General features: G+C 61.2%; 78 protein-coding genes, 1 tRNA gene and 3 pseudogenes (1 of these 82 cut by a window edge). 69 read left to right on the top strand and 13 right to left on the bottom strand.

The window, feature by feature from the left end; all coding sequences use genetic code 11:
- The 4 genes from pgm to WBA38_RS04355 form a co-directional block, all read left to right on the top strand.
- Positions 1-77, top strand: the final stretch of a protein-coding gene (pgm, locus tag WBA38_RS04370) for a phosphoglucomutase (alpha-D-glucose-1,6-bisphosphate-dependent) (RefSeq protein ID WP_424293839.1). The gene continues 1570 nt to the left of window position 1, outside the view; only the last 77 of its 1647 coding nucleotides appear in the window; its start codon lies beyond the left edge, outside the window; its stop codon occupies positions 75-77.
- Positions 78-107: 30 nt separating this feature from the next.
- Positions 108-836, top strand: coding sequence for a DsbA family protein (locus WBA38_RS04365; protein ID WP_424322180.1), 729 nt, complete (start codon positions 108-110; stop codon positions 834-836).
- Between the two features lie 102 nt (positions 837-938).
- A tRNA-Ala gene (locus WBA38_RS04360) sits at positions 939-1011 on the top strand.
- 125 nt (positions 1012-1136) lie between these two features.
- Positions 1137-2240, top strand: a complete 1104-nt coding sequence (locus WBA38_RS04355) for a tyrosine-type recombinase/integrase (protein WP_424322179.1) — start codon at positions 1137-1139, stop codon at positions 2238-2240.
- On the opposite strand, the gene WBA38_RS04350 is transcribed toward WBA38_RS04355, so the two are convergent.
- From WBA38_RS04350 to WBA38_RS04335, 4 genes are all read right to left on the bottom strand, one after another.
- Positions 2237-2440 carry a DUF3263 domain-containing protein gene (locus WBA38_RS04350; protein WP_424322178.1) on the bottom strand — a complete coding sequence of 68 codons (204 nt, stop codon included), beginning with the start codon at positions 2438-2440 and terminating at the stop codon, positions 2237-2239. The genes WBA38_RS04355 and WBA38_RS04350 overlap by 4 nt on opposite strands.
- Entirely contained in the window at positions 2437-2850 is a 414-nt protein-coding gene (locus tag WBA38_RS04345; protein WP_424322177.1) for a hypothetical protein, read from the bottom strand. The genes WBA38_RS04350 and WBA38_RS04345 overlap by 4 nt, the downstream gene beginning before the upstream one ends.
- Positions 2851-3031: 181 nt before the next feature.
- Positions 3032-3763, bottom strand: a complete 732-nt coding sequence (locus WBA38_RS04340; RefSeq protein ID WP_424322176.1) for a DUF3800 domain-containing protein — start codon at positions 3761-3763, stop codon at positions 3032-3034.
- Complete coding sequence (locus WBA38_RS04335) at positions 3760-4389, bottom strand: hypothetical protein (protein WP_424322175.1); 630 nt, start codon at positions 4387-4389, stop codon at positions 3760-3762. Before WBA38_RS04335 ends, WBA38_RS04340 begins: the two co-directional genes overlap by 4 nt.
- 222 nt (positions 4390-4611) lie before the next feature.
- On the opposite strand from WBA38_RS04335, the gene WBA38_RS04330 reads away from it, so the two are divergent.
- The 5 genes and pseudogenes from WBA38_RS04330 to WBA38_RS04310 all read left to right on the top strand — a co-directional run.
- Positions 4612-4878, top strand: a complete 267-nt coding sequence (locus WBA38_RS04330; protein ID WP_424322174.1) for a helix-turn-helix transcriptional regulator — start codon at positions 4612-4614, stop codon at positions 4876-4878.
- A gap of 54 nt (positions 4879-4932) precedes the next feature.
- Positions 4933-5832: a phage antirepressor KilAC domain-containing protein gene (locus WBA38_RS04325; RefSeq protein WP_424322173.1), complete on the top strand. Its 900-nt coding sequence runs from the start codon at positions 4933-4935 to the stop codon at positions 5830-5832.
- On the top strand, positions 5829-6134 hold the full coding sequence (locus WBA38_RS04320) for a hypothetical protein (RefSeq protein WP_424322172.1): 306 nt from the start codon (positions 5829-5831) through the stop codon (positions 6132-6134). The genes WBA38_RS04325 and WBA38_RS04320 overlap by 4 nt, the downstream gene beginning before the upstream one ends.
- On the top strand, positions 6131-6559 hold the full coding sequence (locus WBA38_RS04315; RefSeq protein ID WP_424322171.1) for a DUF732 domain-containing protein: 429 nt from the start codon (positions 6131-6133) through the stop codon (positions 6557-6559). The genes WBA38_RS04320 and WBA38_RS04315 overlap by 4 nt, the downstream gene beginning before the upstream one ends.
- Positions 6556-6687, top strand: a pseudogene (locus WBA38_RS04310) (helix-turn-helix domain-containing protein); the annotation flags it as partial. The gene WBA38_RS04315 and the pseudogene WBA38_RS04310, both read left to right, overlap by 4 nt.
- Here the strand turns inward: WBA38_RS04310 and WBA38_RS04305 are convergent.
- Both WBA38_RS04305 and WBA38_RS04300 read right to left on the bottom strand, forming a co-directional pair.
- On the bottom strand, positions 6667-6825 hold the full coding sequence (locus WBA38_RS04305; RefSeq protein ID WP_424322223.1) for a hypothetical protein: 159 nt from the start codon (positions 6823-6825) through the stop codon (positions 6667-6669). The pseudogene WBA38_RS04310 and the gene WBA38_RS04305 overlap by 21 nt on opposite strands.
- 78 nt (positions 6826-6903) lie before the next feature.
- Positions 6904-7116, bottom strand: a complete 213-nt coding sequence (locus WBA38_RS04300; protein WP_424322222.1) for a hypothetical protein — start codon at positions 7114-7116, stop codon at positions 6904-6906.
- A gap of 107 nt (positions 7117-7223) precedes the next feature.
- Between WBA38_RS04300 and WBA38_RS04295 the strand changes: the two genes are divergently transcribed.
- The 8 genes from WBA38_RS04295 (at position 7224) to WBA38_RS04260 (ending at position 10355) form a co-directional block, all read left to right on the top strand.
- Positions 7224-7388 (top strand): hypothetical protein, encoded by a 165-nt coding sequence (locus tag WBA38_RS04295; protein WP_424322170.1) that lies wholly within the window; start codon positions 7224-7226, stop codon positions 7386-7388.
- Positions 7385-7672, top strand: coding sequence for a hypothetical protein (locus tag WBA38_RS04290; protein WP_424322169.1), 288 nt, complete (start codon positions 7385-7387; stop codon positions 7670-7672). The genes WBA38_RS04295 and WBA38_RS04290 overlap by 4 nt, the downstream gene beginning before the upstream one ends.
- Positions 7669-7890, top strand: coding sequence for a hypothetical protein (locus WBA38_RS04285; protein WP_424322168.1), 222 nt, complete (start codon positions 7669-7671; stop codon positions 7888-7890). Before WBA38_RS04290 ends, WBA38_RS04285 begins: the two co-directional genes overlap by 4 nt.
- Positions 7891-8218: 328 nt before the next feature.
- Positions 8219-8374 carry a hypothetical protein gene (locus WBA38_RS04280; protein WP_424322167.1) on the top strand — a complete coding sequence of 52 codons (156 nt, stop codon included), beginning with the start codon at positions 8219-8221 and terminating at the stop codon, positions 8372-8374.
- 172 nt (positions 8375-8546) lie between these two features.
- Positions 8547-8813: a hypothetical protein gene (locus WBA38_RS04275; protein ID WP_424322166.1), complete on the top strand. Its 267-nt coding sequence runs from the start codon at positions 8547-8549 to the stop codon at positions 8811-8813.
- Positions 8810-9622, top strand: coding sequence for a YqaJ viral recombinase family protein (locus WBA38_RS04270; protein WP_424322165.1), 813 nt, complete (start codon positions 8810-8812; stop codon positions 9620-9622). Before WBA38_RS04275 ends, WBA38_RS04270 begins: the two co-directional genes overlap by 4 nt.
- The gene (locus WBA38_RS04265; RefSeq protein WP_424322164.1) at positions 9619-10209 is read left to right on the top strand and encodes a hypothetical protein; all 591 of its coding nucleotides are present in this window, start codon (positions 9619-9621) and stop codon (positions 10207-10209) included. The genes WBA38_RS04270 and WBA38_RS04265 overlap by 4 nt, the downstream gene beginning before the upstream one ends.
- A complete protein-coding gene (locus tag WBA38_RS04260) occupies positions 10206-10355 on the top strand; it encodes a hypothetical protein (RefSeq protein WP_424322163.1) in 150 nt (49 codons plus the stop codon). The genes WBA38_RS04265 and WBA38_RS04260 overlap by 4 nt, the downstream gene beginning before the upstream one ends.
- A 91-nt stretch (positions 10356-10446) precedes the next feature.
- Here WBA38_RS04260 and WBA38_RS04255 read toward each other — a convergent pair whose 3' ends face one another.
- Positions 10447-10635, bottom strand: coding sequence for a hypothetical protein (locus WBA38_RS04255; RefSeq protein WP_424322162.1), 189 nt, complete (start codon positions 10633-10635; stop codon positions 10447-10449).
- A 435-nt stretch (positions 10636-11070) separates the two neighbouring features.
- On the opposite strand from WBA38_RS04255, the gene WBA38_RS04250 reads away from it, so the two are divergent.
- The 35 genes from WBA38_RS04250 to WBA38_RS04080 all read left to right on the top strand — a co-directional run bounded on the left by WBA38_RS04250 (position 11071) and on the right by WBA38_RS04080 (position 31465).
- Positions 11071-11559, top strand: coding sequence for a hypothetical protein (locus WBA38_RS04250; protein WP_424322161.1), 489 nt, complete (start codon positions 11071-11073; stop codon positions 11557-11559).
- On the top strand, positions 11556-11918 hold the full coding sequence (locus tag WBA38_RS04245; RefSeq protein WP_424322160.1) for a hypothetical protein: 363 nt from the start codon (positions 11556-11558) through the stop codon (positions 11916-11918). The genes WBA38_RS04250 and WBA38_RS04245 overlap by 4 nt, the downstream gene beginning before the upstream one ends.
- 90 nt (positions 11919-12008) lie before the next feature.
- Entirely contained in the window at positions 12009-12377 is a 369-nt protein-coding gene (locus tag WBA38_RS04240) for a hypothetical protein (protein ID WP_424322159.1), read from the top strand.
- Positions 12374-12991: a hypothetical protein gene (locus WBA38_RS04235; RefSeq protein ID WP_424322158.1), complete on the top strand. Its 618-nt coding sequence runs from the start codon at positions 12374-12376 to the stop codon at positions 12989-12991. The genes WBA38_RS04240 and WBA38_RS04235 overlap by 4 nt, the downstream gene beginning before the upstream one ends.
- Entirely contained in the window at positions 12991-13218 is a 228-nt protein-coding gene (locus WBA38_RS04230) for a hypothetical protein (protein WP_424322157.1), read from the top strand. The genes WBA38_RS04235 and WBA38_RS04230 overlap by 1 nt, the downstream gene beginning before the upstream one ends.
- Positions 13219-13478: 260 nt before the next feature.
- On the top strand, positions 13479-14825 hold the full coding sequence (locus tag WBA38_RS04225) for a helicase-related protein (RefSeq protein WP_424322156.1): 1347 nt from the start codon (positions 13479-13481) through the stop codon (positions 14823-14825).
- The gene (locus WBA38_RS04220) at positions 14822-15790 is read left to right on the top strand and encodes a DNA-methyltransferase (protein WP_424322155.1); all 969 of its coding nucleotides are present in this window, start codon (positions 14822-14824) and stop codon (positions 15788-15790) included. The genes WBA38_RS04225 and WBA38_RS04220 overlap by 4 nt, the downstream gene beginning before the upstream one ends.
- Positions 15791-15792: 2 nt before the next feature.
- A complete protein-coding gene (locus tag WBA38_RS04215) occupies positions 15793-16614 on the top strand; it encodes a hypothetical protein (protein ID WP_424322154.1) in 822 nt (273 codons plus the stop codon).
- On the top strand, positions 16611-17102 hold the full coding sequence (locus tag WBA38_RS04210) for a hypothetical protein (RefSeq protein WP_424322153.1): 492 nt from the start codon (positions 16611-16613) through the stop codon (positions 17100-17102). The genes WBA38_RS04215 and WBA38_RS04210 overlap by 4 nt, the downstream gene beginning before the upstream one ends.
- The gene (locus WBA38_RS04205; RefSeq protein WP_424322152.1) at positions 17099-17269 is read left to right on the top strand and encodes a hypothetical protein; all 171 of its coding nucleotides are present in this window, start codon (positions 17099-17101) and stop codon (positions 17267-17269) included. Before WBA38_RS04210 ends, WBA38_RS04205 begins: the two co-directional genes overlap by 4 nt.
- Positions 17266-17589, top strand: coding sequence for a hypothetical protein (locus WBA38_RS04200; RefSeq protein WP_424322151.1), 324 nt, complete (start codon positions 17266-17268; stop codon positions 17587-17589). The genes WBA38_RS04205 and WBA38_RS04200 overlap by 4 nt, the downstream gene beginning before the upstream one ends.
- Positions 17586-17810, top strand: coding sequence for a hypothetical protein (locus tag WBA38_RS04195; protein WP_424322150.1), 225 nt, complete (start codon positions 17586-17588; stop codon positions 17808-17810). Before WBA38_RS04200 ends, WBA38_RS04195 begins: the two co-directional genes overlap by 4 nt.
- On the top strand, positions 17807-18499 hold the full coding sequence (locus tag WBA38_RS04190; RefSeq protein ID WP_424322149.1) for a hypothetical protein: 693 nt from the start codon (positions 17807-17809) through the stop codon (positions 18497-18499). The genes WBA38_RS04195 and WBA38_RS04190 overlap by 4 nt, the downstream gene beginning before the upstream one ends.
- A 222-nt stretch (positions 18500-18721) precedes the next feature.
- Positions 18722-19066 (top strand): DUF7427 family protein, encoded by a 345-nt coding sequence (locus WBA38_RS04185; RefSeq protein WP_424322148.1) that lies wholly within the window; start codon positions 18722-18724, stop codon positions 19064-19066.
- Entirely contained in the window at positions 19063-19275 is a 213-nt protein-coding gene (locus tag WBA38_RS04180) for a hypothetical protein (RefSeq protein WP_424322147.1), read from the top strand. The genes WBA38_RS04185 and WBA38_RS04180 overlap by 4 nt, the downstream gene beginning before the upstream one ends.
- The gene (locus WBA38_RS04175; protein WP_424322146.1) at positions 19272-19406 is read left to right on the top strand and encodes a hypothetical protein; all 135 of its coding nucleotides are present in this window, start codon (positions 19272-19274) and stop codon (positions 19404-19406) included. The genes WBA38_RS04180 and WBA38_RS04175 overlap by 4 nt, the downstream gene beginning before the upstream one ends.
- 34 nt (positions 19407-19440) lie before the next feature.
- Positions 19441-20313, top strand: coding sequence for a cutinase family protein (locus WBA38_RS04170; protein WP_424322145.1), 873 nt, complete (start codon positions 19441-19443; stop codon positions 20311-20313).
- 171 nt (positions 20314-20484) lie between these two features.
- Positions 20485-20832, top strand: coding sequence for a hypothetical protein (locus WBA38_RS04165; RefSeq protein WP_424322144.1), 348 nt, complete (start codon positions 20485-20487; stop codon positions 20830-20832).
- Positions 20825-20977: a hypothetical protein gene (locus WBA38_RS04160; RefSeq protein ID WP_424322143.1), complete on the top strand. Its 153-nt coding sequence runs from the start codon at positions 20825-20827 to the stop codon at positions 20975-20977. Before WBA38_RS04165 ends, WBA38_RS04160 begins: the two co-directional genes overlap by 8 nt.
- A gap of 67 nt (positions 20978-21044) precedes the next feature.
- Positions 21045-21407, top strand: coding sequence for an HNH endonuclease (locus tag WBA38_RS04155; protein WP_424322216.1), 363 nt, complete (start codon positions 21045-21047; stop codon positions 21405-21407).
- 139 nt (positions 21408-21546) lie between these two features.
- A complete protein-coding gene (locus WBA38_RS04150) occupies positions 21547-21993 on the top strand; it encodes a hypothetical protein (RefSeq protein WP_424322142.1) in 447 nt (148 codons plus the stop codon).
- Positions 21994-22069: 76 nt separating this feature from the next.
- The gene (locus WBA38_RS04145; protein ID WP_424322141.1) at positions 22070-23722 is read left to right on the top strand and encodes a terminase; all 1653 of its coding nucleotides are present in this window, start codon (positions 22070-22072) and stop codon (positions 23720-23722) included.
- Complete coding sequence (locus WBA38_RS04140) at positions 23722-25329, top strand: phage portal protein (protein ID WP_424322140.1); 1608 nt, start codon at positions 23722-23724, stop codon at positions 25327-25329. Before WBA38_RS04145 ends, WBA38_RS04140 begins: the two co-directional genes overlap by 1 nt.
- Positions 25330-26007 (top strand): hypothetical protein, encoded by a 678-nt coding sequence (locus WBA38_RS04135; RefSeq protein WP_424322139.1) that lies wholly within the window; start codon positions 25330-25332, stop codon positions 26005-26007.
- A gap of 90 nt (positions 26008-26097) precedes the next feature.
- The gene (locus WBA38_RS04130) at positions 26098-26649 is read left to right on the top strand and encodes a hypothetical protein (protein WP_424322138.1); all 552 of its coding nucleotides are present in this window, start codon (positions 26098-26100) and stop codon (positions 26647-26649) included.
- A 60-nt stretch (positions 26650-26709) separates the two neighbouring features.
- Complete coding sequence (locus WBA38_RS04125) at positions 26710-27084, top strand: potassium transporter (RefSeq protein WP_424322137.1); 375 nt, start codon at positions 26710-26712, stop codon at positions 27082-27084.
- A gap of 2 nt (positions 27085-27086) precedes the next feature.
- Positions 27087-28124, top strand: coding sequence for a major capsid protein (locus tag WBA38_RS04120; protein WP_424322136.1), 1038 nt, complete (start codon positions 27087-27089; stop codon positions 28122-28124).
- The gene (locus tag WBA38_RS04115) at positions 28124-28306 is read left to right on the top strand and encodes a hypothetical protein (protein ID WP_424322135.1); all 183 of its coding nucleotides are present in this window, start codon (positions 28124-28126) and stop codon (positions 28304-28306) included. Before WBA38_RS04120 ends, WBA38_RS04115 begins: the two co-directional genes overlap by 1 nt.
- Entirely contained in the window at positions 28272-28634 is a 363-nt protein-coding gene (locus WBA38_RS04110) for a hypothetical protein (RefSeq protein ID WP_424322134.1), read from the top strand. Before WBA38_RS04115 ends, WBA38_RS04110 begins: the two co-directional genes overlap by 35 nt.
- On the top strand, positions 28628-28975 hold the full coding sequence (locus WBA38_RS04105; protein ID WP_424322133.1) for a hypothetical protein: 348 nt from the start codon (positions 28628-28630) through the stop codon (positions 28973-28975). The genes WBA38_RS04110 and WBA38_RS04105 overlap by 7 nt, the downstream gene beginning before the upstream one ends.
- Complete coding sequence (locus WBA38_RS04100) at positions 28972-29232, top strand: hypothetical protein (RefSeq protein ID WP_424322132.1); 261 nt, start codon at positions 28972-28974, stop codon at positions 29230-29232. The genes WBA38_RS04105 and WBA38_RS04100 overlap by 4 nt, the downstream gene beginning before the upstream one ends.
- The gene (locus tag WBA38_RS04095) at positions 29229-29621 is read left to right on the top strand and encodes a hypothetical protein (RefSeq protein WP_424322131.1); all 393 of its coding nucleotides are present in this window, start codon (positions 29229-29231) and stop codon (positions 29619-29621) included. Before WBA38_RS04100 ends, WBA38_RS04095 begins: the two co-directional genes overlap by 4 nt.
- An 85-nt stretch (positions 29622-29706) precedes the next feature.
- Entirely contained in the window at positions 29707-30519 is an 813-nt protein-coding gene (locus WBA38_RS04090; RefSeq protein ID WP_424322130.1) for a hypothetical protein, read from the top strand.
- 140 nt (positions 30520-30659) lie between these two features.
- Entirely contained in the window at positions 30660-31082 is a 423-nt protein-coding gene (locus WBA38_RS04085) for a hypothetical protein (RefSeq protein ID WP_424322129.1), read from the top strand.
- A gap of 101 nt (positions 31083-31183) precedes the next feature.
- Complete coding sequence (locus WBA38_RS04080; RefSeq protein WP_424322128.1) at positions 31184-31465, top strand: hypothetical protein; 282 nt, start codon at positions 31184-31186, stop codon at positions 31463-31465.
- Here the strand turns inward: WBA38_RS04080 and WBA38_RS04075 are convergent.
- A complete protein-coding gene (locus WBA38_RS04075; protein ID WP_424322127.1) occupies positions 31462-31881 on the bottom strand; it encodes a hypothetical protein in 420 nt (139 codons plus the stop codon). The two genes, WBA38_RS04080 and WBA38_RS04075, sit on opposite strands and share 4 nt — an antisense overlap.
- A 76-nt stretch (positions 31882-31957) precedes the next feature.
- Between WBA38_RS04075 and WBA38_RS04070 the strand changes: the two genes are divergently transcribed.
- The 13 genes and pseudogenes from WBA38_RS04070 to WBA38_RS04010 all read left to right on the top strand — a co-directional run bounded on the left by WBA38_RS04070 (position 31958) and on the right by WBA38_RS04010 (position 45574).
- Entirely contained in the window at positions 31958-36508 is a 4551-nt protein-coding gene (locus WBA38_RS04070; RefSeq protein WP_424322126.1) for a tape measure protein, read from the top strand.
- Positions 36509-36511: 3 nt separating this feature from the next.
- Complete coding sequence (locus WBA38_RS04065) at positions 36512-37432, top strand: hypothetical protein (RefSeq protein WP_424322125.1); 921 nt, start codon at positions 36512-36514, stop codon at positions 37430-37432.
- Positions 37429-39105, top strand: coding sequence for a hypothetical protein (locus WBA38_RS04060; protein WP_424322124.1), 1677 nt, complete (start codon positions 37429-37431; stop codon positions 39103-39105). The genes WBA38_RS04065 and WBA38_RS04060 overlap by 4 nt, the downstream gene beginning before the upstream one ends.
- A gap of 2 nt (positions 39106-39107) precedes the next feature.
- Positions 39108-39629 (top strand): phage gene 29 protein family protein, encoded by a 522-nt coding sequence (locus tag WBA38_RS04055; RefSeq protein ID WP_424322123.1) that lies wholly within the window; start codon positions 39108-39110, stop codon positions 39627-39629.
- 62 nt (positions 39630-39691) lie between these two features.
- Positions 39692-40192, top strand: a pseudogene (locus WBA38_RS04050) (M15 family metallopeptidase); the annotation flags it as partial.
- A gap of 761 nt (positions 40193-40953) precedes the next feature.
- On the top strand, positions 40954-41271 hold the full coding sequence (locus tag WBA38_RS04045; RefSeq protein ID WP_424322122.1) for a hypothetical protein: 318 nt from the start codon (positions 40954-40956) through the stop codon (positions 41269-41271).
- A complete protein-coding gene (locus WBA38_RS04040; RefSeq protein ID WP_424322121.1) occupies positions 41272-41604 on the top strand; it encodes a DUF2746 domain-containing protein in 333 nt (110 codons plus the stop codon).
- A complete protein-coding gene (locus tag WBA38_RS04035) occupies positions 41601-42356 on the top strand; it encodes a hypothetical protein (RefSeq protein ID WP_424322120.1) in 756 nt (251 codons plus the stop codon). The genes WBA38_RS04040 and WBA38_RS04035 overlap by 4 nt, the downstream gene beginning before the upstream one ends.
- Entirely contained in the window at positions 42353-43276 is a 924-nt protein-coding gene (locus WBA38_RS04030) for a hypothetical protein (RefSeq protein ID WP_424322119.1), read from the top strand. Before WBA38_RS04035 ends, WBA38_RS04030 begins: the two co-directional genes overlap by 4 nt.
- A gap of 9 nt (positions 43277-43285) precedes the next feature.
- On the top strand, positions 43286-43597 hold the full coding sequence (locus tag WBA38_RS04025; protein WP_424322118.1) for a DUF7572 family protein: 312 nt from the start codon (positions 43286-43288) through the stop codon (positions 43595-43597).
- Positions 43594-43923 carry a DUF7264 domain-containing protein gene (locus tag WBA38_RS04020; RefSeq protein WP_424322117.1) on the top strand — a complete coding sequence of 110 codons (330 nt, stop codon included), beginning with the start codon at positions 43594-43596 and terminating at the stop codon, positions 43921-43923. Before WBA38_RS04025 ends, WBA38_RS04020 begins: the two co-directional genes overlap by 4 nt.
- A 16-nt stretch (positions 43924-43939) precedes the next feature.
- Positions 43940-44275, top strand: a complete 336-nt coding sequence (locus tag WBA38_RS04015) for a phage tail fiber protein (RefSeq protein WP_424322116.1) — start codon at positions 43940-43942, stop codon at positions 44273-44275.
- A gap of 12 nt (positions 44276-44287) precedes the next feature.
- On the top strand, positions 44288-45574 hold the full coding sequence (locus WBA38_RS04010; RefSeq protein ID WP_424322115.1) for a hypothetical protein: 1287 nt from the start codon (positions 44288-44290) through the stop codon (positions 45572-45574).
- Positions 45575-45615: 41 nt separating this feature from the next.
- Here WBA38_RS04010 and WBA38_RS04005 read toward each other — a convergent pair whose 3' ends face one another.
- The gene (locus WBA38_RS04005) at positions 45616-45759 is read right to left on the bottom strand and encodes a hypothetical protein (protein WP_424322114.1); all 144 of its coding nucleotides are present in this window, start codon (positions 45757-45759) and stop codon (positions 45616-45618) included.
- Positions 45760-46156: 397 nt separating this feature from the next.
- Here WBA38_RS04005 and WBA38_RS04000 point away from each other — a divergent pair, with 397 nt between their 5' ends.
- From WBA38_RS04000 to WBA38_RS03990, 3 genes are all read left to right on the top strand, one after another.
- Complete coding sequence (locus tag WBA38_RS04000) at positions 46157-47263, top strand: PQQ-dependent sugar dehydrogenase (RefSeq protein WP_424293096.1); 1107 nt, start codon at positions 46157-46159, stop codon at positions 47261-47263.
- A 25-nt stretch (positions 47264-47288) separates the two neighbouring features.
- Complete coding sequence (locus tag WBA38_RS03995) at positions 47289-48086, top strand: hypothetical protein (RefSeq protein ID WP_424293097.1); 798 nt, start codon at positions 47289-47291, stop codon at positions 48084-48086.
- A gap of 95 nt (positions 48087-48181) precedes the next feature.
- The gene (locus WBA38_RS03990) at positions 48182-49756 is read left to right on the top strand and encodes an HD domain-containing phosphohydrolase (RefSeq protein ID WP_424322113.1); all 1575 of its coding nucleotides are present in this window, start codon (positions 48182-48184) and stop codon (positions 49754-49756) included.
- 6 nt (positions 49757-49762) lie between these two features.
- Here WBA38_RS03990 and WBA38_RS03985 read toward each other — a convergent pair whose 3' ends face one another.
- The 4 genes from WBA38_RS03985 to WBA38_RS03970 all read right to left on the bottom strand — a co-directional run bounded on the left by WBA38_RS03985 (position 49763) and on the right by WBA38_RS03970 (position 51940).
- A complete protein-coding gene (locus WBA38_RS03985; RefSeq protein WP_424293098.1) occupies positions 49763-49984 on the bottom strand; it encodes an amphi-Trp domain-containing protein in 222 nt (73 codons plus the stop codon).
- A gap of 78 nt (positions 49985-50062) precedes the next feature.
- Entirely contained in the window at positions 50063-50947 is an 885-nt protein-coding gene (locus tag WBA38_RS03980; protein ID WP_424322112.1) for a sigma-70 family RNA polymerase sigma factor, read from the bottom strand.
- Position 50948: 1 nt separating this feature from the next.
- A complete protein-coding gene (locus WBA38_RS03975; protein WP_424322111.1) occupies positions 50949-51422 on the bottom strand; it encodes a carboxymuconolactone decarboxylase family protein in 474 nt (157 codons plus the stop codon).
- 101 nt (positions 51423-51523) lie between these two features.
- The gene (locus WBA38_RS03970) at positions 51524-51940 is read right to left on the bottom strand and encodes an Ltp family lipoprotein (protein WP_424293101.1); all 417 of its coding nucleotides are present in this window, start codon (positions 51938-51940) and stop codon (positions 51524-51526) included.
- Positions 51941-52340: 400 nt separating this feature from the next.
- On the opposite strand from WBA38_RS03970, the pseudogene WBA38_RS03965 reads away from it, so the two are divergent.
- Positions 52341-52525: pseudogene (locus WBA38_RS03965) on the top strand (hypothetical protein); the annotation flags it as partial.

The raw sequence follows: 52525 nt of genomic DNA, 5'->3' as shown, positions 1-52525 counted from the left end.
TTCATGGACCCGAGCACCTGGCGCGTGTGCAGGCGGAAGCGCAATCGTTGGTGGACGGTGTGCTCGGCAGCGACTGACGCTGGAGCGTTCCGGCTACAGTCGTTGTCGTGACCAACGCTAAGCGTCCTCGCGAGAATCCGAATTACGAGCCGCAGGCGGCCAGCAAACGGCCGTACTTTTTCATCGGACTAGGCCTGCTGGCCGTGACGGCGCTCATCGTTGGCGGAATCATCTTCACCAACAACAAGACCTACCCGCCGGTCGACGACAAGGTCCTCGCCCAGAATGCGTCATTCATTGTCGGTGACCGCACCGCGCCGAAGACGATTGACATCTTCGAGGACTTCAACTGCGAACACTGCAAGAAGTTCGAGGAACAGTCGGGAGCTGCGATCTGGGAGAACGTGATCGACGGCAAGATCCGTGTCCGCTACCACATGCTCAATTTCTTGGACGGTAACTCCAAGTCCGGCGACTACTCGTCGCGTGCGGCCGGAGCAGTGCTGTGCGTGGCACGCAACGACAACCGCGAGGTGTTTTGGAAGCTGCACTCGCAATTGTTCGAGAAGGCGGGCGACGACCTGAACAACCAGCAAATCGCTGCTCTCGCGGCGTCGGACGGTGCCAGCCCGGCCACCCAGGGGTGTATCGCGTCCGGCGAGCTGGTCGACGAAGGCCGCGACATGGCTTCCGCGTCGGAAACTCAGCTAAGCAACTCCACCGAAGGTCAGGTCGCCACCCCGTCCGTGCTCCTGGCTGGCAAGCAAGTGGAGCACATCATGGACGGCACAGCTTGGCTCGACGATCTCATCGCCGGGACTCAGCCGACGGGGTAGTCGTACGCTGCGGACCAGCCGATTTGGTCCGGCTCATCGGGTTACGGTAACTTAGCTAGCGCACTCGGCGGTGGAAACACTATGGTGCGAATAACTGAACACGGGGCTATGGCGCAGCTGGTAGCGCACCACACTGGCAGTGTGGGGGTCAGGGGTTCGAGTCCCCTTAGCTCCACTAGAAGATGCAGGTCAGAGACCTAAACCAGGCAAGACCGGACGATGGACACACTTCGTGGACACAAATCGTCCGGTCTTCCCTTGTAGAATGCGGTACATGCACCCCCGCAAGGACACAAAATAATGGCAAGCATCGACGCCAGAACCACCAGCGACGGCACCACCACCTACCGAGTCCGCTGGCGACAAGACGGCAAAGCCCGCGCACTCACCTTCATCGACGCCGCCAGCGCCGAAGCCTTCCGCCGCAACGTCGAAAAATTCGGGCCCACCGAAGCCATGCGCATCATCGACCTCGTAGACTCCGGCATCTCACAAATGACCCTCGAACAATGGTGCACCGCACACATCGAAACCCTCACCGGCGTTGAAGAAGGCACCCGCCGCAGATACCGCGCATACGTCCGCAACGACCTCAACAAAATCGGCACCATGCCACTATCAGCCATCACCGACACCACCATCAGCCGATGGGTCAACGACATGGACGAATCAGGGGCGTCAGGAAAGACGATCGCCAACAAGCACGGATTCATGGCGGGAGCACTCAACCATGCAGTCAGGGCCGGGAAGATCGCCAAGAACCCGTGCGACCACACCAGGCTTCCGCGTACCGACGCCGCCGACGATACAGTCATGCTCACCCGCGCCGAGTTCGACCTAATCCACGACGCAATGACACCACGGTGGCGCCCATTCACCAGATGGCTAGTGGCAACCGGAATGAGATTCGGCGAGGCGACCGCGCTCGTAGTGTCCGACGTAGATGCCCGCAGTGGCACCGTGCGGATCAGCAAGGCATGGAAGCACACAGGTAACGGTGAACGGAAGTTGGGGCACACCAAGTCACGCAAGGGGCATAGGACGATCAACGTGCCAGCCTCGGTGATTGACTCGTTAGACCTCAACCGTCCTGGTGGCGAGCTTCTGTTTCCCACGCAGTCGGGGGGGCCCATCTCTCACCAGTTGTTTCGTAATCGGGCGTGGCTTCCGGCGTTGGCGAAGGTGTGCGCCGAAGATGCTGAGCCGCGACTGTTGAAGCGTCCGCGTCCGCATGATCTTCGGCATACGTGTGCGTCATGGATGATAAACAACGGTGTTCCGATGGCTGTTGTTCAGCAGCATTTGGGGCATGAGTCAATTCAGACGACGATCGCCACGTATACCCATATCGACCGGTCGAGTGGGGAAGCTGCGGCCGAAGTGATTGGGAAGATGCTCAGCTAGCGCCCAGCCAGTCGCCGTAGCCGGTTCACGAGTGTCGGCGCGTGTGCGAGCGCTTCAGGGTCATCGAGCAGTGAGGCGACCCGCTGCCAGTAGCGGGTCACAGACAGGCCTAGTTCGGTCCGTACGGCTTCGGCGTGGGTGCTGCGGTCCCGGTAGGTGCGGGCCGCGAAGTCGAGCAGCGCGCGGTCGTCGTCGGTCATGCCACCCACGACCAATCCCCATCACACGCTGCCTCGATCTCGGCGACCTCGATGGGGTCGAGGTGCTGCATACGGTTGGCCGCAGTCTGCTGATCGACCCATAGGTGATCGGCGAGCGCTTCGATGGTGGGGTGCCGCAACCATGCGAAAGCATCCACCAATTGATCGAGCGTAATGAGGCGGCGTGCGGTCTCCCGCTCCACCCATGCTTCCGACGCTTCGGGGTGCTCGAGGTGGAGTAGTTCGTGTGTGAGGGTGGATCGGCGGTCGCGTTGGGTGAGGCCGCGGTGCAGCCACACGGTGCGCTCGCCGACGAGCCCTAGGACGCCGCCCGGTAGTCGGCGGGTGCAGTCGATCACCACGTCGGGGTGGTGGTCGCGCGCCCACCGCCACGGATGCCAGATAGTCATGCCCGAAATCAGAACACGCCGGTCTGACAAAAACGGGCGTGACCAGTAACTACACGGATGTAGTTCAGTGGATGCTGTGAAATTGTCGTAAGGATGTCGTACTGTATTGCCATGACGTACCGGTTGCCGGATACGTTGTCCGCCTAAGGCCTCGACAGAGATGTCGGGGCCTTAGAGCTATCTAGGGGCTCCACTTGCGGACGGTGGCGATCGCCGGTGCTGCCGTTAGGTATAGCTGCCGGGCTGCCTTCTTGGCCTTTGGGTGCGCACTAGTCTCCTCGATGTGCCTGCGCAGCGTGTAGGCCACAATGTCTGCAACTTGCACTCCGATGTTCGTCCGTGAATCGACATACTGCATAGGTTCAATATGGCAGAGTCGAGTGGGTCGAAAGCCTGGTGTCGCCGCCCGCGTGTAGCCTGCGATTACCGCTGCGGCCGCAGCTGACTCGTCAAGAATGTCGGCTACTACCGTGCTCCGAACAGAGCTATTTATGCACTGGTCATGGACTCTTTCGAGCGCATGTCGGAGTGATACCTGGTAGGGGCTATCCGGATATCGGTATCGGGCATTGAGTCGCGGTACGTCGACTCCCTGCATGTGAATTCGAGCTCCGCTATTGACTACAGCCTGAAGGACTCTGCGACAGATCCAGACGGATTCGTGAACTTGGCCTTTTAGTGCGGACCAACCGCCCTTGCCCTGCATAATTTCGTGGCCATGCAGCTCGACGTTTGGGGGTACACCTAGTTTCTCCATTACCTCCGCCCTCAGCGCATTGATGTCGTCAACGAGTTTTGTTAACTGCTTGGCGGTGACGGTCACGGCTGCAACGTAGTAATCGGCCTGGCCACTTCCGTACGACTCGTCAATGAAGGTATGGAGCCCGAGGGGTAGGAATGTCGGGTCGGTCACTTGCCGTCCTCGGGGTCTTGGTTTTCTTCGCCGATGTCGCTGCTGTCGGGGTAGCCGACCTTGAATCTCGGGTCTTGCTTCCGGGCCGCGATCGCATCCTCGATCGACTCGGGTAAAGCCTCGCGCCTTGACCTTCGTGCACTCAAGTCCGTGGGCTTGTTAGTCTTCTGGTTTTCGTCGTCGGTGCGCGGTGTTCGCGCGGCCGACGACGAACCATCGGTGCGAGCGGGCTGCTGTTCGGGTTGGTCATGGCGGTTCAGTTCCCTCCGCTGGGCGACGAGGATGCGCAGCATGTCCAGCGCAACCCGTCGCTCGTTCGGTTCGAGGTCATCGACGCCGGAAGGTAGTTCGTCGGCGAACGGTGGCCCGTTCGTCCGGCGTCCGGCGGCGGCGAACGCGACGTGATCCGGCACGCCTGCGACGAGGGCGATCGCTCGGATCGTCCCGTCTTCGGCGTCGCCTCCGTGGGTACCGCGAGCAATCTTGCTTGCGGTCGTCCGGTTGAGGCGGAGCCCTCGTGGCTGGCGAGCCTCGGCAGCTGCGACCTTCTCTTCCATCTGGCGGAAGGAGAGTCCGCTGTCCTTGGCCTTGAGCACGAGGTCTCGCAGGGTTTGAGTCTCGTTCACGTCTCGAATCCTGACCTGGGGTGTTGTAGGTGAGCCATAGGCGCACCCACTAGTAGTGGCAACCAACATATTGATCTTCCCACGGCGCGCTGCATGTTTGACGGTTGACACTTTGGCAACCACTGGCTACTGTCAACGTTGCCAGGTTGACAAAGCGGCAACTAGGAGGAAAAGATGAGAACCGTCAGAAGAAAGCGACCCATCATCCGAAGGGATATCTGGATGGAAGTGAAAGACGGCGCACAGGTACGGCGCTGGCGAAAGAAGGCCCGATACTCACAACGAGAACTCGGCTTCCTGGTCCGGCGAACGCACACCACGATCTACAAGATCGAGGCGGGAATCCTCACGAACATCTCGGAGGATCTGGCCCTCGATATCGCTAACCGACTCGAAGTCCCGTGGGAGGACTTGTTCATCGCCCGGGAGGTCACAGCCAACCCTGAAGTGGCAACCGTCACCGATGACAAGATGCCAATTCCTGCATAAGAACAGCCCCCGCCTGGGCAAACAGGCGAGGGCCAACGCATGAAAGGAAAACCAATGCAAGATCTGACTCTACCCGCAGCAAGAACGGAACGCGACCAGCTCGCGGGCCGCACGGATGTCCTCGACAAGGTTGGTGTCCTACGGACCCTGCCCGACGACATGAACGCACTCACGCCGATGGTTGCCGAGTTCTACGGCGTCGGACTCGAAGCAGTCAAGAGCGCAGTCAAGGACAACCGTGAAGAACTCGAAGAGGACGGATACCGCGTCGTAATCCGCTCCGAATTTGAGAGGTTCTACGAGGACCTCTCAAATCTGGACCCCCGCGCTCGCCAGATCGCACTGTTTCCGCGCCGCGCAATTCTCCGTATCGGGATGCTGCTTCGCGACTCCGACGTAGCGCGCCGCGTCCGGGACATGTTGCTCGACGTCGAGCGCGCCGACGCAACCGTTCACTTCCTCATCCCCAAGACTCTCCCCGAAGCACTCCGGGCATACGCCACCGAGGTCGAGGCACACGAACTGACCACCGCCCGCGCCGATGCTGCAGAAACCAGCAACCGCGTGCTCGTCTCCCGCATCGAGAAGGACGCACCGCTCGTCGCCAAGGCGGAAGCACACACCGCGTCGATCACCTGGATTCACCGCCAGGACTTCGCCCGCGAGGTTAAGCAGTGGGGAGTAGGTCGCGGAATCGCGATCAGCCACGAGCACGTCTACGAGCTCCTGCGCCGCAAGAAGATGATGATCGCCGGAGATAGGTCCGACCGTAACCAGGCGTCGTCGCACGCGATCACCGCAGGTTGGGCGCGCAACACCAAGGGTACCGCCGAAAACGGTCACGAGTACGTGACCACCCGCATCAGCCCTCGCGGCCAGGACGTGGCGTGGAAGTGGATCACCGCCCACGTCGAGCAGTTCGGCACCCTCGCGCCGCAGGAGGTGTCGGCATGAGCCCCCGCTATCTGTATCGCGTGGTTGTCACGTCGTACCCCGACGGCTCGCATCACCCGAACCTGTACGACGAGGAAGTTTGGACCCCGGTCGAAGGTTGGGCGCCACCCGGTTGGCGACCCGAAGGCAACTACGTAGAGATCCTTGGCACTTCGGATTTCATCTGGCCGGTCACGAACAAGACCTACCACTCGCGGTCGTCCGCCAAGAAGCGCGCCGACCTGCTCAATTCCTTCGGAGCGGTCGCCATTGTCGAGCGCTCAAACCTGATCGTCTGGCCCGAAACGGAGACCGAAGCATGAACACCACCACCACTATCCGCCGGATTGTCACTGTGACGTTCGCTGCGCTCGCTGCCGTGCCGATCGCCGCGTGCTCAGTCGACGGCGCACCAGCCACCACCACGACCACCAACGTCGCCGCACCCGCAGCCGCAGCGGACACCACCGAAGAAGCACAGACGCTCACGCCAGCACAGCAAGACCAGGTGTTCATTCGGGTGCTTCGCGATCAGGGCTTCCCGCTCGACGATGCCGAGTCTGAGGCGATCGACCTCGCGCACACCGTGTGCGAAACCCTCGACGCTGGTGTCCCGGCGAAGAGAATTGCCGACGCCACGATGGACACGTATGGCCCGACTGACGCAGGAACCCTACTGGGGGCTGCGACGACGACGTACTGCCCGGAGTACACGGACGACTTCACGCGCCTGGGCGGTGCGGCATGAACACCTCAAACATCCAGGTAGGCGCGACAATCAAGGCGCTCCGCCAGAAGGACGGATGGAGACTCGGCGACTTCGCGAGATCACTCGACATCACCCATGGGTACATGTCAAACATCGAAGCTGGTCGCAAGCCATGCACCCCTCAGTTGGCACGACGCATTGCCGACCAACTCGGCGTCCCTCTCGTCGTAATCCGGTCGGGAAACATCAAACCCGAGCGAGTGCTGAGCGCTACCGAGTTTGAAGATTTCGTTCGGAAGATTCATGCCGCAACTTCCGCAGACCCCTGGGATCGTCCCTGCACCCTCACTGAGGCGATGCGATTCGCACGCATCCTGCGGAAACTACTTGGCGCGCTGGATAGGGAGATCGTCGATACGGCCATCTTCGGCGAGAGCCTGGCCGATCTGACGGACACCGAACGACAGGAAGTGAATCGCGTTCGCAATCTCCTTCACCGCCGGATCGGAGTGCGAACGGAGCCTAGCGACCTTCGCGCTCGCAGTCTCGCAATTCTGGATTCCCTCGCGGACGAGTTCCCGTCGAGTGCTCTGCATGATTCTTCTCCTTGTTCGTTGTGTGGTGCTTCGACCGTAGGAGATGCCGATTGGTCGGCGGGTCCGGTTTCAGATCCGTCGACTAATCAGGCGAACGGCGGTGCGGCATGAGCGCCGATCTGAACCTTGATTCCGTGCAGGTGGTTGCCATCAACCGCTACTTCTACTGCGACATGACCTTCCGCAAAAAAGCCGAGGTAGTCATCAGCGACGGAAACATCACCATCATCGACCCCAGCGTTGACCTCGCCGACATGGTGGTGACGCCATGAACCTCGCCAAGTTCACCAAGAAGATCGACCGCCACACGATCCCGGTAGATGACTTCGGGCCGAACGTCTACATCGAACGCGTCAACGGAACATGGCGGATCAAGATTTACCGCTGCGACCCCGACGAGTACCAGCCCCAAGAGTTTCCGCAGTTCGGTTGGCCGCACATCAGTGTCAGCCACCTCGACGGCGAGGCAATCATCTCCGTCATTGGCGACACCGACAAAGAAGCGATGCGCCGAGCACTCGACTTCGTTCGCACGGAAACCCCGGTGCCAGCATGACTGCCACCGAATACGAATGCCGGCCATTCGACCCCGTAGCCGCCTGCGAGGTCACTGTCGAAAACGTGCGCATCGCAGGGCACCCACTCATCCGTGTCGGCCACCCGAACGGTGTGGGTTTCCACCTCACACCCTCCGACGCACGAGTCCTCACCGACCAGTTGTTGAGTATCGCGCACCTCATCACCGACAACACCATCCAAAGGAGACGCCAATGACCGTCGAGATTCAACAGGCAACATTCGACGCCGCACAAGTTTCGACCCGCATCTTCGGCGACGACTCCCGTACCTACTTCGTGCAACGGCGCATGTCATCAGGTCGTTGGCCGCACCGACTAATCGGGACATCACGCCGCATGACCGAGGCCGACATTCAGGAAGCTCTAGATCTTGAATACCAGCCTGCTGCACCGAATCCAGAGCCTCCCGCATCTGGTCTTTCCCCTCGCACACGCCACCGCCGAGCGTCCTAAAAGACTTCTGTCCCGCCCGACATCCAGGGGGAGCGGGCGGGACAGAACACCACCTCGAAAGGACCGATCACATGTTGATCAACCTGATTATTTGGGGGCCGCTTGTCGGTGCCGCACTGTTCGCCTGCCGTTACCCGCGCCCCATTGATGACGGCACCAACATTCCGACCGGCTGGCTCCCACTCGACACCGCAGAGCGCCGCGCCCACGAGAACGAACAGCCGTGAAACCCGCCAAGTACCGATACCGGCGCCGCAAGTGCTGCGAGCACAAAGGCCGTCGTTGTCCGAAAGATTTTCCGATCATTTACTGCCGCTGGTGTGAGAACGAGCATTGCGCACCGGTTCAGGGTTGCCACCAGGACGACCCTTGGGCACCACTTTCAGAAACGAGAAACACATGAGCAACACCGAAAACCTTCTACGCTCGATCGTCGGAGCACCACCCGCACCCACCGACGTCCCGACCCTCATCCCTGATCTGGTGACGAGCGTGTCTGCGTACTTCGGTCACGGCCAGTCCGCGGTCGAGGTCGCGCACCAGGATCTCACGATCTACACGCCCGAGTTTGACTACCTCGATGCCGTTGCAGTCGATCGTCGCGTGCAGAACATTCAGCGCGCCATCGGATACGCCCGTGCCGAAGCAAAGCGGGGTGCCAAGTGAGTGTCCAAACGTTCCAGATGCTCGCCCAAGGTTCAGACGAGTGGTTCGAGGCACGTCGAGGCATCGTCACCGCCAGCATCATCGGACAACTTATCAGCGCAGGCAAACGCACCGCCATCGACTACGACTGCCCGGCATGCGGCGCAACCGGCGGCGACGACTGCTTGTCAGCACGCACCAAATCCCCAATCAAAACCAAGCATCCCGAACGAGCCCAAGCAGCCCGCGACGGATCCAACGAACTCATCCTCGAACCGGCCAAAAATGACACCAGCCGCGCAATCATCCTGCGACTAGCTGGAGAACGCATCAACGGGTGGACCGAAGAAACACCGATGAACGCAGCCATGTGGCGCGGCGTTGAAGATGAGCCCCGGGCACGCGACCTCTACAACGACCACTACGCCCCGGTCGAGGAAATCGGCTTCATGCGACGCGACGACCTCGGCGGACCACTCGGCTACTCACCAGACGGCCTAGTCGGTGACGACGGGCTGATCGAGATCAAGTCGCGCGCACCGAAGTCACAGATCGAAACGATCCTTGCCGGTCATCCGCCGATCTTCAACATGCCGCAGTTGCAGTGCGGGCTGCTCGTGTCGGGCCGCGAATGGATCGACTACATCTCCTACGCGGGCGGCATGCACATGTGGGTCCACCGCGTCAGACCCGATGACCGCTGGTTCGACGCCATCAAAGCGACCATCCGCTACGCCGAAACCGCCATCCAAGAGACCTGCCGCCAGTACAACGAGCTCACCGAAGGCCTCATCCTCACTGAACGCATCACAGAAGAGATCGAACTATGACCGCCCAAGAAGTAGACCTGTCGCAGATGATCCAAGCCAGATCGGACCAGACGAACGCCGTGGACCTCCTTGCTGGTCCTGTCACAGTGACGATTGTCGCCGTAACTACTGGCAGCAAAGAGCAGCCGATCAACCTGGTAACCGACCACTTCGGCCCAGGGAAGCCCTACCGTCCAGGACTATCCATGCGCCGCGTACTCGTCAATGCATGGGGACCAAAAGGCGCTGAGTACGTCGGCAAATCGATGACCCTGTATTGCGACCCGTCCGTCAGATTCGGCGGCCAAGCAGTCGGCGGCATCCGCATCAGCCACCTGTCACACATCGACAAGCCGAAGTCGGTCGCACTAACGGTCACCCGCGGAAAGCACTCGCCGTTCACTGTCGACCCCCTCCCATCCGGTCCTCCACTCATCACTGACGAGATCGCCGGACAATTCGCGGCCGACATTCTTGCGGCCGGAAATGTGCAGGCTCTCGATGCGATCAGTGTCGAGTTGAAGAAACACAACCTCGGAAACCACCGCGCCGACCTGCTCGCAGCGTTCACTGCACGCAAGGCTGAACTCAACGAGGCCGCATCATGATCGACCCGAGTATCGAGATTTGCCCTGTCTGCTTGCAGCATGTTCGCGTCAGACTCACGGTCTTCGCGCACCTCGACACTGCGGGGTCGCTGTGCCCAATGTCTGCCCAGCCCGCCATTCACGACGTGAGCGAGGTGGCGGCATGAGTGAACAACGCTTGTGTGGCGTGGAGGGCTGCGGTCGTCCACATAAGGCCCGGTCGATGTGCCGCACGCATTACAAGGCGTGGCGGAAAGATCATCCGGTGCTTGATCCGGCGACGGTCGACCCTGCCCCCACTCGATCCATCGTGATCAGCCTGATTAATGAGTTCACGACGGCAAGCATCTCCAAGGCGTCGGGCGTCTCGGAGGGGACAATCAGGAGAATCACTAGCGGTGCCCGCCCTACGGTTTCGGTGAGGTCAGCGGAGGCGATTGCGAGCATGGACCGCGGCCTGCTCGTGCCGATTATCCATCCGCGAGCTGTGAGCCGTACGTGCACGGTGGGTGACTGCCGTCGGCCGTATCAGGCGCGCAATATGTGCAGCACCCATTATTCGCGGTGGCGGTCCGGGATTCCTTTGGATCAGCCAAGGGGTGTGCGCCGTCATCTGGCACCGCAACGTTTGTGTGACATCGAGGGTTGTGGCCGTCCGCATAAGTCGCATGGGTTGTGTCAGATGTGTTTGCGTCGGAAGCAGCGTCAGGAGGCTGCTGCTGTACGACCGTTGGTTCCGTTGCCGCGAACGACGTGTCCGCGTGGTTGTGGTCGTTTGTGGCATGACCTTGAGGCTGTTGCTTCGCCTATTCCTGAGTTGCCGTGGCCTGCGTGCCCTGGCTCCAACATTCCTGATTCTTCTGATTCCGAGAGGGTTTCCGCATGACCACCACTGACCTGAAGCCGGGGGAAGCCTGGCTTATCCGCGTAGGCGATGTTGAGATTCCAGCGATCCGTTGCGGTTCTAAGAGGTTTCCCTGGTCGTTCGTTGACGAAGAGACTGGCGACCGTAATGCGGTCGATGGCACTCCGTTGCGGCGGTTGGTTCCCGAGCCGACCGACTGGGAGACGCTCCGGACGGTAGCGGACCTGCTGGAGAGCCACAATCTTGCCGGAGCCGCAACTTGCATCTGGCTTGCTAACCAACTCGAAGCTGAGCACGCCGCTGCCCAGGCTGAGGCTGCTGCTGATGCTGCGCGGGAAGCACTCATCGAGAAGGCCGCAAAGATCCAGTGCGACGGCTACTACGGGGATGGGCATTTCAGTTCCCTCGCTCCCACTGATGGCATCCGCGGTCGGTACATCGGGGACTGCGCAAGGCTGGCTGATGCTGGTCTGCTGGTGGACCCGGAAGCCGAGGCGACAGCATGAGCGCGCACGAAGTGATCGCCGCCGCGCTGAACGGGTGCGTCGTTGGAGAAGAGCGGCCCGGTGGCGGCATCTATGTCGAGGCGACCCTATTCCTTGATGCCTGGGCGCAGGTAGCTCTTGAAGCTCTCGCTACAGAGGGTTACGCGGTCGTGAAGCTGCCTAAACCGGACGAGATCGACGGTGACGGACAGGTGTACTTCGATGACTGCGACATCCGCGTAGACGCCACATCGAGGCAACCGTTGGACATCTACCTCTACGGAAGCGCGATCGTGGTGTCACCGGACCTCCTGCGCCGTACCGCTGCGGCCCGACTCGCGGCCGCACAGTACGCCGAGGGTGGTGAGAGCGGTGAGTGACACGCCCGTCGTTGACGCCATCCTCACGATCCTCGCCATAGGCACCATCGCCGCCCTAATCGCGTTCGCGTGCGGATGGGACGGCCCGACATGGTGAACACCGACCCGGCAATCGAAGCAGCACGGCGGACGTTGGCCGCATGGGGCGAGCCGGAGACGAACACCGAGAGCGCAGCAACGGCACTAACCGCCGCCCGCGAAGCCCTCGCCCCGATCCGCAAGTTGCACCGCAAGGTCGGCATTTTCGATTCAACGGACTACTGCGACGACGACACCAGCGAGCACGAGTCGCAGCACCACTTCGAGGCCATCAACGGCGAGATGGTGTGCGATCACCTGCCGCCGTACGGGTGGACCTGCGCCGAGTGTGCCGAGATTGCGAGCGGTGACGATGACGACCCGCCCGCATGGCCTTGCGACACCGCGAAGCTCATCTACACGACGGAGGAACTGCAATGAGCGACGACGTTGTGCAGCGTGCCCGCCAAGCACTCGACGGCATCACACCAGGACCGTGGCGACTCCCAGCAACCCTTCTCGGCAGCAAGAATGGCACCGTTTTCGCCGACGATAACGACAGTGACACCCCATACCAGGTGGCAGTCATCGCGAGCACGCGAGGCGATGCAGACGGACGTCTGATTGCCGCTGCCCCGCAGTTGGTGGCCGACCTCGCAGATGAAGTCGAGAAACTGCGGGTCTGGAGGAGTGAAGCGCTAACCGTGACGGCAGGGCTTCAAGACCTCGGTAAAGCCCTCGGAGTCCCACTAGGGCACCGCATCACCGGCCCAGACGCCACCGAGCGAGCGCAGGCGCTTGTGGCTGAAGTCAAGAAACTGCGGGCAGAAAAGGCCGCCGCTGAGCGCGGACTGATCGCCAACCGCGACGCCGCAATCCACATGACCAAACTGCACCACCGGTCAATGCGCGAACGCTACGAAGCTGTGGCCGAGCGGGACCGACTGCGCGCCACCATCACCCGGGTCGAGGACGCTCTGGACGACATGGAGCAGAACCCCTACGCCAACTGCTCGCTAACGCTCCGCCGCGCGCTCGATGGGGAGGTGCAGTGATGATGGCCGGAATCGGAATCGAATCACCCGAAGCAAGCTGGCGGTACGCATCCACCCTCGGCCACCGATACGTCTCCCCCATCTACTTCACAACCCGCAAATCGGCAGAGAAGTACGACCAGCAGACACAACAAGCCCTCGGATGCCTGCCCGGAATGACAACCATGCGCATCGAACGCCGCGACAACAACGGCAACTGGCACCCGCTCGGCGGGGATGTGCAGTGATGCCGATCTTCACCTACGGACCCTGGCACAAGTGGTTCGCATGGCGACCAGTGCACACGAACATGCACGGCGGGCGGTGGCTTCAAGCCATCGAGCGCCGACGATGGTTCGCCGACGTACCCGGAGCACCAAACGGCTGGGAATACCGACCACTCGACGGGGAGGTGCAGTGATGAGCATCATCGACCCCCACCGCGACCGCATCGAAACCACTACGACCAAACACGACCAGCACGGAAAACATCAGTAAAGGAGATGGCGTGAGACCCCAAGACCTGCTCGCCGCGGGCCGCATGAACCGCGACACCGACGACGACTACCAGCAGTTCCTCGACATCAAACAGACCACCGCCACCATCGACGGCCCAACCATCACCGAATCTGAAGTCAATCAGAACCTCCACCGCTGGCAACGCGACCTCGTAACCTGGGCCGTCCACACCAGACGCGCCGCACTATGGGCAGACACCGGACTCGGCAAAACGTGGATGCAGGTCGAATGGGCACGACTATCCGGCGCCACATCACTAATCGTCGCACCGCTCGCCGTGTGCGCACAAACCGTCCGCGAGGCCGCGAAACTCGGCGTCACCGCCACATTTATCCGTCACGGTGACGAAATCACCGGCCCCGGCATGTGGATCACCAACTACGAACGCGCATCCACCGTCGACACCACCAACATCGACGCCGTAGCCCTCGATGAATCCTCAATCCTGAAGCAGTCGGACGGCAAAACCCGCACGATGCTGATCGAACACTTCGCCGACATCCCCGCGCGACTCGCCTGCTCAGCAACACCAGCACCCAACGACCCCGAAGAACTCACCAACCAGGCCGAGTTCCTCGGACGCATGGCACGAAACCACATGCTTGCCGCGTACTTCGTCCACGACCAGATCAACGCAGGCGGATACCGACTCAAAGGCCACGCACTCGCCCCAATGATCGAGTGGATGACGACATGGGCCGTCGCGATCCGCAAGCCGTCAGACATTGGTGGGGATGACACCGGGTACAACCTCCCTGGCCTCACGATCGAACCCCACTATGTAGCGGCAGAAATCGAAGCAGAAGGGCAACTGTTCGCTACTGAACTAGGTGGCGTCACCGGACGCGCCCAGGTTCGCCGCCAAACGCTAGATGAGCGGGTCGCCGAGACCGCGCGGCTAGTCGACTCCGAACCCAGCGAGCCGTGGGTTCTATGGGTTGGCATGAACGCCGAAGCTGACGCCCTCGCCGCCGCCATCCCAGGCGCCGTGAATGTTCACGGCTCCCTCGACCCAGACGAGAAGGCCCGCCTACTCCTGGGGTTCTCCGACGGTGACTACCGGGTGCTGATTACGAAGCCGTCGATCGCGTCTATGGGAATGAACTGGCAACACTGCGCACGCATGGCGTTCGTCGGCCTCGGTGACTCCTATGAGCAGTACTACCAATGCCTGCGCCGCTGCTACCGGTACGGACAAACCCGGATTGTGGAAGCCCACATCATCCTGTCTGACCTGGAATCACAGATCGCCGACAACGTAGCCCGCAAAGAACGTCAGGCATCGGTCATCACTACCGCCCTTATCGACCACGCACGAAAGGAATACGCAGCATGAGCACCGAAAACACCGCCCCTTACATTACCGACGAGGCCCACGGAACCAACTGGTCCATGCTGCTCGGAGACTCCTGCGAACGCCTCGCCGAACTCCCCGACAACAGCATCGACCTGTCCGTCTGCTCACCACCATTCGACAGCCTCTACACGTACTCTCCGTCAGTCCGCGACCTCGGCAACTCACCCTCACGCGTCGCATTCCTCGACCACTACCGCTACATCGTTGAACACCAGCTGCGCGTCACCAAGCCAGGCCGCAACGCCTGCATCCACGTCCAGCAGATCGCAACCAAGAAAGCCGTCGACGGCCACATCGGCCTTACTGACTTCCGTGGCGACGTCATCCGCCTCTTCCAATCAGTCGGCTGGGTGTTCTTCGGCGAAGTCACCATCTGGAAAGACCCCCAGGCGCAGTCAATCCGCACCAAATCGCAGCAGTTGGCGTTCGCGTCCAAAAACCGCGACTCCATGCGGATTCGGCCGGCGCTCGCGGACTACCTGCTGATCTTCAAGAAGCCAGGGGACAACGAAGTTAAGGTGCCGCACGACGTCCTCGAAGGTGAAGTCACCAACGATGACTGGATTGATTGGGCATCGCCAGTGTGGGATGACGTTCACGATGGCGGATGGCTGACCGAGGACGGCAACCTGTGCCCGGTGTGGCATGGCATCCGCGAGTCTGACACGTTGAATGCGAGAGCGGGCCGCGATCAGGCCGACGAACGCCATATCGCACCGTTGCAACTCGGGTTTATCGACCGGTGTGTGCGGTTGTGGTCGAACCCTGGCGAGCTGGTCCTAACTCCGTTCGGCGGCATCGGGAGCGAGTTGTATCAGTCGGTGAAGCGTGGCCGTCGCGCAATCGGCATCGAGTTGAAGCCGTCGTACTGGCGGGCTGCGGTCGACAACCTGACCACACTCGAATTGGAACTGTCCGCACCGTCCCTGTTTGACGAGGGATAGCCGTGACTTGGTTCAAGGTTGATGACGGCTTCTATGACCATCCGAAGCTTGTGGGTGTCCCGATGTCTGCGCGCGGATTGTGGGTGACTGCGGGCGCGTACTGCGCTCGGCACCTCACTGATGGGGTTATTTCATGGCGTCAGATTCGGGCACTCGGGGGCACCAAAGCTCAGGTTGATGGGCTTATTGATGCGGGCTTGTGGCGTTCGATTGGCGAGCAATATGGGAGCGAAACGTTTGCGTTTCACGACTGGATTGGATCACAACCGACAAAAAACACGGTTCTGAAAAATCGCGAACGCGAACGCAATAAGAAGGCAAGGTGGCGTGAACTGAAGGACCAAAAAGCCGAGGACCAGCACGAATCGGAGACTGTCCACGGTGGACAGGTTAGGTCTGTAGACCGGGGACAAAATAGTCCGTCCACGGTTTCCCGACCCGACCCGACCCGACCCGACCTTATTAAAGAAGTTGGGAGGGTAGGTGCTGACCCAGCACGCGCGACCTCGCAGCCCCTCGATCGATGCCAGATTCACGCTGACAATCCGAATCCGCCGGCGTGCGGACACTGCGCCCAAGCCAGACGCAATCACGAAGCGTGGCAGGCCGAGCAGAAGCGGGCACGTATCGAAGCCGAGCGGGAACAGCGCGCCACCCAAGCCGACGTTGAGCGGGCCGCGATCGACGCCTGCCACATGTGCGACGACCGCGGCTACCTGAACCGCCGCGTCTGCAACCACGACCCTGACGAGTTTGAACGAAATCAACGCGGCATCGCAGCCTTGCGCGCCGTTTTCGATGACCGCGAGAAAGGCACCGCATGAGTACCCCGCACATCCTGACGATCCCGTGCCGTAAGCCCGCTATGACGAGCAACGAGCAGCGTCGGTGGCATTGGTCGAAGCAGTCTGAGGCGATCAAGACGATGCACTGGCAAGTGAGGGCAGCGCTTTCCGCCCGCCCAGTCGCCCGCCAGAGCGAACCAATCGCAATTCGGGTCACCCAGTACCCACCCACCCGAACAGCACGCGACCACGACAGCCTGAATCCGTTCATGAAAGCCGCCCAGGACGCCTTGGTGAAGGCCGGAATCATCGCCGACGACACATCGGCGATCGTGCGCCGGGGGACTACCGAGATCGGGCCAGTGGATCGGGAGAATCCGCGCATCGAAATCGCGATCATCCCAGCCACCTACTGCTTCGTGTGCGACCAGACTGCACCGCCGCCGCCCGCGTGTGGGCCGAACTGCCACATCACCGACGCCGACCAAGAGTTAGCCGACCGATACGCCCAGGAGGACCACAGATGAACATCTCCGTTGCCCCCGGCCCAAACGGGGGCCTCATCGGACGTGACCGCAACGGGCAAGCTCTCGCCGTCGTCGCCGTCGACCACCTGAACACCAACCAGCGCGCCGACCTCGCACTCATCTACCGCACCATCGCGGCCCTCATCGACCCAGGAGAAGCATTGTGACCACCCTCGAACAGCACCTCGCCGCGCACGAGTACACCTTCGGAGCCTGCGGATGCGGGCAGGAATTCGAATACGACAGTCGAACACTGCTATCTACCATCCGGGATGCCCACCGCGCGCACGTTGCCGCGACGTGGCGGGAAGCACGCACTGTGCGGACCGCCGAAGAACTCGACGCGCTCCCCGCCGGATCGGCCATTCGATCTGGCGAATGCCTGATGGTCATGGACCGCGACAAGATGTGGGTCCCGGTGTGGAATGGCGGGCCGACCAGCGACGCCTTTCTCGTCCTCTGGACTCCCGAGGGCGGTGCAGTATGAGCAACCGTTGGCACCAGCCCCCGCGCGACCTCTACCACCAGCAGCGACCAGCACGTTCCCTCTCGCCTCGCGCGCGCATCGCAGCCCAGGTGTCGACGTCGTGCCGGTGGCAGTGCGCGTGCGGAACCACCCTCATCAACGCCGACTGGGATGACTGCGTGACCGCCGCGCTCGACCACGCCGACCACTGCATCGAATCCGACCATGAGGGGGAATCATGAGTACCGACGGTTTTCTGACGAGAGCCGAGGTCGACTACCTCGGAGAAAAGCTGGGCCACATACCCGACCTCGAGCGCGAGATGGCAATCGCACTCACGGGCGGAGCGACACCAAAGCCGGACGGATCGCGTCACGGCAAGCCCGGATCGCGTCCGCCGTACCCGCTGCACATCGACGCCATGCTCGACGAGCTCAAAGCCGAACTCGTTGGCGCAGTCCGTCACGTCATGGACTCACGAGGCATCGACTACGACTCAGGGGATTCACTCTCGGGTTGCTCGAAGTGGCTGATCCGCTACCGGTTCGCGCTGTCGATGATGCCGGACGCGGGGGAGACGTTCGACGGACTCTGCCGGGTCATCGACAAAGCACGTCGGGTTATGGCGCATGAGGATCGAATGGAGTTCACGCAGGCGCAGGTCGACGAGGCCAACAAGCGCGCGATGACAGCGACAGGGATAGCGACGCTCGCTAAGCGGATTGGGGAGCGCGGGCACGGGCTTAATCGGCAGCGTGTCTGGCGTCTCGTCGCGGCCAAGAAGATTGAGCCTATCGCGGTGTTGGATCAGGAATGGCTCACCGGGCCGGATGGGAAGAAGGTGAAGCCCGAGGCCCGGTTCCTGCTGGGGGATGTTCTGGATGCTCACGAGAAGTATCCGAAGAGGAAGTCTTACGGACAGCGTTCGTGATATGCTGACGCTGAAAGCGATGGTGTCCCTACGGGGCCCGTCGCTTTTTGCGTTTCCGGACCAGGGTTGTGTGCGCGGTCGAGCGCCCGCCCATCATCGGAAACCTTCGCCGCCCTTTCGTTGGCGGCCACCCGCGTGCAGCGAACCCCCAATGTGCACACGCGGGGTCAACGTCCCACACCCGGTTCCTACCCCCTGCTCATACGGGGTTAAGCCGTCGCCATGATCCCCTCATCTCTTTCGGGGGAGCGGCGTGCTGCCGGTCGGGGGAACGGTCTCGACTCGACGCCGCGCAAGGTGACGTTCGAGACCACCAACTTCGCTCGGGAGGTGCACGCGATGACCGCAGCGCACGGTTGGATCGGCCTCATCGCCGCTATCACCGCGTGGGAAGTGTTCGCACTCCGCACTAACCCCGACCTGCTGTTGAGTCGTGGTGCGGATCGTGCGCGTGCCGTACACCCAGCCGCAAACATCGCCGTTCACGCCGCAGTCATCGCCACCGCAGGGCACCTACTCCGAGCCTGGCCTGACCGCATCGACCCGTTCGCGCTGGTCTCCCGATGAACGAAGAAGAGGTGAACATGCTCGACGCAATGCGGCGCACTCACATGGCCGGACGAATCACATCACGCGACTCGCTACTGGTCGGCGACATCGACTTCACGGTTGGGCAACTCCGACGCGGCGAGGTCAAGTACGACGACCTACCCCAACATCTTCGCGACGCGCACGAGAACGACCCACGACCATGCGGCGTCGAAAACTGCGGATGACTTCCCTCCGCGATTGGCTGACCGACCAGATCGCCGAAGCCGTCCGACCCCTCGCACACGCCATCACAGCAGACGTCCTCCAACACCTCCGCATCGACATCACTGTGCGCCTCTCGCTCGACCCGCAGTAACCCGCTCGACCCTCCACACGAAAGCCGGTGCGTCATGCGTCGTCTCACAGTTGTGCCCGCTGCCCTCATGCTCGCAACCCTCGCAGTCTCCTGCGACCCAGCGACCGCGAACGCAGACACCTGCCCCGAGCAGATGACCTTCGCAGTCGGTGGCGTAGGCGATCCCGGCGCACGGCACGTGCCTGGCATTAGCGGACCCGTCGCCCGCGTGCACTACTCGGCGTCACTGGCTCCCGTCGGCCCTGTCGGTGGCAACGACAGCGCGCGCGAAGGTGAACGCAACCTCGACCGCGCCGCCCGATCATTCCGTGCCCGATGCCCCGACTCGACCATTGTCGTCCAGGGTCAAAGCCTCGGAGCACTGGTCGCTGGCAACGTCCGCGACAAGTGGGCCAACGACCCAACCATGCGGCGCAACACCCGCGCCGTGCTCATCTCCGACCCGCGCGCACACAACGGGGCCATGAGCGTGCTGCCCTCATTCATCCCCGGCTTCACGCACACCGGACCGCGACCACACTCGACCATCCCCACCGCATCGACGTGCCGCGACGACGACGCCATCTGCAACATCGGCAACCCCCTCACCAACCCGGGACACGCCATCAACGCAGGCATCGGATACCTCGTCGGCGGCGCACACGGCTACAGCAACAACGACGTCAACAAGACGCCCGGACAACACGACCTGCCACCATCCGCGCAACCGATCCCCGAGACGCCAATCCCATGGGCGCCACCCACGCCACGGCAAATCCTCGAACCACTCGCCCGCGAAGTAGTCCCGACCGCACCCATCATTACCGACCACTACGTCCCGACACCGGTCCGCGACTACCTGCCGCCCGCGATCAAACGCATCATCCCCCGCGACTGGGGCCGCAACGTCCTACCTCCGCTGCCGTGACCACACCCAAGCCAGGACCAAGCCTGCCCCGCGCAGGAGCCTGCACCGGATACCTGCCCCACATCGACGCTGACGGCTTCCGGTGGAAAGTCTGGTGCATCGGCATCAGCGGGCACGCAGGACCATGCACCCACCTCGGCGGCTGGCACTTCGAACCACAGGAGAATGGCGATGACGCTTGAACACGGCACGGCTTACGTCCACCTAGAACCGCTCGCGGCTGGCAAGGTAACGACCGAGCCCTGCGTTCGCGGTCACCATGCATACGAGTGGGCGCTCGCAGCCGTACTCGAAAACCCGAACCTCACGGACGCGGAGGGTCGATGCATCGTAGACGTCGATGGAGTCGACTACGTGACGCCCGAGGTTGGTGACCCGTACATCCACGTCCGCACCATCTTCACCATGGACGCCAACGGAGAGTATGTGCTCACCTCCGACGGCATGGACGTTGAGCGAACCAGCATCGACCTCAAGATCTGGAAGCCCGCCGAACTCACGGTGGAAGCCGATGACTGACTGCCCGCACGACCAAGGTCAGCACTACATCGGGGACTGCGGGGACGTCGACGCGGCCCTCACTGCAGCCATCGCCCACGCCATCCAGCACCACATGACCAACACCCAAGCCGACTGGCTCCACCTACTCGGAGCCATCGAGTGAAGCCCGACCACTTCGACATCTTCGACGACGACGACACCGACCCAGGCATGGGCCGCTGGTGCCAACGATGCGAGCTCTGGCGGCACGGCGACTGCAAGCCGCACGGATGCTCAGCCACACGCGAACCAGAAACACAATGAACAACTGGAACCGCGGCGGAAGATACCACGGCGGATTCCCCACACACGTCAAAAAACAAGCCGAACGCGAACTACCAAAACGGTGCAACAACTGCGGCGCAACAGGATGCCGACTCTGGCTCGACCACCGCATCCCCGCAGCAGAAGGTGGACCCAACACCATCGACAACGCCCAATGGCTCTGCACCCCATGCCACACACCAAAAACCCAAGCAGAAGCCACGCGAGGCCGCGCACGACGCGCAGCACTCGCCAAACGGCCACCCGAACCACACCCCGGCCTCACCTAGCAACCCCGACCCCCGAAAATCCAGACACCCTGGGGGCATAGGGCAAATGCCCGAACCCACCCACCCCCGTATGGCTTAGTGGTCGGCCGTCTGTATGAATCCCAAACCCTTCGTCCCGCGCGTATTGGAGGTGGTTGCTGTGGCTGTTGCTGGTCGTCAGCCTCGTCCTTCTGATCAGAAGCGGAATCGGGTGAAGTCGGATGTGGAGTGGGTTGAGGTTGTTGATGTCCCGTTCTCGGGTGAGCGTCCTGAGCTTCCGTCGACGCGTGTGATCGTTACTCGTGAGGGCCAGGAGAAGGTTGCTCTTCAGTCGATGACGAGGGCTTGGTGGGATGTTGTTTCGACGATGCCTCATTGTCGGTTGTGGGCTGAGTCGGATTGGATGTTCGCGCTGTCGACGGCGGTTGTCGCTGATGCTGCGTTTTGCGGGATTGCTTCGGCTCAGACGGAGTTGCGGAACCGGGAGAAGGTTTTGGGTACGACATCGGAGTTTCGTCGTGGTCTGCGTATCCGGTATGTCGATCGGGTTGATGATGGTCCGGTTGATGCTGAGGTGACGAGCCTTGCCGATTACCGCGACCTCTGAGCTTCCACCTGGGTATCGGCTGGATGGTCTCGGCGCTTGGGTGTCGTTACCTTGGCCGTCAGATCCGGACGAGAAAATGCAGATTTTGTCGTCATCTCTCGGTCCTGGTCTGATCGATTGGGCTGAGTGGCGCACTGATGAGCCGGGGCTTACCGACTACTTGACTGGTCGTCCGTGGCGGTTCACGCCGGGACAGAAGCGGTTCCTGATCATGTGGTACGCGTTCAATGATCGGGGCCGGTTTGTTTACCGGTCTGGTGTGAAGCGTGGCGCGAAGGGTACGGGTAAGGATCCGTTCGGTGCCGCCCTCTGTGACATCGAGTTGGCTGGCCCTTCGCAGTTGTTCTTCGATGAGGATTCGCAGTCTTGGTCTGGTCAGCGGCATTTGATGCCTATGGTTCAGATTGCGGCGAACTCGGAGGATCAGGCGAAGGACACTTTGCGGATCGCGAACGCCCTGTTCGGCGCGGAGGCTCGAGAGTTTTACGGCATCGACTGTGGTGAGACTCGGACGATCCTGAAGCAGGGTGGCCGACTTGAGGTACTTACGGCGTCGGAGAAGTCATCCGAGGGTGATCCGGCGACGTTCATTCTGCTGAACGAGTCCCATCACATGACTGAGACATCTGGTGGGCATCGGGTGGCGGCGGTGGCTCGACGCAATGTCGGCAAGTCTCCTGCGACGTTGCAGGCCCGGATTTGCGAGATGACGAACGCCCATCAGCAGGGTCAAGATTCGGAAGCTGAGCGGACGTACGAGGCGTGGCAGTTACAGGTTTCCGGGAAAGCTAAGCGCCGCGACATCTTGTATGACTCGATCGAGGCGAACCCTGCGACAAACCTAGTTGATGACGTTCAGCGGGCCCGCGCGTTGGAGCAGGCCTACCAGGACGCTCCATGGGCCGACCTTGAGCGGTTGTCGGATGAGATTCTGGATCCGCGGACCGCAGTAGCTGATTCGATTCGCTTCTACCTGAACGGCTTGGCTGCGGCCGAGGATGCGTGGATTGATCCCCGCAAGTTCGATGACCTGTCGAATGCTTCCTTGTCGCTCGCTGATGGTGAGCAGATTGCGATGTTCCTGGACTGTTCGAAGTCGGAGGATGCGACCGGACTGGTTGCGTGCCGATTGTCGGATGGGTTCGTGACGGTGCTTGGTGTGTGGCAGAAGCCGCACGGTGAGCGCGGCAAGGACTGGCTAGCCCCGCGCAATGAGGTTGATGCCGAGGTGCGGATGGCGATGGACCGGTACCGGGTCGTTTGGTTCGGTGTTGACCCGTCGCCTGCCCGCGAGGACGAGACCGAGGCCTTGTACTGGGCCGAGATGATCGACCGTTGGCACCAGGACTTCCGATCGAAGTTGCCCTTATGGGCGACACCGGGTGCCGGTGGTCATTCGGTGCTGTTCGATATGCGGATCTCGAAGCGTGGTGGCGTGGACCGGAACCGTGCGTTCACGGAGATGGCGGAACTGACGCAGCGTGCGATCGATATCGAGGGGACGTTGCTGCATGACGGTGACGCGACCTTGCGAGTACATACCCATAACGCGAAGCGTCGGCCGAATCAGTGGGGCGCGACGTTGGGGAAGGTGACTCGTGATTCGAAGAAGCTTGTTGACCTTGCGGTGTGCATGGTTGGTGCCCGACTTGGGCGAAGGATCGCCTTGAACTCTCCGAAGGTCCGGAATAGGGCTGCGACTACGAAACGTGTGCGGAAGGCGGTGTGATGACTACTCCTGCGATTGCGCTGCCGTCTCTCACTCTCTCGAAGTCTGAGACTGATTCGGTTGGGTTGTTGCGTGCCCGGTTGTTGAAGGTTGCGGCGAAGAATGAGGATAAGTCTCGCTGGTATGAGGCGAAGCAGGATCCGAAGGACTTGGGTATCAGTACTCCTGCCGGTCTGCCTGAGCAGATCGCGGCGGTGATGGGCTGGCCCGGAACGATTGTTGACGCGACCGAAGAGCGCCTGGACTTCATGGAGTGGGTCGGCGCGTACGCGGAAGAGTTGGGCCGCATTTACCGGGCCAATAACCTGAGCGTCGAGTCGGGCCGGTCGCATTTGGATGCGCTGATTTATGGCGTCGGGTTCGTCTCGGTCGGTGCTGGTGATGTGGCTGCGGGTGAGCCGTCGGTGATTGTGATGGCGGAGTCTACGGAGTCGTGCACGGTTGAGTGGGATTACCGTTCTCGGCGTGCGTCGTCGGCGTTGTCGCAGACGCGTGATGAGTCTGGTGTGGTCATCATGGAGACCTTGTATTTGCCGGATGAGACGATTCGGTTTGAGAAGGCTGCTGGTGGCCGTCTGGCTGTGGTGTCGCGGGATGTCCACAAACTAGGGCGTGTTCCGGTGGCGCGGATGTTGAATCGTGATCGCGCGTCGGATTTGCGTGGCCGGTCGGAGATCACGCGCGGAGTCGAGTACAACACTGCCGCTGGGATGCGTACCTTGTCGGGCCTTGAGGTCAATCGTGAGTTCTACACGTCTCCGAAGTACACGATGCTCAATGTCGATCCTGAAGTGTTTGGTCTTGATGCTGGGATGTCGGAGCAGGCGAAGGCCGCGGCGAAGTGGTCTTCGACGTCTGGTCAGATGAATGTGGTGCCGCCGCAGATTGACCCGGAGACGGAAGAGCGTGTGGAGCCGAAGCTTCATGAGTTTCGTCCCGCGCCACCGACGCCGTATATCGAGCAGGTTGAGTTGTATGCGCGCTTGGTTTCGGCCGAGTCGGGTATCCCGATCGAGTATCTCGGTTTTGGTAATGGGACGTCGCAGTCTTCGGGTGACTCGATTCGTCAGCATGAGATTCGTTTGGTGAAGCGGGTGGAGCGTCGTCAGGCGTCGTTTGATGTCGGGTGGATGGAAGTCGCGAAGTTGGCGTTGATGATGCAGGGCGAGTTTGATCCGGTGCGGTTTGCGGCTACTGGTACGCGGTGGCGTGATGCTGGTACTCCGACGCGGGCGGCGACGGCTGATGAGACGACGAAGCTGATCAGTGTTGGCGTGTTGGATCCGCGGTCGAAGGTGACTGCGGATCGGATCGGTTTGTCTCCGCAGGATCAGACGATTTTGGAGGATGAGCGGCGTCAGGCGACGGTTGGTGCGTTGATCGACAAGATTGGCGCGACCCCGGATGCGGCGGATGGTTCGACTACGGCGGTTGATGAGGCGAACGCGCTGAAGGCTAAGGCTGATGCGTTGGGTGTGTTTATTCGTGCGGGTGTGGATCCTGCTGATGCTGCTCGTCGTCTCGGGCTGGATGGGATCAAGTTCACTGGTGATGTTCCGGTGTCGTTGCGTGTCCCTGAAGTCGATGCCGCGAAGCTTGAGGGCTAAGTGACCCCGTTTGAGATTCGGGCGCTCCTGGATGAGTTGGGGCGTCGTCTTGGTGATGATGTCGCGAAGTTTTGGCGCACCATCTCGGGCAGTGTTTCTTCGGATGAGTTTCGGTCGATGATTGTGTCGGCGTATCCGGGGATTGTGACTCCGTATGCGGCTTCGGCTGCTGAGTTGGGTGCTGAGTGGTATGCCTCGCAGCCGTCGACGTCGAAGTATCGCCCGAAGGTTGGCGATTTGCCGACTGTTGGGCGGTTGGAGGGTTCGGCGTCGTGGGCGTTGGCAGTCGGGAGTGGTGACGCTGCGGTGACTCTGTTGCAGGGTGCCGCAACTCGGGCTCTGTTTGATGGTCTGCGCGAGACAGTGATGACGAACGTGTCGGCAGAGCGCGGTGCGAAGTGGGCGCGGCACGCGTCAGCTAACGCCTGTGGATGGTGCCGAATGATCGCGACCCGCCATGTTGGGGACGCCGCGACATTCTATTCATCTGAGTCTGCTGCGGGCGGTGACGGCAATCGTTATCACGACCATTGTCATTGCTTTGCGACGGCCATTCGTCCCGGTCAGTCATATGAGCCGCCAGCGTATGTCGAGAAGTGGAATGACGACTACAAGGCTGCGGCGAAGGAGTCCGGTGACCCGAAGGTTATCGCCCGGTTGATGAATCCGACGCACTAGAAGACTTCCGTCCGCGATGGGCGAAGGCGCACACCCGGCGCTAACGGGTGAACCAAAACTCTCCGCGACGGAGGGGATGGAGCACAACCTATGTCGAAGCAGCAGATGCGTTTGCGCTTCATTGAAGGCGGCGAAGGCGGCGGAACTCCCGCACCAAACCCCGATCCCGCACCAACTCCCGAGGCTGGCGACCAGCATCTCGGCGATGCGGGGAAACGGGCTCTCGATGCTGAACGCGCAACCGTCAAAGACCTGAAGGCGCAACTCGCCGCAGCGAAAGCAGCAGCGCCCGCGTCGAAGGAAACACCTAAGGAGCCCGCGAAGGCTCCCGAAGGTGGCGGTGACGAAGTAACAACGCGGCTCGCCGAACTCGAGAAGCAGTTGAATGCCGAGAAGGAAGCCCGCGAGATTGCCGAAGTGTCGGCACTCCGCACGCGACTAACTGCCGGAAAGCTGCCGCCCGAAATTGCGGAACTCATCACCGGGACAACCGAAGAAGAGATCACCGCGCAGATCGACAAACTGGCCCCGCACATCAAGTCGGGTCCGGCCCCCAATCCCCAGCAGGGGAATCCGTCGCAAGGCCGCGGCGGATCACTCGCTGCTGGCCGCGACCGCTACAAGCAGTCGCACAGTTCTTAACCCTGGTGCAGGCGAAAGTCGTCTGCACTGAAATGAGCACACGAAGGAGTGTGATCAACGATGACCCAGCTTGCCCCGCGCACTGAGTCTTTCGGTGCAGGCGACCAGTCCTGGCTTGGTTCGCGCCACGGCACCGACGTCGCAAAGACCATCACCCTCGCACCGGCCGCATGGTCGGGCAAGGTCGCCGATGGTCGCATCAAGTCCGGTGAGCCGTACGCCATGAAGGCCGGTCTCGCCGTCCCCTATGACGCCGGAAAGTCTGACGGTAGTGAAATCCTTGCGGGCTTCATCTTCACCGATCAGCCGGTCGACGCCGCCCGCGGCAACGTGTCCGCACCCGGCGTGTGGCATGGCCGCATCATCCTGTCCAAGCTGCCCTCCACGGTCGCCGCAACCGCGACGACCTCGGGCCAGTTCCTCCTGGAGGCCTGATCATGGCGACCCTCTACACCGAGACCATCACCCCCGCAGAACTGTCGGGTTTCGCACGCGCGGCCCAGGCTGACGTTGAAGCCAAGCAGGGCACCCTCGCTCGATGGCTCCCCAACACTGCCGTCAACGACGTCGTGGTTCGCACGGTCGTCGGCTCGGACGGTGCCGGTACTCTCGCACAGTTCCGCAGCTTCGATTCGGAAACCCCGATCGGTGGCGGCGGCCAGGCTGAACGCAAGGTGTTCGAGCTGATGCCACTCGGCTTAAAGGAGCGTGTCGGAGAATACGATCAGCTTCGGGCTCGCGGTGGTGACGGCGCAGCAATCGCTCTCGGAGGCGTCGAGAAGGCGACGATTCGTATCGTGCGTGGCATCTCGGATCGTCTTGAGATTGCTCGCGGCCAGGCCATCGAAACCGGTGCCCTGAGCATCAACGAAAACGGCCTGGTTCAGACCCCTTCGTTCGGTCGTCCCGCTGGCAACACTGTCACCGCAGCCACCCTGTGGGATGCGGCATCGGGAGTCAAGATTCTCAATGACCTGATGCTGTGGTCGGAGGTGTACGCCGACGGCAACGAAGGCGCAGCCCCCGGCTCACTCGTCGTGTCCCGCAAGGTCTTGTCGGCGATGCTCAAGGACCCGGCGATTCAGTCGCTCGTCCGCGGCTCGGCGTCGACCGTCGACGCACCCGTGTCGATCGAAGGCCTCAACGCCGTCATGACCGGCTACGGACTGCCGACTGTCGTGGTCTACGACCGCAAGGTCAAGGGCGTCCGCACCACCTCAGACAAGAAGGTGTTCCTCCTGCCCGAGGCTGTCGACCCCAACACCGGCAGCAACGAGCTCGGCGCAACGTTCTACGGTCCGACCCTGGAGTCGCAGGAGCCGAACTACGGCCTCGGCGCATCCGATCAGCCCGGGATCGCGGTCGGCACCTACAAGACCAACGATCCGATCGGCTTGTGGGTTCACAGCAATGCGATCGCGTTGCCGGTTCTGGTGAACCCTGTCGCGTCGATGGTTGCGACGGTACTGGCCTGATGCACATTCGTCCCGATCTCGTTGGCGTCGTCTACGTCGATGGGCACACTCTCGCTGCTGGCGACGTGGTGCCCGAAGGCGTGACGGTCGGCGATCACCTCACCGTGAAGGAGTCGTCCAGTGGTGGCATTAGCAAGCCCCGACGACGTGGCAACACGTCTCGGGAGGCCGCTGACGACTGACGAGGCTGCACTGGTGCTGGCGCTTCTTGATGAGGCGTCGGCATCGGTGCGGGCTTGGATGCGGTGTGCGCCGACGGATCCGGTTCAGCCGGATGTGGTGTTGGTGGTGTCGCGGATGGTCAAGCGGGTTATTGAGGATTCGGATGTTTCGGAGTTTCCGGCGCATCTGGATCAGTTTTCGCAGAATGCTGGAACGTATTCGCGGTCGGGGACTTTCACTGAGGGGTCGCAGTCGGGTTCGCCGTGGCTGACGAAGGATGATAAGCGCATTCTTCGGTCGGTGTGTGGTGGGTCTGCTCGGATGGCTGCGAGTTTCCGGACATGGTGAGGGCGTCATTCCCGTTGCGGTTCACCGTTGGGCACAAGGTGTTCGATGCTGCTGGTGAGGATGCGCACGGTAACCCGGTCGAGACGTGGCTGCCTGAGGTCGGCAAGAAGGTTTACGGCTGGGGTGCGCCTCAGTCGTCGGAGCCGAAGTTGGCGGGCCATGATCGCGAGATTGTTGAGGTCGAGCTGTTGGTGCCGCCTGGTTTTGTGGCTTCGGCGCGTGACCGGATGGTGCTTGATGGTGTCGAGTTTGAGGTCATTGGCGGTCCGGAGCATTTCGATCACAATCCGTTCGGTTGGAATCCGGGCGGGGTCGTCCATTTGAAGGCGGTGTCCGGGTGAAGGTTGTGTTCAATAAGGATGCGTTTTACGAGGTCCGTTCGTTGCCGGGTGTTGTTGCGCTTGTTGAGTCGAAGGCTGAGGCGATGGCTGCTGAGGCGAATTCGATCGGCAAGGGCACGTATGCGACCGGCAGTCGGCAGGGTTTGCGGCGGCCTCAGGGTCGTTGGCGTGCGTCGGTGGTTACGGCGGATGCGCGTGCTCAGATTGACAACGCGCGGCATAACACTCTGGCTCGAGTCCTGGGTGGTTCGTCGTGACTGCGCCGTTGATTGTGCCGAAGTCGGTGATCACGGTCGGTATCGGGACGTTGAGGACGCACTTCCCGGGCGTGGTCATCCGGTCGCGCGCACCTACTGGAACTTGGCCGAAGCGGTTCATCCGATTCTCGCGTATCGGCGGCCCGAAAGATTACGCAATCGACAGGGCATTCGTTCTCGTCGAATGTTTCGCATCAACAGAAGCGGGAGGTCGGGATTCATCACAGGCCGAGGCTGATGCACTACTGGCCTACACCGTCCTGGAATCGACACCGAACGGAATCCAGTACTTCACGGGCGGCCCGATAGCTGAGCTCGATGACCCGGACCGCGAAACGCATGCGCGGTTTCAATTCACCGCAACAGTCGGCATCTTGGTCGCTGGTTAGACCCCCACAACTAAATAACTCTTCTTCGGCTCCTGACCATTCTGCCTAGAAGGGGCAATTACTCATGGCACTGCAACATACGTTCGTGGCAAAGTCAGTCGAGGGCGGCGTCGCCTATGTCGTCCCGGCAGGCACCGCCCTGCCGACGTCGGCGGCACTTCCGATTGATCCGGCAATCAAGGCTGGCGACCTGGGAACTCTGGCTCAGGATGGTCTCTCGATCGGTGAGACTCGTGAGTCTCAGACCGTCCCTGACTTCGACGGAAACGACTACATCACGTTCCAGTCGAAGTACTCGGGCGAGTTCAAGTTCAAGATGCTTGACGTAGACAAAGAGACGGTCCTTGCGTTGCTTCATGGGGCGCAGAACGTCATCTCGACGCCAGCTAATGGCGTCCACGGCAACCAGACCGAGATCAACCACACTGGCGAGCAACTCCCGATTCAGGGCTTCTTGTTCACGACCCGCTCGGGCGGAAAGCTGCGGTTCGACACGATCGAACTGGGCCGCGTCTCGGACGTCGCCGAGTTCAAGTTGGAGTCGCAGGATGCTTCCGGCGTGGAGGTGACGTTGAAGGCGTCGAAGGATGATGCGGGCCGTTTGTTCCGTACGTTCCTCGATGACGGCGAGATCACGATGTCTGGCCCGATTGTGAAGGTCTTCACGATTGGTTCGGGTGTCACTGACTACACGGTGACTGTCGATGGTCAGACCACTTCGTCGCTGTCGACTATGACTGCGGCTGCGCTCAAGACTGCGTTGGAAGGTCTGTCGACTGTCGGTGCGGGCAACGTCACTGTGACTGGTAGTTCGGGTGGTCCGTTGACTGCATCGTTCACTGTTCCGGTGAGTGTTGTGTCTGCGGCTGGCACTGGCGGAACTGTCTCTGTCGCCTAGTTCGGCAACAAGCCTGGCCCAGCGGGTGTTCGCACCCTTGGTCAGGAGCCGCACGGCGATGCCGTGCTGAACCCCCGCTGGGCCGGGTTCCACTCCTGACCGCACCAAACCCCAAAACTTTTGAAAGGCTCCTGACCAAAATGGCGAAAGTAATCAAACTCGGCCGATCTGACGATCACCTCGTAACCCTGCCGATCGACCTGGAAGACGGCGGCGATGTCATCGAGGTCACTGTTCCACTACTAAACTGGATGCCTCGGCCTCGCGTTCAGGAGTACGACGACTGGTTCCTTGATGCGTCGAAGAAGATTGACGAGATCGTTAAGTGGGAAGAGAAGGGGAAGCGCGGCAAGGCACCGCATGATGTTGCGGAACTTCCGACCGCGGCCCACCACTTCACGATTCGATGGCTTCAGGGGTTCTGCACTGAGGATGAGTACAAGCGCATTTGGGATTCGATTAGCCCAGGGTTGGCGGCTGAGATTTACGAGGCGCTAACCGGAGGCGGTGAAGAGGTGGAGGAAATTCCCGTGGGGGAATCCGACGCCTCCACCGACTCTTAGGCGAGTACGGGGAGGCCATTGAGGCTGACCTGATTGACCGGGGGTTGCGGCTGCGGGATCTCGGTACTTACGAGTTCTCGTGGTCGGATCTCCGTGCGATCGTGAATCATCTTCCTCCTGAGTCGGCCTACGTTCGGGAGGCATTTCCTGATCAGGCGTTTTGGGGCCGCCCTGAGGTGTTGATGCTCGCGGAGATTGCTTCGATTTCGAGTGTCACCAGGTGGCTGACCGCCACCAGATCACTCGATGAGGTTCCTGAGGATTGGGGTCCGATGGAGTACGGCCCCAAGAAGGACTCGGCCGAGGTTGATGACGTGGCGGTCGCGACCGTCCAGGCGTCGGAAGATCGTGCCCGAGCTATCGCAGCGGAACTGCGTGGCTAACCAGCCATTATCGCCTCAAGCTTGACTGTCCCAGCGGATTCGCGGGTGGCTAGTACGTCGCCGGTTTCCCGGTCGGTCAAGGTTGTCACGCACGTTCCCTTGGTGGGTGACGTTGTGATGGTGAACGAAAGGTTCTTGTAGCCTTCCGAAATCCCGTAGTGGTGGTCGAAGTTCGGTGATCCTTGGCCGATTCCGAGTGTGGTCGGGTTGCGGCCGATGAGTGTTGTGTCGTCGATGTCGCCGTACTGGACGCGGACATTGGCAACACCGTCTTCGCCGCAGTCAGCTTGGGCCACAATGCTGGCGTCTTGGCCGCTTAGTACGGGGATTCCTGGGCCGTCTTCTTCGTTTCCGCATCCGGTGATCGCGACGGCGGCGAGGGCGGCAAATCCGGCAGCGGCCAGCTTATTCATCATGCGCGCATTCTAGTGTGCCCATCCGACATTCCGCGCGTGTTTAATCGCGGCTCACTTCATTGGAGGACTCGCCTACATGGTGGAAATCGGCACAGCCTATCTGTCAATCGTCGCGGAAACTTCGGGACTACCAAAGCAGATCAAGTCTGCGCTTCGTGGCGTTGACTCGCAGGGCGCCGAAGCTGGCCGCTCGATGGGGTCGAAGATGTCGGGCGCGCTCGCTGGCGCACTCAAGGCTGGTGCTGCTGGTGCCGCCGCCGCAGGTGTCGCAACCCTCGGCACCGCCATGGTCAAAGGCTTCCAACGCCTAGACGCGATCGACCAAGCAAAGGCAAAACTGTCAGGTCTCGGAAACTCGGCTTCCGACGTATCGAAGATCATGGACAACGCACTGTCTGCGGTGCGTGGTACGGCGTTCGGTATGGGTGATGCTGCTGGTTTGGCTGGCACGATGGTCGCCGCTGGCATCAAGCCTGGCAAGGAGTTGGAGTCAACTCTAAAGCGGGTGGCTGACTCGGCCGCTATCGCCGGTACCGACCTTGGCGACATGGGCCAGATTTGGGGCAAGGCCGCAGCTAAAGGCAAGGTTGACGGCGAGATCATCAATCAGATGCTTGAGCGTCAGATCCCGATTTACGACATCCTCGGCAAGAAGATGGGCAAGAACGCCGAAGAGATCGCCGACATGGTGTCGAAGGGGAAGATCAGTTTCCAAGACTTCTCCGATGCGATGAACGACAAGATCGGCGGCGCAGCACTCAAGACCGGCGACACCGTGCGCGGCGCGTTCAACAACATGAAGGCTTCACTCGGGCGTCTCGGCGCGTCGGCGTTGGAACCATTCTTCAAGCAACTACCTGCCGGTTTCGGGTCGATCACGAACGCAATCGACGGTCTCGAACCGAAGGTTAAGGCGCTCTCTGCCGCGTTCGGGAACAAGGTTTTCAACGAGTGGGGTCCGAAGCTGAAGCAGGCTTTGGATTCCGCGAAGAGTTCAGGGTTCCTCGACAGCACTGTGTCGGCGTTCCGTTCACTCGGCGCGACCGTTTCGGAGTTGTGGCCGAACATTGTGCGGATCGGCACTGAACTCGGTAAGGCTTCGGCCGCGGTGGGTGTCGGCACCTGGCAGATCTTTGTTGGTTCACTGCGTGCGGTCACGGGTGTGCTCGATGTACTGAACCCGGCACTGAAGTTCATTGGTGGATTGATGGAGAAGCATCCGGCTCTGGTGACGGCTGCCGTTGGCGCGTGGGCGTTGTTCAAGACAGTTCCGTCAACCATTGGTCGTGTTACGGATGCTGTCGCCGGGCAGATGTCCGGTATCCGGCAGCAGGCGACGTCGTTCGGCAATACCGTCAAGACGGCATACTCGGTTGGTGCTGCTGGCGCGACACGGTTCCACCGGACTACCGGTGTCGCCGCAGTCGGCCTCACCGGCCTACAACGTGCGGGCTCAGGTCTGATGGGCATGTTCGGCGGCCCGTGGGGTGCCGCGCTCGCTGGTGCGGGTATCGCGGTCGGGATGCTCGCTGCTGAGCACGAGAAGGCGAAGGCTCGCGCTATGGAGCAGAAGGCGTCGGAAGAGGCGCTGGCGAAGGCTCTGGTGGAGACGGGTATTGCTTGGAAGAAGTCTCGCGGTGCGTTGACTGACGACACTTTGCAGGTTGTCGGTCAGGGCATGGATGCGTTTGTGGACAACATCAAGCAGACCGGTGCTGCGTTCGGCACCTTTGGTGTTGCGGTCGATAACGGGCTCCGTGAGCTCGGTATGACTCACGCCGATCTTGGCAAGCAGATGCTCGGAACGAATCAGCAGTGGGAAGCGTTCACGACCAGGCTTGTTCAGACTGCGCCTGGTGTCGCGTTTGTGACTGACGATCTCGACCGTATGCGCGGCGTCATGTTGGAGCAGCAGGAGATTGGTCGCCGTGTTACCCCGGGTATTGCCGAGGTGGGCGAGGCGATGCGGGTTCTTGGTGATAAGTCCGCTACGGCTGCTGACAAGTTGACTGCGATTAAGACTGCGATGGATGCGCTTAATCCTGCGCGGTCTAAGGCTGACGCGATGAAGCAGATGGGTGATTCGCTGCGTTCTGCTGCTGAGGCTACGGCTGCGATTGGTCCGGATGCTTTTGATGCGTCGGGTGCGTTGGCTGCGATGGGTGAGTCCGGCGGCAAACTCAGCGATGTGTTGCAGGATTTGGCGACGAAGCAGCAGCAGGTGGCGTCTTCTGGCGATCCGGCTGCGATCGCATCGGCGAATCAGCGGATTGAAGCTACGTTGCAGGGTTTGGCTGATGCAACGAATAGGCCGATCGAGAAGATCCGTGAATTGTATGCGTCTTTCGGTGGCGGCGAGAACATTGACTTGATGGTGAAGTTGTCCGGTGCTCCTGAGGTTACTCAGGATATCGGCAAGATTGTCGCGAAGATGAACGCTGTTCCGGGCACGAAGAAGGTTGAGTTTGAGACCGGCGTTCTGTCTGAGCAGACGCTTGCGATGCTTGAGAACATGGGCGTCAAGATTAAGCGGATGCCTGACGGTAAGACTATTCAGGTTGACGTGACTGGTGATGCTGGCGCGAAGTTGCGGAATGTTGTAGATACCGCCGCGCAGATCCCTGCTGGCAAGGCTGTTGTCACGTCCGCACCTGGTGGTCAGGCTGTCTACCAGCTTCTCAAGGGCATGGGTGTTGAGGTTCGGGAGAATAACGATAAGACGATTATCGCGGACATTCCTGCCGGTTCTCCTGTCTTGCAGATGTTGCGAGACATTGGCTATGAGGTGGATACCCGTAACGGTAAGACGGTCATTGTTAAGGCTGACGATACGGATTACGCCAATAAGAAGCCTGAGTGGACCAAGGATGAGATGAAGACGATCCGGGTTGTGGCCCAGGCGAGTAATGAATTGTCTGGCTCATGGTTTGGTGGTCGTGCGAATGGTGCGATTGTCCCTTATGTCAATGGTGGTATTGCTGCTGCTGAGGCGTTTGCTAATGGTGGTTTTAAGCAGATCCGTAAGCCGCAGAATGCTGATTTGTTTGCGGGTCGGGGTGCGGGCACGATTTTCGCTGAGGAAGAGACTGGCGGCGAAGCGTACATTCCGTTGGCGCCCGGTAAGCGGAAGCGCAGCACTGACATTTTGGCGACGGTTGCTGAGATGTTTGGGATGTCGTTGGTGCCGGCCGATTCGGTGTCGGGTTTGTTGGGCGGTATTGCTGGTGGCGCGGTGTCGAAGTTGTTGCAGAAGGCTGGCGCGGATCGGCTGACGCGGTTTGCTGACGGCGGTTTCTCGGGTAAGCAGTTGCGGGATCTTGCTGATGGTCAGGGTGCTTCTGGTCCGTTGACTGGTGCCCCGTACAACTGGGGTGGCGTCAACTGGGGCGATTGCAGCGGGGCCATGTCGGCGTTCACTCGGGCCGCGGTCGGACTGTCGCCGTTTGGTGGGCGTTGGTCTACCGGTTCTGCTGCTGGTGATTTGGCGGCGATGGGCTATCAGCAGGGCGATTGGCAGCCGGGCACGATGGGTGTCGGCTTCATGAATGGTGGCCCTGGTGGCGGTCATACTGCGGGGACGCTCCCTGATGGCACGAACGTGGAGATGGGCGGCAGTTACGGCGGCGGTATGGTCGGCGGCAGTGTGGGTGCGAATGATCCGCAGTTCACTGATCGTTGGTTTGTGCCGGTTGAGGCTGGCGCTGCGTCGTTTGATCCTTTCCGTCCGTTCCAGGACCAGCATGAGGCTGACCCGAACTACCAGCCAGGGAGCCAGTCAGGTTCAACATCCGGCACTGGTACTGGTGGCGGCGATTCGATCAGTTCACGGTTCGGTAATGCGGCGTCGGCGTTCGTGTCCGAGAACGTTGCTGACATTCTCGGGGTCTTCGGTATCAACGATTCACCTGGTGTGTTGAAGGCGTGGAACCAGTTTGAGCAAGGTCGCGGCAATAATGGCACGCAACCGCAGACTCAGGGTGTGCCGTCTGATCCGGGGACGCATGAGCCTGCCGAGGGTGAGGACACAGGTGGCGACACTGTTGCTACGGGCATTGATGGCATCAAGGATGCGTTCAAGCGTGGCCTGCGTGAAGCGTGGCGGACCGGTGCCGAGTGGGATGCAACGGATTGGATCGTCAACAAGGAGTCGTCGTGGAAGCCTGACGCTGTTAACGGTAAGTACCGGGGTCTGATTCAGGCTGGTGAGGAAGTGTATCGGGCGGCTGGTGTCGATCCGAACACTTTGGATCCGGCTGAGCAGGCGAAGGCGTTCGACAAGTACGTCGAGGGCCGCTACAAAGTCCCGACCGCGGCCGAAGAGTTCCATAAGGCGAACAACTGGTATGACGCTGGTGGTGTTGCTCAGGGCGTCGGAATGATGCTGAAGAACACGATCAAGCCTGAGCGTGTCTTGTCGCCGTCGCAAACTGCGGCGTTCGAGCAGGGGATGCGGAACGGGTTCGGTGCTGATGGTGAAACTGTCGGCCTGCTCCGTGAACTGATCGGTGTCATTCGGGACGCCAACCTCGGGACCACGAACGTCACCGTCCGTGATGACCGCGAGTACTACCGACAAGCACGCCAGCGTGACCGTGGGCGAATCTACGCAGGATCGGGAGGCCGATAAATCGTGGCTGGTATCGACATCACATTGGTCGGCAGGTCCGGTATTCGGTGGCCTGCGCATTGCGGACTGTCAAAGGGCGGTAGGACCGCGGGTCTGACGCTGGTGGAGGAATCGGTGAAGGGGTTGATGGATGCGCCGATCGAAACCGATTGGATTGAGGACACTGATGGTGCGATCTTCTCGGGCGAACGGTTCCTACCCCGCGATCTGGATTTAGGGTTTGCGTTTTCTGATGAGTTGGCGCGGTCGCGTGGCGGCGAGTTGGAGTCGCAGTTTCGGCTTGAGTTTGGTGCGCGCGCGGATCGTTGGGATCCGAACTTTAAGCACACCCGCGTCGAGGTGGAGTCTGAACTGTCGGGGGTCCGCTGGTTGGAGGTGCTTCTTCGGGAGGCTCCTGAGATGAAGATGCGGCAAGACCCGTACAGCAAGCAGGTGTGGGAGCTCGGCTATGCGCTCAGGTCTGGTGATCCGTTGTTTGAGTCGAAGAAGAAGGTCACCACGTTTGAGACGTCGGGTGCATCAGGGTCGGGGTTTATTGAGATTTCGAATCCGACTGACACGGAGATGCGGCACACCTGGATTTTGACGCAGGGGACGTGGTTGGTGCCTGATCCGTCGTGGGTGGGCGCACCGGGTAAGCGTGCACCGGGTGGGGAGTTCCCCACACGTAACGTCACAGTGACGGTTACTGCTGCTGATCAGGGTGCGAAGGTCACCCGCGAGCGCCGCAAGATTCACGCCCAAACATTCACTGGGGCTAATCTGCTTGGCCGCATGAATGGCAAGTGGGTGAAGTTCGATATTCCTCCGCATACCCCGAAGACGTTGTTGCCGATTTCGGTGTCGGGTGCGCCGTCGTCGGGTGCGCGTGCGGAACTGCATCAGCCGAGACGATGGACACGACCTGTGGGGGGTGAACTGTGACCGCACCAACGTTGGATGGCCTCACCTTGCAGGAGCAGTGCGAGGCGATTTTGGCGGCGACCGAAGCAGAAGAACGCCGGCTAAAGCTCGAGTCTGAAGCACCACCTGCGGTGTTCATCTTTGATGGGCATCAGCGGTTGCAGCATCTGTTGCTTGATGTGGTGAAGTTGCACGTCGAAGACCCGGAAAACGATTCCGGCCAGGTCGAGTTGACGTTGCCGTTTGATCATCCGGTCGCGCAGTGGATGGCCGACGACAAGGGCCGTATGGCCCGCGGTGAGGGCGAGAACTTCCACATTGATGTGGAGAAGAACGGTGTCCGTGTCACTGCCCGCTACGAGTCCAAGACGGTTTCGAAGGATCCGAAGGGGCAGCGGCTTCTCACGGTCACGTTCCTCACTGACTACGAGAATCTGAAGTGGATTGACTGCTGGTCGAATCCGTTTCTTCCGGCGATTTTCCAGTTTCCCCGTATCTTCCTGCTCGCTGGCCCAGCAATATGGGTTTTGAAGACCGCGCTGTTCGTGAACTTGTGGCGCATCAACTCGAGTATTTGGCAGATCCCTGACGATCCGATGAATCCGTCTTCGTGGCTCGACGGTCTGGATATGTCTAACTGGGACATTGTTGTTGCGCCGACGACGTTCGCTCAGGACATGGCTGCGGGTACGACGTGGGGGATGTTTGTTTCGCGGTGGGGGAAGTGGCATGACCGTGCCGAAATGATCCTGAAGGACGCAGAACTATCCGTTGTGACGCGACGCTACCGTGCTGGTGATCCTGAGCCGTGGCCCGGAGCCGACCTCAAAGACGGCGCGTTGATTGTTGACATCGTGGACAAGTCAGGGCACATGGAGGGTGCGGCCAATGGTGGCAGCATCTTCGACGGATTCACCCGCACCCTGCGTCAGATTGTTGGCGACATGATCGAGGACACCGAAACCGAACTGGTTGGTGAACCGTCGTGGCCCAGCGAGTTTTATGAGGACATGTTTGGGACGCCGAAGGGTTTCCCGTTCGTCCACTTCCCTCGTGACTGGGGTCAGGAAACAAACTTCACGACGACGCCGAGCAAGGGCATGATCATCAACACTGGTGGTCATTCGATGCCTGGCGTGAATGAGGCGATCTCGGCGGGCATCCAAGCCAGTTTCGACATTATTGGCGGGTTGTTGCAGGTCGGTAGTATCGGCGGCTCGGTGGATGCGTTGCTGGCACCGTTCTATACGGACACGGTTCTCGCCTGGATTAGCGTCAAACTCCCGCACCGAAAACAACAGGCAGGGTCATCAGGGTATCTCGAATACCACATCGACCTACCAGGCAAGGCTTACACGCTGTCGTCACTGTTGGCGATTCGGACTGCGATCGTCGCAACCAGACGCACCAAATCCGCCAACATCAAGTTCACCAGCAGTGGCCCGTATTTGATCGGGTGGCCTGGCACCGGACACCTCTACAAAGGCGACCGCGCGAGCTTTGAGGTGGAAGGTGATACGCGCCGAGACATTCACGTCGAACGCATGTCTAAAGCCACCCTCGACTGGGAAGCACACCAGTTCGCGCGGTGGGAAGCCGAATTCGGACCCAAGGCTGATGAGGATCCGGTGGACATGATGATCCGCAAAATCCAAGGCTTAGCCTCTGCCGCCTCTGAATTGGGAGTGTTCTAGAAATGACGTTCAAGCAGTACCGCGATATGGATGAGCTCGAGCGTGCTGAGGCGATCGACCAGTTGACGGCGACGTTTGTTGGTTTGCCGGGTGTGGTGGGTGCGCCGATGGTGATGGGCGAAGGGTACTGGCGCGACGTAGCCGAACACTTGTTGGAGTTGGGTGTTCGGATTGTTGCCGACCCCATCAAACACTACGAGGCAGGCACCTCACTCGACCGTCACGAGGCCGCAGGGAAGTGGGTCTATGACGAGGACATTCCTGCGCCTGAAACGCCGATGGAGAAGTATGCGCGGCTGGCTGATGAACAGGCTGAGGATCTGCGGTTGAAGGTGGAGGCGATGCGCGCTGACGGCCGCCTGCCGAAGCATGGTGCTACTCCGTCACAACGTCAGCGGGCTCGGGTGAAGCGGGCGACTCAGGCTGAGGCTAATGGGTTTGTTGCTGAGCAGCGGGATCGTCGCGCGAATGGCACGCTGAAGGGTTCTCCTTTGGCGGATGTTAAGAAACCGAAACGCAAATAGCGTCACCACATACTCGTTCGGCCCCCGCAATGTCGGGGGCTGACTCATTTCCAGGAGGTTCCGTGAGTTTCAGAACCGCGTACGGCAACACTCATTCCGAGAACGGTTGGCGAATGTGCAACCGGGACGAGTGTGGGATTGTCACCATTCCAGAACTGTTCCTGGTCGATACAGCACCGTTGCGTTCTGGTTCCCCACTGACAATCTTGGGTGCTTGGGTCTACTGGTATGACCGCAATGTCGAGGAAATCACCACGCCAGTGTGGGGTTGGTCTAACACTAACGACGTCACGACAAGCAACCACCTCAGTGGGACGGCGGTTGACATTCTCGCGCCTAAGTATCCGTGGGGAGTCGATGAGCCTGATGTCATGTCGCCGCAGAAGATTAAGAAGGTCCGCGAGGGGCTGAGGCTTTTTGAGGGCACCGTATTTTGGGGTGGCGACTGGAATTATCCAGACCCGATGCATTACCAGATGGCGTTCCGTGAAGGTGATGACCGCAATATTGCGTTCGCTCGGAAGCTTCTCGACGGGTACCTCGGCATCTACAAGGAGCAGCAGACCGATTTCGCTGCTGTCTTGTCGAAGGTGATGGGTGGCGCGGTGGCGATGGATCGTTATCGTGCGTTGGCTCCGGCGTTCGCTGATGCCATGCGCGCCGCCGACATCACGACCGTGCGGCGCGCAGCGATGTGGGTTGCGCAGCTCGGTCATGAATCGGGTGGGCTGCGGTGGATGGAAGAGATCGCAGACGGATCCGCGTACGAGGGCCGCGGCGACCTCGGGAACACGCAGCCGGGGGATGGGCGCCGGTTCAAGGGCCGCGGTCCGATTCAGGTGACGGGTCGGCATAACTACACCGAGTGCTCCAGGTGGGCGCACAGCAAGGGCCTGGTGCCGTCGCCGACGTTCTTCGTTGACCAGCCGCAGCAGCTTGCGTCGGATCGGTACGGGTTCATCGGCCCGGTCTGGTACTGGGTCGCCGCCCGACCGCAACTAAACGCTCTCGCTGATGCGGGCGACCTCAATGGCGCTACCCGCGCAATCAACGGCGGATTGAACGGTCTCGAAGACCGCTCACTCCGCTACCGACGCGCACTCGACGTGGGTGCGCAACTACTCCCGACCGGAGGTTTTCTGATGGCTTTGTCTGACAAGGAGCAGCAAGAACTGCTCGACAAGACGCGCGTGATTTTCGACCAGCTTGGCCCTAAGCATCCGTCGTGGGGTGAGTCGTCGTCGTTCGGGAAGGACGCTGAGGGCCGCGAGTTGACGTTGCGTGACGGCATCATCGCAGGCTTCAAACGACTCGGGGGTGGCAAGTGAACGCGAACATGATCGGCACCATCCTTGATGCCGCATTGAAGACTCAGCCTTGGTATGCGCGTTATGCGAACACGATTGTGATGGCGTGCTCAATGCTCGTCACCCTCGGGACTTGGGCCACCGCTACTTACACCGATCTGCCTCCTGCGGTGGCGGTTGTGATTGGTTCGGTTGTTGCGGTGGCTTCAGTTTTGGTTACGCGGGCGACTCCGAATGGGATTACTCCGCGTGGTAACGCGAGGGTGGTTGCGGAGGTTGATGCGGTAGAGGTTGCCGATCAGCGTCCGGTGGCTACTGATTCGTGGGGTCGGTAGATGGCTGGCCCCTCGAATATCGATTCGTGGTTTGAGTTCATTGTGTGGTCGATTATCGCGGTGGCTGCGTTGGCGGGGGCTGTGCAGTCGTGGCGTGGTCGGCGTGAGCATAAGCGGCAGTCGGCGACGATTGAAGAGGTGCGTGAGCAGGTGTCGAATACGCATGACACGAATCTTCGTGATGACATTGATCGTTTGATTGATGCGGTTGATCGGATTGATTCGAAGCAGGATGCGCACGGCACGACGTTGAGCAAGTTTATGCGTGAGATGTATGCGGCGACGGCTCGGCAGGATCGGATTGCTGCGAAGTATCATCCGGAGGAACCGTGACTACTCCGAATGTTGGGCCTGGTTCTGTTCCGAATGTTCCGGGTGCTCAGCCTGTTAATTTGTTGGGTTTGGGTGCTCATGCTGCGAGGGATGAGCCTGGTTGGCGTGAGCAGATTGATGGGCAGTTTGTTGGGCGCGCAAACAATTCTGGTATCGGGTCGATCTTTGACAAGATCACTCAACTGTTCTCGAACGTGACAAGTATCTTCGGCAGCCTTGGTGACCTGTTTGATATCACTGACGCCCAGGGTGCCGACCTGCAATCATTACGCGCCGACCAAGAATCCCTGACTGCCTCCACAGGCAAAGCAACATCGTTTATGACGTCCTCACCTGGTACTACGACGACACCGACGCGGATGCCTTTCACTTCTCAGACGCATATTCCGAAGAATGTGACGAACTTGGGTGATGGTCGTTGGCGTTTGGCGTTCGCGGGCGAGTGGGATATTACGGCGCAGGTCGAGTTTTGGGGTGGCGTATTCATGCCTCCACAAACATTCTTGGAGATCCTTTTGCGGGATGCGACTGGTGCTGTCCGTGAGGGCGTGTTGGCTAAGGCTTCATCTGATCGGGATATTACGGTGACGAATGTGACGACGGTTGAGGCTTTGGAGCCTGATTGGACTGTTGAGGTTCGTGCGTGGACTGGTTCTATTCCGGTGGTTGGTGGTTCTTTTCGGGGTATTCGTGGCGGGTATGCGACTACCAGGTTGATGATTCGTAATAATGATTTGGAGGCTGCATCGTGACTGGTCCGATTGTCCCTATTGAGGGTGAGGTTTTGGGCCAGGAGGCTATGCAGTTGTTTTTGCAGCAGCAGGTTGGTGGTGTTTCGTCTGGGATTACTGAGGGTTGGGCTGGTGGTTCGTCGGATGGTGCGGACCCTGACGTATTCGACACAATGGCCGCGATTAAGGCGATGGTCGGCGGCGACGGTTATACGCGCGTCAACATCACGGCAACGACGACGTGGACGAAACCGGCAGGCACGACCGAGGTAATCGTTGTCGGTATCGCGGCCGGTCAGAATGGGGCCGGTGGTGGCAACGATGGTGGGCAGGGCGGGCAGGGCGGCGGGCACAAGGCTCAGGCACTAGACCCATCAGCCTTTTCATCGCTCGGCGTAGTGGTCGGCACCAATGGTGCCGCAACACAATTTAGAGCCAACGGCACTGGCGGCGCGATCCTGTCGGAAGCAGTTGTCGGCGGCGGCGGCGCAATGGCAACCCAGTTCGGTTACACCGGAACAGCATCGCAGGCCGCCTCAGGCGGAACGGGCGGCACCGGATTCTGGCAAAGCGGCGGACGCGCGTCTACGGGTGGACAAAATGGGGGGGCATCGCCCGCTGCTACCAGCGGCTCAGGTGGCAGCGCAGCCGCTGCACAGAGCGGGTCCGATGGTGGCACAGGCACAGGTGGCGGGTCAGTCGCAGCATCTGCGGTCGTCCCCTGCGGTGGTGGCGGCGGTGGCGGCGGTGGCGGTGGCGGCTCGAACTTTCTCTCGGGAACGGCAACGAACGGCGGTTCGGGTGGTGCTGGTGGCTTTCCTGGTGGTGGTGGCGGCGGTGGCGGCGGTCGCGGGAGGACGGACGTAACTTTCGGGGGTTCCGGGACGCCGGGCACCGGCGGCACCGGCGGCGCTGGCCTGGCAATCATCTTCTACCGATAAGGACCACTCATGACTTTGATTGCGGCGGCACTCCCGCACATGGCATCAACAACCAACCACTACCGACTCAACAACGGCACACACGTCCTCATCACCGTCCCCGCCGACGTTCAGCCGGTCCCAGCGGGTCTTGCGCCGATCCTCGGCAGCATCCGCATCAACCGCACCGAACCAGGCCCGACACTCGTTTTCCTCGCAGACCCGGAAGGCCAACCCATCGACGCGGACGGCGACCCAACCAACGGACTAACCCCCATCCGAACCTTCCCGCCAGGCACCACACACGAACAAGCACTAGCCCAAACGGAGGAAACACCATGAGCGGCAACCAGCCAATCAAAGACACCCTCATCCTCACCCGAGGCGCAGACTACATAGCCGACTTCAAAAAACATGCCAGCGACCCACCTATAAACTCCGCAACCACCGCACGCATCGAATTCACAGACGGCAACGACACCGACGCCACCATCCTCGAAACATGGGACGCCGCCGAAGTCCTGCCCGACATGATCCGATTCCGCACCGAATCCGAAACCGCCGACCTCATCGACGACCGCACCAACTACCGACTCATCATTAGCTTCCCCGACACACCATCACTCGAACACTGCTGGTACTTCGGCACCGTCAAACGAATCCAATAAGAAAAGGAAGAATCAAATGGCACTCTCGCAAGACTCCACCAAAGAAGCACTGGCAACCGCATTCACCAACCTCGGCTCCTGGGTCGCCGTCTACACCACAGGCGGCACCACCGAAGCATCCGGTGGTTCACCCGCGTACGCCCGCAAACAAACCACATGGGCAGGTGGCGCGGTCGACGGCATCGCCACCGGCTCGCAGGTTGAGATCGATCTTCCTGCTGGCACGTTCACCCATGTTGGGATCTTCACAGCATCGTCGGGTGGGACGCTGGTGGAGAAGGTTGCGATCACATCAACAACGCTAGGTGCGCAAGGAAAACTGCTGGTCACACCCACGATTACGGTCTCCTAAAGGCAGGCATCTGTGGCACTCACCGCACCACTCCCCAAACCGTCAACAACGCTCGGGCGGTTGCCTGACATCGAGACGGAAGGGCGGCTCCCTGACGGCACCGTCACAGCAGGCGCACTACCTGCCGGGAGCGTCGTCATCGCGGCTCTCCCGAACGGCAGTGTCACCGTTATGCCAGCAGGGTTTGTGCCACAGATGCCAGTCGAGATCATCGCATCCTTCACCGCGTTCGCAGACCTTGAACTCACCACAGTGGATGGTGAGGCGCGCGGTGCAGTGTTCCGGGCTTCGGGTTCGATGACCTTGGCCGTGAACGCGATCGCTTCGGCGGTCGCAGCATCCGGTGCAGTAGGCGGCCTGGTAGCAGTGACCGCGGTCGCCGCACCCCTGGCCGCATCAACATCGGCGGCGTTCACCGTCCTCGCGGGGGCAGGCGTCAACCCTGCCATGTTCGCCACAGCCAACCTCACCGCGAACGTCTACGCGGCGATGGCGGCCGACGCCGACTTCACCGGCACTGGGGCACTGACGGCGGAACAAACACCACTCGCCACGGTCGATGGGCCACCACTCGCAGCCGAAGCATCACTGTCGGCGGACGTTGTTGCTGATGGTGGAACCACGATTCTGCCTGCACCTATCGCAGCCGATGCGGTTCTCGCGTTCGATGGTGGTGTGTTTGGTGACGCCGCAGCCTCGGCGCACGGTGTTCTGTCCGCGTTGGTGGCGGCACAGTTCACGCGGGCCGCACAGTCCACGACGTCGGGCGCACTTTCGGCTGGTGTTGTGAAGATCGAGGTCCGCACGGTTGGCGCCCAAGCTTCGGGTGTGGTGTCGGCGGCGGTGAAGGTTCCGGTGTCGGCCAAGGTCACGGCGACAGCCTCACTCACTGCGCTGACGGAAGCGGTCTCTCTCACCCGACAGCGGATGGTGAAGAATGGTAGCCAGTCAATGAGTGGCACCCGCGCTATCGTCCCCAACTGGAACAGTGACGGCACCTACCCCGCAACGATCACCAGTAACAAGCTGGTCGTCTCGGGTGCGGGTGCGGCCACAATCGCCACAAACAACCTGTCAACAACAGGTGGTGGCGGCAACTGGTCCCGCGTCTACCTCATGCACAACGGCACACAGATCGCCATTTATGAGAAGAATGGTTCCGCTGGCTGGTCGGTACCTAACTGGTCCATACCGCGGACGGTGGCGAACGGTGACACTATCTGGATTGAGACACAGTTCGACCCTTTTGGTGCGGTCACGATCAACAATGCCGCATACGTCGAAGTCATCCCAACCTAACGACATCACACAACCCACGCTCGACTGCCGCCCCACCTCATTCAGGTGGGGCGGCTTTCGTCGTCTGTAGGGCCGGGGTCTCCGCGCCACGACCGATGAAGCATGCGCATGTCCTCGAACCAGGCCGCCACAACCGGCGGCAGGCCAGGGTCCGGGATGTCCTCAGCGTACTCGTCACCATCCATGCCGAAAACCCTAACCAAGTGTGTCCACGGGACACACCACAACGCATATCCCCAGGTCGCCAACACACCACAAATCGCACCCGAAACACCGAAACGCCAGGTCAAAGGCAGAAACGCCCAAGATAGAAAGGGGTTCGAGTCCCCTTAGCTCCACTGAAAGAAACCCGCTCTGACTACGGTCGGAGCGGGTTTCTTCGTTGTCGGGGGGAGTGCGTTAAATGGCTCGGCGAAGTTCGACGCTGGGCTGCACGCCTTTCCGGTCGCGTAGCGTTGAAGCGTGGTCGGCGCTGCGCCGCGGAGCCGATCCGGTCCGACGGCAATCAAGGCCGCCTCCACGGACCTCGCGCCCGACGGAAGGACCCATCATGACCACGTTCTTCGGCGGCGAGGAACTCACATGAGGACGCCATTGCTCGTCCGCCGCGGAGCTGCTGCCGCGCTGACGCCGCTCGTCGCCGCCGTGGTACTGACCGGCTGTGCGAGCAGTTCGGACAACTCGCGCTCCGGGCAGCCAAGCTCGACGTCCTCGGCTTCCGGACCTGGCGAGCGCACCTCCATTGGGAACGTCACGACGGTCGCGTCCGGTCTGGACGCGCCTTGGTCGATCGCCTTCGACGGCGATGTTGCCCTGATCAGCGAGCGCGACTCTGGCCGGATCGTCGAGCTGAAAGCTGGCGGGCTCTCGCGCGAGGTCGGTAAAATCGAGGGTGTCGCGCCGATGGGCGAGGGCGGCCTGCTCGGCATCGCTGTTCACGACGACCACCTCTACGCCTACTACACCGCAGAAGAGGAGAACCGCCTCGAGCGCTTCGAGTTGAATGGCGAACCTGGCTCGCTCAGCCTCGGAGAGCCCCAAACGCTTCTGGATGGCATCCCGTCGGCGGGCAACCACAACGGCGGCCGGATCGCTTTCGGCCCGGACGGCATGCTGTATGTGACCGTGGGCGACGCCGGGAACAGGTCAGCGGCGCAGGACCGGGGCTCTCTGGCGGGCACTATCCTGCGGCTGACTCCGGATGGGGACGTGCCGGCCGACAACCCGTTCGACAGTTCTCCGGTCTACAGCTACGGGCATCGCAACCCGCAGGGTCTCGCCTGGGACGAGGACGGCACCATGTACTCGACCGAGTTCGGCCAGGACACCTGGGACGAGCTCAATGTCATCGAGCCCGGTCGTAACTACGGGTGGCCGACGGTCGAGGGCATCGCCCAGGATGGCCGCTTCACCAATCCCGTCCAACAATGGAACCCCGCTGACGCCAGTCCCAGCGGAATGGCCATAGCCGGCGGCTCGATCTGGATCGCGAATTTGCGCGGCGAGCGTCTCCGCGAGGTCCCTCTGGGTGACACCTCATCCTCGACCGAGTACCTGTCCGGCGAGCGTGGCCGACTGCGTGATGTGGCCGTCGCCCCGGACGGGTCCCTGTGGGTGCTCACGAACAACACCGACGGCCGCGGCGATCCCGATCCCGGTGATGACCGCGTCCTGCGGATCGAGCCCTGACACCTCCGCACCAGAATTGAGGCCGATGCCTCATGTCATCGATCTGCCCGACGCCGATGCTGAAGTCATGAACACAACACCATGCACCTCAGTACACGCACTCACCGCCGACCCGTACCTGGTTGGTGGGAACGACGATCGATTCACCGGCTTCGGCATCATGGGTCTGCCCTTCTCCAGCGGCCACTACCTCGCGCTTCGGTCAATGGTGGCCAGTTCCGTCGGCCCGGCCTATCGCACCGTCTGGCACCGCGACCCGGAAGGGGAGTGGACCATCTACACGACCACCGATCCGGAGCGGAGTTGTCCGCGCTACTTTGTCGGATCCGATCACGCCGTCCGCGTCTCCGCAATTGACCTTCGGTGGCAGGACGATTGGACGCTCAACGTAGCCCTGGACACTGACACCACCAAGGGCACCAGATTGGCGTGGCAGGTCCGACTCGGATCCGGGCTGGCGACGCGGGCGATGACAACAATGGGAGGCGCGACGCCCCAGTGGGCCTGGAACAGCACCGCGGTACTCCAGGTGATGGGGCCGATGGCGAGCGGCGTCCTCGGCTCCGGCCGAATTCGCTTGGCGGGAACTGCGCCGAACGGCCAGCGATTCCGCGCGGCACCGCTGCGCGTATGGCGGGTCGTCGAATCAACAGCCACGCTGAGCGGTGAGGATTTCGGCGATCCGGCACCGCTGGACACTCAGGCTCGACTGGGCGATTTCTGGCTCCCGCAGCGCGGACTGTTCTTTGTCGGTCGAGCCAGGTTCGGCACCGACGTCCGGACTTCGGAGGGCGGTCGGCGCACCGTGGGGATCGGGACGTGAACAGGCTCCGAGGCGGCCGTCCAACTTCGTCTGACCTCATCACCGGTACCAGCGGGCACTATCAATTGGTATCCAGGCCGTCGCAGAATTGGATGATGGGCGCAGGTGAGCGACGTGAAGTCGTGGCTCCCCGGCGGGCAGAGGTGCTCGCCGGCCTGTCGGTTGCCATCGACCTGGGACTGGGGCAACCCTCCGAGCACATGCTCAGGTCCGCGATCATCGCCTGCCGGGTCGCCGACCGTCTTGGCCTCGAAGCCGCCGACCGCGAGGCCGTCTACTATTCGACGCTGCTCATGTGGATCGGCTGTCACGCCGATTCGCAGGAGTACGCACGCTGGTTCGGTGACGACATCGCCGTCCGGCACGATGCCTATCTGGTCGACTGGTCCGGCTTGCCCTACCTGCGCTTCTTGGTGCAGAACGTGCGTCGCGGCGAGCCGTTGCCGGACCGGTTGAAGGTGCTCGCGGCACTGTTTCGTGATGCGCGAGGGCAACTCGCCACCATGATCCATTCCCATTGCGCATCTGCCGCCCTGCTCGCACGGCACATGGGACTGAGCCCATCGGTGGAGCACGCGTTGGCGTTCACCTTCGAGCGGTTCGACGGTGACGGACTGCCGACGGGGGCATCGGGGACGTCGATCCCGATGCCGATGCGTGTGGCTCAGGTGTCCGACGTGGCGGAAGTGCACTACCGCACTTACGGTGTCGATGGGGCGGTGGAGATGTTGCGGCGTCGTCGCGGCGGACAGTTCGATCCTGAAGTGGTCGACGCCGTCTTGGCCGCACCGGGCGAGCTCCTGGCCGCGCTGTCTGGCCGGGACGGTTGGACAACCGCGATCGCGATAGCACCGGACCGAACAGCGGTGACAGACGATGCCGAACTGGACGTACTGCTGTCCGCGGTCGGTGACTTCGTCGATCTGAAATGCCCTTTCACGCTGGGGCATTCACGGTCGGTGGCAGCGCTTGCGTGCAGCAGCGGTCAGCTGATTGGACTCGGCCCACGCGAGTTGCGCACAGTCCGTCGGGCCGGCCACCTGCACGATGTCGGACGACTCGGGGTGTCGAATCACGTGTGGTCGACCCCGGCGGCACTGACCGCATCCGAGTGGGAGCGGGTTCGCATGCACCCTTATCTCACTGAGCGAGCGCTGCATCGGATTCCGGGTTTGGACGATGTCCGGGCCGTCGCCCGTGCGCATCATGAGCGAATCGACGGAACCGGCTATCCGCTCGGGCTGGGCGGGGCGTCGCTGGGGCGCCCGGAACGTCTGCTGGCCGCCGCGGTCGCTTACCAGTCTGCCGTGGAGCCGCGACCCTACCGCGAGGCGATGACCGCACCGATGGCCGCGAGGCGACTGCGGACCCGGTGTGACGCCGGTTCCCTCGACCGGGATTGCGCGGAGGCGGTGATCGCGGCCGCCACCGGAAACCTGCTGCGGCACGAACCGCATTCCGAAGTGCTGACTCCGCGCGAACGTGAGGTCCTCGAACTCGTCGCACGCGGCCTTTCGAACCGGGACATCGCCGAGAGGTTGTTCCTCAGCGTCAAGACCGTACGGAACCACGTTGAACGCTGCTACTCCAAAATCGGGGTGTCGAACCGAGTGGGGGCGAGTTTGTACGCCCTCGACCACGGACTGGTGTCGTCGACGCCCGCCTCGTGAAGCGGCCTACCAGGAGATCTCCACTTCGATCTCCGATTCGTCGCCGCGCTCGAATTCGACTTTCAACTTCACTCGGTCCGGGACGTCGATCCGGACAGTCTTATTGTTCTGCACGTACGACACCTCGTTGTGGCGCGCGATCGCGTCGGCCAGATCGTGGAGTCGCTGTGCGGCTTCTTCGCGACTCAGGTCAACTTTGGTCTCATGCTCAAACAATTCATCTCCCATGCGTCCATCTGAGCCCATGGTTCGGCGAACGGTCAAGCGACGTCGCCGATTGTTCGTGCGATTGACTGAGAAGTGCCGTCAGCCGTGGACGTGCGTCAGCTTTTCCGGGTTGCGGACGTAGTCGATCGCGACAATAAGGCCATCGGAAATGGTGAGTGCGACCATGCCGTCGAGTTGGTCGCCGAGGAAGACCAGGAGCGCTGGATTGTGATTGACGATGGTCGTGCGCATCGCCTTCTCTGGTCCGTGGCGTTTCGAGATGCCGGCGAGGAAGGCAGCGATCTTGGCCGCACCGACGATCGGATGGCGGGCGGCTTGGACGATGCCGCCGCCATCCGCGGTGAGTACCGCGTCCGGGGCCAGCACTCGCAGGAGTCCGTCGAGATCGCCGGACATTGATGCGGCGGCGAAGGCGTCGACGATGTCGTGATGCGCCGACGGATCGACGTCGAATCGCGGCCTACGCTCCTGGACGTGTGAGCGGGCGCGCGATGCGAGTTGCCGACATGCCGCTGGTGCGCGGCCAAGGGCCGTGCCGACCTCGTCGAACGACAACCCAAACAGATCGTGGAGCACGAATGCCGCGCGTTCGGCGGGGCTGAGCGTCTCCAGGACCACGAGCATCGCCCACGACACCGAATCCGCGAGCCCAACCGAGTCGGCCGGGTCGGGTGCGGTCTCGACAGGTTCGGGTAACCACGGGCCGACGTAACTCTCCCGCCGGACTCGTGCCGACCGCAAGACGTCCAAGGCCAGTCGAGACGTGGTGGTCACGAGCCAGCCGGTGAGGTCGTCGATGCTGTCGATATCGGTGCCCTGAAGTCGGATCCACGCATCCTGAACCACGTCTTCGGCGTCGGAGACACTGCCGAGCAGTCCGTAGGCGACCCCGATGAGGCGGGGCCGCAGGTTTTCGAATGTCTCGGCCGCCGATTCAGCGCCGGGCAAGGCGGGAGTGGACATGTCAGCTGAACTGTCCGGGGGTGTAGCTTCCCGCTGGGATCGTCGCGATGACATTCATCCGATTGTAGGCATTGATCAGCGCAATGAGGCCGATCAGCGCGATCTGCTGGTCGTCGTCGAAGTGCTCGACGACGTCGGCCCAGACTTCATCAGAAACGCCGCCCGCCGCGTCCGCAATGCGGGTGCCCTCCTCAGTCAGGGCGAGTGCGGCGCGTTCGGCATCGGTGAAGACGGTCGCTTCTCGCCAAGCGGCGACCAGATTGAGTCGCTGGGCTGTCTCCCCAGCGTGGGCGGCGTCTTTGGTGTGCATGTCGGTGCAGAATCCGCACCCGTTGATCTGGCTGGCGCGGATCTTCACTAGTTCGCCGGTAGCTGCGGGTAGCGATGATTCCGAGATCACCCTGCCCGCCGAATTGATGTACTTCATCAGCTTCGCTGTGGTGTCGTTGCCGAAGAAATTTACGCGTGCACTCATGGTGTCCTCCTGGTGTCTTGTTTGGTCAGAAGGTGGACGAGATAGAGGTGCAGTTTGTGACATCGTCGGCCAAAATTGTTGTTGACCTGCTGGTTCGGTGATCAGAACTGGCTTGCGGCACCCGACTGTGCCTGGGATGGAGTGAAGCCGTCGAAAATGAGTTGGTCGACCAGTCCTTGTTCAGAGAAGGCGCTGATCGACATGTACTCAGCGGCCTTCTTGGCCGCTTGATCTGTCCAGTTGGTGCTGAGGTTGTCGACCCCGACGGTGGCATCGTTGGTGCTGAATCCCTCGTAAACCAGTTGGTCGATGAGGCCTTTTCGTGAAAAAGCGGAGATCGACAGGTAGTCGGACGCTTTCGCGACCGCATTCTGCTGGGACGTGGTCAGACCGGATCTCGAGTTCGGGCGCGGCGGCGGGGTTGTCTCCGGAGGCGTCGTGGTGGCCTCTACCGTGGTCGTTGCTGGTTCAGTCGGAGTTTCAGCGGTCGTCGGACTGGTTTTGGAAGACCGGGTCACAGTTGTGGTCTCGGTGGTCGTCTCTGTCGCGGTTACCGTTGACGGGGCCGCCACCTTGTCGGACGATCCGCAGGCTGAGGCAAGAAGTGTTGACGTCGTGGCTAGGGAAATTAGTGCTCCGCGGCTGATCTTTCGAAGGTTCATTGCTGCCCGTTCTAGCCTGCCCGGCGTCCGACAAATCTGCGCGGTGTCGCTGGGAAATTTGTGCTTGTTTTTCGATAATCCCGCAGGTGAAGAGGGGTCGACGCAGATGTGCGTCAGTTCGTCCGAATGGGTGACGAGGGGTCCAAACTGCAGACGGCGAAAATTGTCAGAGGGTCGCGATAGTGTTCACACATACAAACGAACACGCAGTGAACTACTTCACGAAGTTCACGATGAACGCGAGGAGGTGACCCCGATGGACCTAAACCAAGCAGTTGCCGAGCTCGGCCCGGCTGAGCTCGCCGAACTGGCTGGCACGGTCGCCACCCACCTGGCGGGCTCGGTGTTCACCGCCTCCACCGAGGGCCAACTCCTCGAAACCGCCGAGGTCCTCGAGCGTGCCAACCGCCGCTTCGATGGCGCCACCTCGGCTTTGCTGGC

The organism is Gordonia sp. (in: high G+C Gram-positive bacteria) (genome assembly GCF_049647785.1).
Classification (GTDB): Bacteria; Actinomycetota; Actinomycetes; order Mycobacteriales; family Mycobacteriaceae; genus Gordonia.
This window is presented reverse-complemented; position numbering and strand designations above follow the sequence as displayed.

Bases quoted from the DNA above. Each gene is read 5' to 3' on its own strand.
- WBA38_RS03990 (WP_424322113.1), top strand. From the start codon at position 48,182: ATGGGCGCAGGTGAGCGACGTGAAGTCGTGGCTCCCCGGCGGGCAGAG.
- WBA38_RS04305 (WP_424322223.1), bottom strand. From the start codon at position 6,825: ATGAATCTTCCGAACGAAATCTTCAAACTCGGTAGCGCTCAGCACTCG.
- WBA38_RS03985 (WP_424293098.1), bottom strand. From the start codon at position 49,984: ATGGGAGATGAATTGTTTGAGCATGAGACCAAAGTTGACCTGAGTCGC.
- WBA38_RS04140 (WP_424322140.1), top strand. From the start codon at position 23,722: ATGACTACTCCTGCGATTGCGCTGCCGTCTCTCACTCTCTCGAAGTCT.
- WBA38_RS04005 (WP_424322114.1), bottom strand. From the start codon at position 45,759: ATGGATGGTGACGAGTACGCTGAGGACATCCCGGACCCTGGCCTGCCG.
- WBA38_RS04280 (WP_424322167.1), top strand. From the start codon at position 8,219: ATGTTGATCAACCTGATTATTTGGGGGCCGCTTGTCGGTGCCGCACTG.
- WBA38_RS04240 (WP_424322159.1), top strand. From the start codon at position 12,009: ATGGTGAACACCGACCCGGCAATCGAAGCAGCACGGCGGACGTTGGCC.
- WBA38_RS04155 (WP_424322216.1), top strand. From the start codon at position 21,045: ATGCGAGCTCTGGCGGCACGGCGACTGCAAGCCGCACGGATGCTCAGC.
- WBA38_RS04105 (WP_424322133.1), top strand. From the start codon at position 28,628: ATGGTGAGGGCGTCATTCCCGTTGCGGTTCACCGTTGGGCACAAGGTG.
- WBA38_RS04160 (WP_424322143.1), top strand. From the start codon at position 20,825: ATGACTGACTGCCCGCACGACCAAGGTCAGCACTACATCGGGGACTGC.
- WBA38_RS04220 (WP_424322155.1), top strand. From the start codon at position 14,822: ATGAGCACCGAAAACACCGCCCCTTACATTACCGACGAGGCCCACGGA.
- WBA38_RS04085 (WP_424322129.1), top strand. From the start codon at position 30,660: ATGGCGAAAGTAATCAAACTCGGCCGATCTGACGATCACCTCGTAACC.
- WBA38_RS04055 (WP_424322123.1), top strand. From the start codon at position 39,108: ATGACGTTCAAGCAGTACCGCGATATGGATGAGCTCGAGCGTGCTGAG.
- WBA38_RS04075 (WP_424322127.1), bottom strand. From the start codon at position 31,881: ATGATGAATAAGCTGGCCGCTGCCGGATTTGCCGCCCTCGCCGCCGTC.
- WBA38_RS04015 (WP_424322116.1), top strand. From the start codon at position 43,940: ATGGCACTCTCGCAAGACTCCACCAAAGAAGCACTGGCAACCGCATTC.
- WBA38_RS04020 (WP_424322117.1), top strand. From the start codon at position 43,594: ATGAGCGGCAACCAGCCAATCAAAGACACCCTCATCCTCACCCGAGGC.
- WBA38_RS04210 (WP_424322153.1), top strand. From the start codon at position 16,611: ATGAGTACCCCGCACATCCTGACGATCCCGTGCCGTAAGCCCGCTATG.
- WBA38_RS04350 (WP_424322178.1), bottom strand. From the start codon at position 2,440: ATGACCGACGACGACCGCGCGCTGCTCGACTTCGCGGCCCGCACCTAC.
- WBA38_RS04130 (WP_424322138.1), top strand. From the start codon at position 26,098: ATGTCGAAGCAGCAGATGCGTTTGCGCTTCATTGAAGGCGGCGAAGGC.
- WBA38_RS04120 (WP_424322136.1), top strand. From the start codon at position 27,087: ATGGCGACCCTCTACACCGAGACCATCACCCCCGCAGAACTGTCGGGT.
- WBA38_RS04295 (WP_424322170.1), top strand. From the start codon at position 7,224: ATGAGCGCCGATCTGAACCTTGATTCCGTGCAGGTGGTTGCCATCAAC.
- WBA38_RS04260 (WP_424322163.1), top strand. From the start codon at position 10,206: ATGATCGACCCGAGTATCGAGATTTGCCCTGTCTGCTTGCAGCATGTT.
- WBA38_RS03995 (WP_424293097.1), top strand. From the start codon at position 47,289: ATGCCTCATGTCATCGATCTGCCCGACGCCGATGCTGAAGTCATGAAC.
- WBA38_RS04145 (WP_424322141.1), top strand. From the start codon at position 22,070: ATGCAGATTTTGTCGTCATCTCTCGGTCCTGGTCTGATCGATTGGGCT.
- WBA38_RS04190 (WP_424322149.1), top strand. From the start codon at position 17,807: ATGAGTACCGACGGTTTTCTGACGAGAGCCGAGGTCGACTACCTCGGA.
- WBA38_RS04185 (WP_424322148.1), top strand. From the start codon at position 18,722: ATGATCCCCTCATCTCTTTCGGGGGAGCGGCGTGCTGCCGGTCGGGGG.
- WBA38_RS04175 (WP_424322146.1), top strand. From the start codon at position 19,272: ATGACTTCCCTCCGCGATTGGCTGACCGACCAGATCGCCGAAGCCGTC.
- WBA38_RS03980 (WP_424322112.1), bottom strand. From the start codon at position 50,947: ATGTCCACTCCCGCCTTGCCCGGCGCTGAATCGGCGGCCGAGACATTC.
- WBA38_RS04285 (WP_424322168.1), top strand. From the start codon at position 7,669: ATGACTGCCACCGAATACGAATGCCGGCCATTCGACCCCGTAGCCGCC.
- WBA38_RS04265 (WP_424322164.1), top strand. From the start codon at position 9,619: ATGACCGCCCAAGAAGTAGACCTGTCGCAGATGATCCAAGCCAGATCG.
- WBA38_RS04235 (WP_424322158.1), top strand. From the start codon at position 12,374: ATGAGCGACGACGTTGTGCAGCGTGCCCGCCAAGCACTCGACGGCATC.
- WBA38_RS04125 (WP_424322137.1), top strand. From the start codon at position 26,710: ATGACCCAGCTTGCCCCGCGCACTGAGTCTTTCGGTGCAGGCGACCAG.
- WBA38_RS04230 (WP_424322157.1), top strand. From the start codon at position 12,991: ATGATGGCCGGAATCGGAATCGAATCACCCGAAGCAAGCTGGCGGTAC.
- WBA38_RS04205 (WP_424322152.1), top strand. From the start codon at position 17,099: ATGAACATCTCCGTTGCCCCCGGCCCAAACGGGGGCCTCATCGGACGT.
- WBA38_RS04325 (WP_424322173.1), top strand. From the start codon at position 4,933: ATGCAAGATCTGACTCTACCCGCAGCAAGAACGGAACGCGACCAGCTC.
- WBA38_RS04025 (WP_424322118.1), top strand. From the start codon at position 43,286: ATGACTTTGATTGCGGCGGCACTCCCGCACATGGCATCAACAACCAAC.
- WBA38_RS04000 (WP_424293096.1), top strand. From the start codon at position 46,157: ATGAGGACGCCATTGCTCGTCCGCCGCGGAGCTGCTGCCGCGCTGACG.
- WBA38_RS04330 (WP_424322174.1), top strand. From the start codon at position 4,612: ATGGAAGTGAAAGACGGCGCACAGGTACGGCGCTGGCGAAAGAAGGCC.
- WBA38_RS04115 (WP_424322135.1), top strand. From the start codon at position 28,124: ATGCACATTCGTCCCGATCTCGTTGGCGTCGTCTACGTCGATGGGCAC.
- WBA38_RS04250 (WP_424322161.1), top strand. From the start codon at position 11,071: ATGACCACCACTGACCTGAAGCCGGGGGAAGCCTGGCTTATCCGCGTA.
- WBA38_RS04070 (WP_424322126.1), top strand. From the start codon at position 31,958: ATGGTGGAAATCGGCACAGCCTATCTGTCAATCGTCGCGGAAACTTCG.
- WBA38_RS04195 (WP_424322150.1), top strand. From the start codon at position 17,586: ATGAGCAACCGTTGGCACCAGCCCCCGCGCGACCTCTACCACCAGCAG.
- WBA38_RS04300 (WP_424322222.1), bottom strand. From the start codon at position 7,116: ATGCAGAGCACTCGACGGGAACTCGTCCGCGAGGGAATCCAGAATTGC.
- WBA38_RS04345 (WP_424322177.1), bottom strand. From the start codon at position 2,850: ATGACTATCTGGCATCCGTGGCGGTGGGCGCGCGACCACCACCCCGAC.
- WBA38_RS04275 (WP_424322166.1), top strand. From the start codon at position 8,547: ATGAGCAACACCGAAAACCTTCTACGCTCGATCGTCGGAGCACCACCC.
- WBA38_RS04355 (WP_424322179.1), top strand. From the start codon at position 1,137: ATGGCAAGCATCGACGCCAGAACCACCAGCGACGGCACCACCACCTAC.
- WBA38_RS04255 (WP_424322162.1), bottom strand. From the start codon at position 10,635: ATGCTCGCAATCGCCTCCGCTGACCTCACCGAAACCGTAGGGCGGGCA.
- WBA38_RS04170 (WP_424322145.1), top strand. From the start codon at position 19,441: ATGCGTCGTCTCACAGTTGTGCCCGCTGCCCTCATGCTCGCAACCCTC.
- WBA38_RS04040 (WP_424322121.1), top strand. From the start codon at position 41,272: ATGGCTGGCCCCTCGAATATCGATTCGTGGTTTGAGTTCATTGTGTGG.
- WBA38_RS04315 (WP_424322171.1), top strand. From the start codon at position 6,131: ATGAACACCACCACCACTATCCGCCGGATTGTCACTGTGACGTTCGCT.
- WBA38_RS04245 (WP_424322160.1), top strand. From the start codon at position 11,556: ATGAGCGCGCACGAAGTGATCGCCGCCGCGCTGAACGGGTGCGTCGTT.
- WBA38_RS03975 (WP_424322111.1), bottom strand. From the start codon at position 51,422: ATGAGTGCACGCGTAAATTTCTTCGGCAACGACACCACAGCGAAGCTG.
- WBA38_RS04165 (WP_424322144.1), top strand. From the start codon at position 20,485: ATGACGCTTGAACACGGCACGGCTTACGTCCACCTAGAACCGCTCGCG.
- WBA38_RS04320 (WP_424322172.1), top strand. From the start codon at position 5,829: ATGAGCCCCCGCTATCTGTATCGCGTGGTTGTCACGTCGTACCCCGAC.
- WBA38_RS04180 (WP_424322147.1), top strand. From the start codon at position 19,063: ATGAACGAAGAAGAGGTGAACATGCTCGACGCAATGCGGCGCACTCAC.
- WBA38_RS04290 (WP_424322169.1), top strand. From the start codon at position 7,385: ATGAACCTCGCCAAGTTCACCAAGAAGATCGACCGCCACACGATCCCG.